This window comes from Campylobacter concisus (assembly GCF_902460875.1).
Classification (GTDB): domain Bacteria; phylum Campylobacterota; class Campylobacteria; order Campylobacterales; family Campylobacteraceae; genus Campylobacter_A; species Campylobacter_A concisus_AA.
Window position 1 is genome coordinate 1 of the sequence record NZ_CABPVR010000001.1, and the last position, 57,671, is coordinate 57,671.

General features: G+C 39.5%; 60 protein-coding genes, 2 tRNA genes and 1 pseudogene (1 of these 63 running past the window's edge). 27 read left to right on the top strand and 36 right to left on the bottom strand.

Annotated features, from left to right (window positions below; translation table 11 throughout):
* Positions 1-9: 9 nt before the first annotated feature.
* Together F3H01_RS00005 and mscL are read right to left on the bottom strand one after the other, a co-directional pair.
* Complete coding sequence (locus F3H01_RS00005) at positions 10-648, bottom strand: Crp/Fnr family transcriptional regulator (RefSeq protein WP_149702570.1); 639 nt, start codon at positions 646-648, stop codon at positions 10-12.
* 98 nt (positions 649-746) lie between these two features.
* The gene (gene mscL, locus F3H01_RS00010) at positions 747-1,154 is read right to left on the bottom strand and encodes a large-conductance mechanosensitive channel protein MscL (protein WP_009294582.1); all 408 of its coding nucleotides are present in this window, start codon (positions 1,152-1,154) and stop codon (positions 747-749) included.
* Positions 1,155-1,300: 146 nt separating this feature from the next.
* Between mscL and gltX the strand changes: the two genes are divergently transcribed.
* Genes gltX through F3H01_RS00025 form a run of 3 tightly spaced genes read left to right on the top strand, consistent with a single transcriptional unit; the run spans position 1,301 to position 4,513 of the window.
* Positions 1,301-2,596, top strand: coding sequence for a glutamate--tRNA ligase (gene gltX, locus F3H01_RS00015; RefSeq protein ID WP_103641307.1), 1,296 nt, complete (start codon positions 1,301-1,303; stop codon positions 2,594-2,596).
* A gap of 8 nt (positions 2,597-2,604) precedes the next feature.
* Positions 2,605-2,898: a YggT family protein gene (locus F3H01_RS00020; RefSeq protein ID WP_021090481.1), complete on the top strand. Its 294-nt coding sequence runs from the start codon at positions 2,605-2,607 to the stop codon at positions 2,896-2,898.
* A complete protein-coding gene (locus tag F3H01_RS00025) occupies positions 2,876-4,513 on the top strand; it encodes a lytic transglycosylase domain-containing protein (protein ID WP_149724427.1) in 1,638 nt (545 codons plus the stop codon). The genes F3H01_RS00020 and F3H01_RS00025 overlap by 23 nt, the downstream gene beginning before the upstream one ends.
* Here F3H01_RS00025 and F3H01_RS00030 read toward each other — a convergent pair.
* On the bottom strand, positions 4,434-4,913 hold the full coding sequence (locus F3H01_RS00030; protein WP_103625254.1) for a hypothetical protein: 480 nt from the start codon (positions 4,911-4,913) through the stop codon (positions 4,434-4,436). The two genes, F3H01_RS00025 and F3H01_RS00030, sit on opposite strands and share 80 nt — an antisense overlap.
* Positions 4,914-5,033: 120 nt before the next feature.
* Here F3H01_RS00030 and mobB point away from each other — a divergent pair, with 120 nt between their 5' ends.
* Genes mobB through F3H01_RS00055 form a run of 5 tightly spaced genes read left to right on the top strand, consistent with a single transcriptional unit; the run spans position 5,034 to position 9,519 of the window.
* Positions 5,034-5,513 (top strand): molybdopterin-guanine dinucleotide biosynthesis protein B, encoded by a 480-nt coding sequence (mobB, locus tag F3H01_RS00035; protein WP_084040860.1) that lies wholly within the window; start codon positions 5,034-5,036, stop codon positions 5,511-5,513.
* The gene (locus F3H01_RS00040; protein WP_103641309.1) at positions 5,513-6,376 is read left to right on the top strand and encodes a class 1 fructose-bisphosphatase; all 864 of its coding nucleotides are present in this window, start codon (positions 5,513-5,515) and stop codon (positions 6,374-6,376) included. The genes mobB and F3H01_RS00040 overlap by 1 nt, the downstream gene beginning before the upstream one ends.
* Positions 6,376-6,594, top strand: a complete 219-nt coding sequence (locus F3H01_RS00045; RefSeq protein ID WP_084040864.1) for a hypothetical protein — start codon at positions 6,376-6,378, stop codon at positions 6,592-6,594. Before F3H01_RS00040 ends, F3H01_RS00045 begins: the two co-directional genes overlap by 1 nt.
* A gap of 15 nt (positions 6,595-6,609) precedes the next feature.
* Positions 6,610-8,535, top strand: coding sequence for a methionine--tRNA ligase (gene metG, locus F3H01_RS00050; protein ID WP_149724428.1), 1,926 nt, complete (start codon positions 6,610-6,612; stop codon positions 8,533-8,535).
* Complete coding sequence (locus F3H01_RS00055) at positions 8,536-9,519, top strand: ferrochelatase (RefSeq protein ID WP_087585612.1); 984 nt, start codon at positions 8,536-8,538, stop codon at positions 9,517-9,519.
* Here F3H01_RS00055 and ybeY read toward each other — a convergent pair.
* Positions 9,508-9,954 carry an rRNA maturation RNase YbeY gene (gene ybeY / locus F3H01_RS00060; protein WP_103651051.1) on the bottom strand — a complete coding sequence of 149 codons (447 nt, stop codon included), beginning with the start codon at positions 9,952-9,954 and terminating at the stop codon, positions 9,508-9,510. The two genes, F3H01_RS00055 and ybeY, sit on opposite strands and share 12 nt — an antisense overlap.
* Before the next feature lie 26 nt (positions 9,955-9,980).
* Between ybeY and queC the strand changes: the two genes are divergently transcribed.
* Positions 9,981-10,694 carry a 7-cyano-7-deazaguanine synthase QueC gene (gene queC, locus F3H01_RS00065; RefSeq protein ID WP_262483482.1) on the top strand — a complete coding sequence of 238 codons (714 nt, stop codon included), beginning with the start codon at positions 9,981-9,983 and terminating at the stop codon, positions 10,692-10,694.
* 270 nt (positions 10,695-10,964) lie between these two features.
* Here the strand turns inward: queC and mrdA are convergent, their stop codons facing one another.
* The 13 genes from mrdA to F3H01_RS00130 form a co-directional block, all read right to left on the bottom strand.
* On the bottom strand, positions 10,965-12,803 hold the full coding sequence (mrdA, locus tag F3H01_RS00070; RefSeq protein WP_149724430.1) for a penicillin-binding protein 2: 1,839 nt from the start codon (positions 12,801-12,803) through the stop codon (positions 10,965-10,967).
* A complete protein-coding gene (locus F3H01_RS00075; protein WP_149724431.1) occupies positions 12,800-13,291 on the bottom strand; it encodes a hypothetical protein in 492 nt (163 codons plus the stop codon). Before F3H01_RS00075 ends, mrdA begins: the two co-directional genes overlap by 4 nt.
* A gap of 1 nt (position 13,292) precedes the next feature.
* The gene (gene yihA / locus F3H01_RS00080) at positions 13,293-13,907 is read right to left on the bottom strand and encodes a ribosome biogenesis GTP-binding protein YihA/YsxC (protein ID WP_072594781.1); all 615 of its coding nucleotides are present in this window, start codon (positions 13,905-13,907) and stop codon (positions 13,293-13,295) included.
* On the bottom strand, positions 13,904-14,380 hold the full coding sequence (gene lptA / locus F3H01_RS00085; RefSeq protein ID WP_072594780.1) for a lipopolysaccharide transport periplasmic protein LptA: 477 nt from the start codon (positions 14,378-14,380) through the stop codon (positions 13,904-13,906). Before lptA ends, yihA begins: the two co-directional genes overlap by 4 nt.
* Positions 14,353-14,880 (bottom strand): LPS export ABC transporter periplasmic protein LptC, encoded by a 528-nt coding sequence (locus tag F3H01_RS00090; protein WP_149724432.1) that lies wholly within the window; start codon positions 14,878-14,880, stop codon positions 14,353-14,355. The genes lptA and F3H01_RS00090 overlap by 28 nt, the downstream gene beginning before the upstream one ends.
* Complete coding sequence (locus F3H01_RS00095; protein WP_149724433.1) at positions 14,871-15,359, bottom strand: KdsC family phosphatase; 489 nt, start codon at positions 15,357-15,359, stop codon at positions 14,871-14,873. The genes F3H01_RS00090 and F3H01_RS00095 overlap by 10 nt, the downstream gene beginning before the upstream one ends.
* A complete protein-coding gene (gene hisB / locus F3H01_RS00100) occupies positions 15,356-15,931 on the bottom strand; it encodes an imidazoleglycerol-phosphate dehydratase HisB (RefSeq protein ID WP_188116328.1) in 576 nt (191 codons plus the stop codon). The genes F3H01_RS00095 and hisB overlap by 4 nt, the downstream gene beginning before the upstream one ends.
* 15 nt (positions 15,932-15,946) lie before the next feature.
* Positions 15,947-16,804, bottom strand: a complete 858-nt coding sequence (locus tag F3H01_RS00105) for a septal ring lytic transglycosylase RlpA family protein (RefSeq protein ID WP_149724435.1) — start codon at positions 16,802-16,804, stop codon at positions 15,947-15,949.
* A complete protein-coding gene (locus F3H01_RS00110) occupies positions 16,791-18,002 on the bottom strand; it encodes a lytic transglycosylase domain-containing protein (RefSeq protein ID WP_149724436.1) in 1,212 nt (403 codons plus the stop codon). The genes F3H01_RS00105 and F3H01_RS00110 overlap by 14 nt, the downstream gene beginning before the upstream one ends.
* A 64-nt stretch (positions 18,003-18,066) precedes the next feature.
* Positions 18,067-18,852 (bottom strand): TatD family hydrolase, encoded by a 786-nt coding sequence (locus tag F3H01_RS00115; RefSeq protein WP_149724437.1) that lies wholly within the window; start codon positions 18,850-18,852, stop codon positions 18,067-18,069.
* Complete coding sequence (locus F3H01_RS00120) at positions 18,849-20,105, bottom strand: GGDEF domain-containing response regulator (protein WP_149724438.1); 1,257 nt, start codon at positions 20,103-20,105, stop codon at positions 18,849-18,851. The genes F3H01_RS00115 and F3H01_RS00120 overlap by 4 nt, the downstream gene beginning before the upstream one ends.
* Positions 20,106-20,193: 88 nt before the next feature.
* Positions 20,194-21,714, bottom strand: a complete 1,521-nt coding sequence (locus tag F3H01_RS00125) for an AAA family ATPase (RefSeq protein WP_188116325.1) — start codon at positions 21,712-21,714, stop codon at positions 20,194-20,196.
* Complete coding sequence (locus tag F3H01_RS00130; protein ID WP_149724439.1) at positions 21,707-22,582, bottom strand: NAD(+) kinase; 876 nt, start codon at positions 22,580-22,582, stop codon at positions 21,707-21,709. The genes F3H01_RS00125 and F3H01_RS00130 overlap by 8 nt, the downstream gene beginning before the upstream one ends.
* Before the next feature lie 92 nt (positions 22,583-22,674).
* On the opposite strand from F3H01_RS00130, the gene aspS reads away from it, so the two are divergent.
* The 5 genes from aspS (at position 22,675) to F3H01_RS00155 (ending at position 26,488) form a co-directional block, all read left to right on the top strand.
* Complete coding sequence (gene aspS / locus F3H01_RS00135) at positions 22,675-24,432, top strand: aspartate--tRNA ligase (RefSeq protein WP_149724440.1); 1,758 nt, start codon at positions 22,675-22,677, stop codon at positions 24,430-24,432.
* 253 nt (positions 24,433-24,685) lie between these two features.
* The gene (locus F3H01_RS00140; RefSeq protein WP_072594772.1) at positions 24,686-25,255 is read left to right on the top strand and encodes an adenylate kinase; all 570 of its coding nucleotides are present in this window, start codon (positions 24,686-24,688) and stop codon (positions 25,253-25,255) included.
* A gap of 107 nt (positions 25,256-25,362) precedes the next feature.
* Positions 25,363-25,677, top strand: a complete 315-nt coding sequence (locus F3H01_RS00145) for a NirD/YgiW/YdeI family stress tolerance protein (RefSeq protein ID WP_316348817.1) — start codon at positions 25,363-25,365, stop codon at positions 25,675-25,677.
* Positions 25,678-25,769: 92 nt separating this feature from the next.
* Entirely contained in the window at positions 25,770-26,288 is a 519-nt protein-coding gene (ppa, locus tag F3H01_RS00150) for an inorganic diphosphatase (protein ID WP_021090924.1), read from the top strand.
* A 123-nt stretch (positions 26,289-26,411) separates the two neighbouring features.
* A tRNA-Ile gene (locus tag F3H01_RS00155) sits at positions 26,412-26,488 on the top strand.
* A 102-nt stretch (positions 26,489-26,590) separates the two neighbouring features.
* Here the strand turns inward: F3H01_RS00155 and F3H01_RS09655 are convergent.
* A pseudogene (locus F3H01_RS09655) lies at positions 26,591-27,228 on the bottom strand (M48 family metallopeptidase).
* A complete protein-coding gene (locus F3H01_RS00165; RefSeq protein WP_223155293.1) occupies positions 27,218-28,495 on the bottom strand; it encodes a type I restriction enzyme subunit R domain-containing protein in 1,278 nt (425 codons plus the stop codon). The pseudogene F3H01_RS09655 and the gene F3H01_RS00165 overlap by 11 nt, the downstream one beginning before the upstream one ends.
* 400 nt (positions 28,496-28,895) lie before the next feature.
* Between F3H01_RS00165 and fdhD the strand changes: the two genes are divergently transcribed.
* The 5 genes from fdhD to F3H01_RS00190 all read left to right on the top strand — a co-directional run bounded on the left by fdhD (position 28,896) and on the right by F3H01_RS00190 (position 33,425).
* Positions 28,896-29,678, top strand: a complete 783-nt coding sequence (gene fdhD, locus F3H01_RS00170; protein WP_149724441.1) for a formate dehydrogenase accessory sulfurtransferase FdhD — start codon at positions 28,896-28,898, stop codon at positions 29,676-29,678.
* Positions 29,671-30,438 (top strand): winged helix-turn-helix domain-containing protein, encoded by a 768-nt coding sequence (locus F3H01_RS00175; protein WP_149724442.1) that lies wholly within the window; start codon positions 29,671-29,673, stop codon positions 30,436-30,438. The genes fdhD and F3H01_RS00175 overlap by 8 nt, the downstream gene beginning before the upstream one ends.
* Positions 30,439-30,465: 27 nt before the next feature.
* Entirely contained in the window at positions 30,466-30,654 is a 189-nt protein-coding gene (locus tag F3H01_RS00180; protein ID WP_004321084.1) for a hypothetical protein, read from the top strand.
* Between the two features lie 182 nt (positions 30,655-30,836).
* Positions 30,837-32,162, top strand: coding sequence for an aminotransferase class V-fold PLP-dependent enzyme (locus F3H01_RS00185; RefSeq protein WP_149724443.1), 1,326 nt, complete (start codon positions 30,837-30,839; stop codon positions 32,160-32,162).
* A gap of 51 nt (positions 32,163-32,213) precedes the next feature.
* On the top strand, positions 32,214-33,425 hold the full coding sequence (locus tag F3H01_RS00190; RefSeq protein ID WP_149724444.1) for a hypothetical protein: 1,212 nt from the start codon (positions 32,214-32,216) through the stop codon (positions 33,423-33,425).
* 87 nt (positions 33,426-33,512) lie between these two features.
* On the opposite strand, the gene tupA is transcribed toward F3H01_RS00190, so the two are convergent.
* Positions 33,513-34,331 carry a tungstate ABC transporter substrate-binding protein TupA gene (gene tupA / locus F3H01_RS00195; protein ID WP_149724445.1) on the bottom strand — a complete coding sequence of 273 codons (819 nt, stop codon included), beginning with the start codon at positions 34,329-34,331 and terminating at the stop codon, positions 33,513-33,515.
* A 74-nt stretch (positions 34,332-34,405) separates the two neighbouring features.
* Here tupA and tupB point away from each other — a divergent pair, with 74 nt between their 5' ends.
* From tupB to fdh3B, 6 genes are all read left to right on the top strand, one after another.
* Positions 34,406-35,098: a tungstate ABC transporter permease TupB gene (gene tupB, locus F3H01_RS00200; protein WP_149724446.1), complete on the top strand. Its 693-nt coding sequence runs from the start codon at positions 34,406-34,408 to the stop codon at positions 35,096-35,098.
* Between the two features lie 94 nt (positions 35,099-35,192).
* Positions 35,193-36,146 (top strand): tungstate ABC transporter ATP-binding protein TupC, encoded by a 954-nt coding sequence (gene tupC / locus F3H01_RS00205; protein WP_149724447.1) that lies wholly within the window; start codon positions 35,193-35,195, stop codon positions 36,144-36,146.
* Between the two features lie 301 nt (positions 36,147-36,447).
* Positions 36,448-37,173 (top strand): TorD/DmsD family molecular chaperone, encoded by a 726-nt coding sequence (locus F3H01_RS00210; RefSeq protein ID WP_149724448.1) that lies wholly within the window; start codon positions 36,448-36,450, stop codon positions 37,171-37,173.
* On the top strand, positions 37,160-37,336 hold the full coding sequence (locus tag F3H01_RS00215) for a twin-arginine translocation signal domain-containing protein (protein ID WP_009496297.1): 177 nt from the start codon (positions 37,160-37,162) through the stop codon (positions 37,334-37,336). Before F3H01_RS00210 ends, F3H01_RS00215 begins: the two co-directional genes overlap by 14 nt.
* Positions 37,337-37,383: 47 nt before the next feature.
* The gene (locus F3H01_RS00225) at positions 37,384-40,194 is read left to right on the top strand and encodes a molybdopterin-dependent oxidoreductase (RefSeq protein WP_223155299.1); all 2,811 of its coding nucleotides are present in this window, start codon (positions 37,384-37,386) and stop codon (positions 40,192-40,194) included.
* Between the two features lies 1 nt (position 40,195).
* Positions 40,196-40,837: a formate dehydrogenase FDH3 subunit beta gene (fdh3B, locus tag F3H01_RS00230; protein ID WP_072594742.1), complete on the top strand. Its 642-nt coding sequence runs from the start codon at positions 40,196-40,198 to the stop codon at positions 40,835-40,837.
* A 199-nt stretch (positions 40,838-41,036) separates the two neighbouring features.
* On the opposite strand, the gene F3H01_RS00235 is transcribed toward fdh3B, so the two are convergent.
* From F3H01_RS00235 to aroQ, 15 genes are all read right to left on the bottom strand, one after another.
* A complete protein-coding gene (locus tag F3H01_RS00235) occupies positions 41,037-43,280 on the bottom strand; it encodes a molybdopterin oxidoreductase family protein (protein WP_223155295.1) in 2,244 nt (747 codons plus the stop codon).
* 423 nt (positions 43,281-43,703) lie between these two features.
* Complete coding sequence (locus F3H01_RS00245; RefSeq protein ID WP_223155297.1) at positions 43,704-45,218, bottom strand: coiled-coil domain-containing protein; 1,515 nt, start codon at positions 45,216-45,218, stop codon at positions 43,704-43,706.
* A gap of 34 nt (positions 45,219-45,252) precedes the next feature.
* Entirely contained in the window at positions 45,253-45,519 is a 267-nt protein-coding gene (locus F3H01_RS00250) for a helix-turn-helix transcriptional regulator (RefSeq protein ID WP_084040956.1), read from the bottom strand.
* A 333-nt stretch (positions 45,520-45,852) separates the two neighbouring features.
* Positions 45,853-45,927: transfer RNA gene (locus F3H01_RS00255), tRNA-Asn, on the bottom strand.
* A 112-nt stretch (positions 45,928-46,039) separates the two neighbouring features.
* Positions 46,040-47,062 carry a tRNA 2-thiouridine(34) synthase MnmA gene (mnmA, locus tag F3H01_RS00260; protein WP_149724450.1) on the bottom strand — a complete coding sequence of 341 codons (1,023 nt, stop codon included), beginning with the start codon at positions 47,060-47,062 and terminating at the stop codon, positions 46,040-46,042.
* A gap of 48 nt (positions 47,063-47,110) precedes the next feature.
* A complete protein-coding gene (locus F3H01_RS00265) occupies positions 47,111-47,704 on the bottom strand; it encodes an LOG family protein (protein WP_087585564.1) in 594 nt (197 codons plus the stop codon).
* On the bottom strand, positions 47,704-48,552 hold the full coding sequence (fliY, locus tag F3H01_RS00270) for a flagellar motor switch protein FliY (protein ID WP_103559377.1): 849 nt from the start codon (positions 48,550-48,552) through the stop codon (positions 47,704-47,706). The genes F3H01_RS00265 and fliY overlap by 1 nt, the downstream gene beginning before the upstream one ends.
* Complete coding sequence (gene fliM / locus F3H01_RS00275; protein ID WP_054196277.1) at positions 48,542-49,645, bottom strand: flagellar motor switch protein FliM; 1,104 nt, start codon at positions 49,643-49,645, stop codon at positions 48,542-48,544. Before fliM ends, fliY begins: the two co-directional genes overlap by 11 nt.
* Positions 49,645-50,349 (bottom strand): RNA polymerase sigma factor FliA, encoded by a 705-nt coding sequence (locus F3H01_RS00280; protein ID WP_021090868.1) that lies wholly within the window; start codon positions 50,347-50,349, stop codon positions 49,645-49,647. The genes fliM and F3H01_RS00280 overlap by 1 nt, the downstream gene beginning before the upstream one ends.
* On the bottom strand, positions 50,321-50,665 hold the full coding sequence (locus tag F3H01_RS00285) for a hypothetical protein (protein ID WP_021090750.1): 345 nt from the start codon (positions 50,663-50,665) through the stop codon (positions 50,321-50,323). Before F3H01_RS00285 ends, F3H01_RS00280 begins: the two co-directional genes overlap by 29 nt.
* Before the next feature lie 13 nt (positions 50,666-50,678).
* A complete protein-coding gene (locus F3H01_RS00290) occupies positions 50,679-51,545 on the bottom strand; it encodes a P-loop NTPase (protein WP_149724451.1) in 867 nt (288 codons plus the stop codon).
* Entirely contained in the window at positions 51,538-52,905 is a 1,368-nt protein-coding gene (flhF, locus tag F3H01_RS00295; protein WP_149724452.1) for a flagellar biosynthesis GTPase FlhF, read from the bottom strand. The genes F3H01_RS00290 and flhF overlap by 8 nt, the downstream gene beginning before the upstream one ends.
* Before the next feature lie 10 nt (positions 52,906-52,915).
* On the bottom strand, positions 52,916-53,392 hold the full coding sequence (folK, locus tag F3H01_RS00300; protein ID WP_149724453.1) for a 2-amino-4-hydroxy-6-hydroxymethyldihydropteridine diphosphokinase: 477 nt from the start codon (positions 53,390-53,392) through the stop codon (positions 52,916-52,918).
* On the bottom strand, positions 53,389-54,414 hold the full coding sequence (locus tag F3H01_RS00305; protein ID WP_149724454.1) for an aminopeptidase P family protein: 1,026 nt from the start codon (positions 54,412-54,414) through the stop codon (positions 53,389-53,391). Before F3H01_RS00305 ends, folK begins: the two co-directional genes overlap by 4 nt.
* Positions 54,411-54,890: a type II 3-dehydroquinate dehydratase gene (gene aroQ, locus F3H01_RS00310; protein WP_004317604.1), complete on the bottom strand. Its 480-nt coding sequence runs from the start codon at positions 54,888-54,890 to the stop codon at positions 54,411-54,413. Before aroQ ends, F3H01_RS00305 begins: the two co-directional genes overlap by 4 nt.
* A gap of 85 nt (positions 54,891-54,975) precedes the next feature.
* Here aroQ and mqnF point away from each other — a divergent pair, with 85 nt between their 5' ends.
* Both mqnF and sppA read left to right on the top strand, forming a co-directional pair.
* Positions 54,976-56,193 carry an aminofutalosine deaminase family hydrolase gene (gene mqnF / locus F3H01_RS00315; RefSeq protein WP_149724455.1) on the top strand — a complete coding sequence of 406 codons (1,218 nt, stop codon included), beginning with the start codon at positions 54,976-54,978 and terminating at the stop codon, positions 56,191-56,193.
* The gene (sppA, locus tag F3H01_RS00320) at positions 56,181-57,044 is read left to right on the top strand and encodes a signal peptide peptidase SppA (RefSeq protein WP_149724456.1); all 864 of its coding nucleotides are present in this window, start codon (positions 56,181-56,183) and stop codon (positions 57,042-57,044) included. The genes mqnF and sppA overlap by 13 nt, the downstream gene beginning before the upstream one ends.
* A gap of 68 nt (positions 57,045-57,112) precedes the next feature.
* Here sppA and F3H01_RS00325 read toward each other — a convergent pair whose 3' ends face one another.
* A protein-coding gene (locus tag F3H01_RS00325; RefSeq protein ID WP_149724457.1) for a glutamate--tRNA ligase family protein crosses the window boundary here: on the bottom strand, positions 57,113-57,671 show its 3' portion. The gene runs 332 nt beyond the window's last position; 559 of the gene's 891 nt are visible here — the last part of the coding sequence; its start codon lies off the right edge, out of view; it ends in the stop codon at positions 57,113-57,115.

Genomic DNA, 57,671 nt, shown 5'->3' on the forward strand with positions numbered 1-57,671 from the left:
TATTAACTTTCAATAAGAATAAATTTCTTGTAGCCCACCTACATCTTTTTCCAAAATTTGGTTCTTCTCATCAAGTTTGACCAAACCATTTGTTTTAAATTTATTTAAAATTCTCGAAAAAGTTTCTGGAGTCATATTAAGTATTGATGAAATTTTTGTATGTTTTAGCTCATTAAATAGATCTTCATGATTTAAAATGAACCTAGCCACCTTCTCTTCGGAGCTTAGTATTAGTTCTTGGTGGAGTAAATTTGTAGTTATTCTTATCTTTTGAGCCATTGATCTTAGAAATTTCATGCAAATTTCTGGTTTTGTTAAAAATTGTGTTTCAAATTTTTCATAATTTATCTTTAAAACCTCGCCAGAGATAGTAAAAATGGCGCTCGCTGGATAAGGTATATTTTCAAAATTTACGACTTCAGCTACAAAATTCATAGGTGCAAGCTGATGGATAAAAATTTCCTTACCATTTGCCGTAGTTTTATAAAGTTTAACCGAGCCAGTTATCAAAAATGTAAGCCACTTTGGCTCCTCGCCCTCTATAAATAAAAACTCGCCTTTTTTGTATTTTTTAACAACGCTTATTGCTTCAAGTTTGGCTAGGTCATCGGCGCTAAGACCTTGAAAAAATGGGATTTGTTCTATCATATTTCACTCGCTTTTAAGATAAAAAAGCATTTTAGCATAAAAAATAGGACAAAATTTAACGGATTTCAAAGGGAGCTTTATCCCTTTAATTTAAGAATTTATTTTTTAAGAAGATCTCTGATCTCAGTTAGAAGTGCTATATCAGCTGGAGTTTCAGGCTCTGCAGGAGCTGCCTCTTCTTCTTTTGGTAGTTTATTTTTAAGTGTATTTAAAGCCTTGATGACGCAAAAAATACAAAATGCAATGATTAAAAAATCAACCATTGTTTGTATAAATGAGCCATAGTTTATCGTAACAGCAGGCGCACCTTCTGCTGCTTCTTTTAGTGTTAGCTTAAGATCAGTGAAATTTACACCGCCTGTTATAACGCCAACAACTGGCATGATAATATCACCAACTAGCGATGAAACGATCTTTCCAAATGCCCCACCGATAACAACACCAACTGCCATATCTATGACATTTCCGCGCATCGCAAATTCTTTAAATTCGCTGATAAAACTCATTCTTTCTCCTATAAATAGTTAAATTTTCGTGCGGATTTTATAAAAAATATGCTTTGCTTAGCCTAAAAATTTAAAATTACATAACTTTAAATTTATCAAGCGAGTGTTATAATCCAAACTTCAAATTTAACGTAAGGAATGAGCTTATGTATCGTTTTGCACCCTCTCCAACAGGAGATATGCACATAGGAAATTTACGTGCTGCTATTTTCAACTATATTTGTTCTTTGCAAGATAAAAGTGGTTTTATTTTACGCATAGAAGATACCGACAAAGAGCGAAATATCGAGGGAAAAGAGAAAGATATCTTAGAAATTTTGAGCAAATTTGGCATAAAACCAGAGCAAATTTACATCCAAAGTGAAAATTTAAAATTCCACAGACAGCTTGCATCAAAGCTTCTCATCGATAAAAAGGCATTTGCTTGCTTTTGCACCGAAGAAGAGCTCGAAGCAAAAAAACAAAAAGCAAAAGAGCAAGGCGTGGCATATAGATATGACGGCACCTGCGAGAGATTAAGTGACGCCGAAGTTTTAAACTGCGAGAAGCCATTTGTCATCCGCATGAAAAAACCAACACGTACGATGAGTTTTACAGACGCGATCAAAGGCGAGCTAAGCTTCGAGCCAGACGCTGTTGATAGCTTTGTCATCATGAGAGCAGACAAAACTCCAACTTATAACTTCGCCTGCGCGGTTGATGATATGCTTGAGGGCGTAACCTTTGTCATACGCGGCGAGGATCACGTGAGCAACACACCAAAGCAAGACCTCATACGTGAGGGGCTTGGCTACACTGGCAAGATGAACTACGCGCATTTGCCTATCCTTTTAAATATAGAGGGTAAAAAAATGAGCAAACGCGAGAACGAATCAAGCGTAAAATGGCTCTTTGAGCAGGGATTTTTACCTGAGGCGATCGCAAACTATCTGATACTTCTTGGCAATAAAACTCCAACTGAAATTTTTACGATCGAAGATGCGGTAAAGTGGTTTGATATAACCAAAATTTCACGCTCGCCTGCTAGATTTGACGTGAAAAAGCTTGAGCAGATAAATAGAGAGCACATCAAGCTTGCTTCAAAAGAGCGCATAAAAGAGATCTTTGGCGTGGATGATAGCAAGGTTGAGCTAGTTAAATTTTACACTCAAGAGAGCTCCCTGGTGCCTGAGATAAAAGAAAAAGTTGAGGCTATATACTCACCAAAAATAGCTCCAGATGAGTACAAAAACGAATTTGAGATCATCAAAAAAGCAGCTCGTAATTTAAAAGCTTGCGAAACATTTGATGAGTTTAAAAAAGAGCTTATGAGCGCTACAAATTTAAAAGGTAAAAACTTTTTCATGCCACTACGTGCGCTGCTTACAAACGACCTTCACGGCCCTGAGCTAAGCGAGCTTTATCCTCTTATCAAAGATGATCTAGCAAAAATTTTAATCTAGGAGCAAAAATGATACTTTCCACTCTATTTTCAGCGATTGCAAACATTTTGCACCTTATTATCACGGTCTATACTTGGGTTATCATCGCAGCAGCTCTGATTAGCTGGGTCAGGCCAGATCCTAGCTCGCCGGTCGTGCAGCTACTTTATAGGCTAACTGAGCCGGTTTATAGCTTTATTAGACGCTATATAAAAACAAATTTTAGTGGTATCGACTTTACTCCGCTTATCGTACTTTTAGCACTTCAATTTTTAGATCAATTTTTAATAAGGCTTTTGTTTGGTTTTGCTGCGTCACTTTAGTATTCTCTCTCTTGCCTGTGTTGCTCTTTTAGCTAAAATTTACACCTACGAAGAGCTAAAAAAAGAGCCAAAAAGCCTAGCAAAAGACTACTACATCAACCGTCTTATTAACGAGGGCAGCTATACAAAAGAGCAGATCGCAGATCTTTCGCATGATGTATTTAGAAAAGCGGGCCTTGTTCAAAAATCAATCGATAAAATTTTACCTCCAAAAGTGGCTCCTAGCAAATGTCCTGGTGTAAATACAAAAAATATCACCCAGGCAAATCTAACCTGCCAAAATTTGCTAACATCTATTGCTTTTAGTTTAAAGCTTGACAATCATACTCGTGAAATTTTAGCAGCCAATCTTGCAAAGACAAATCCAGAAAAATCAAAAATTTTACTCGCATTAAATGAAGCAAATCCGGCTAAAGTTTTTGCAAATTTAAACGATACAAAGAGCTTTTTAGAGCTATTTAACGCCTCTAGCCCACAAAACAAAAGTACACTTTTTAGCGAAAGTTTTGATACAAATTTTATGACCAAGCTCTACTCGCAAAAGGGCTTTACAAATTTATTAAACGATATTGTTTTTAATAAAAAATATGAAGGCTTTAGGAGAAATTTGCTAAGCATCGATCCAGCCATCACTGAAAAAAATGACGCTTTTACGCTTGGATTAAATGCGATTTTACTAGGACAAGACGATATCGCTTTTAGTCTTTTTGCAAGAGCCAAGAGCACATTTGAAAGAGCTTGGCAAAGAGACAATGCGGCCTTTTGGCAGTACCAGATAAGCAAAAACGAAAGATTTTTAAAAGAGCTAAGTGCCAGCAGGGACGCGAATATCTACTCACTTTACGCAAGAGATTTGATCGGTGGCGAGTCACTTGAGGTCATCGTGCCAAGGCCTAGCAAGCAAAATATCGAAAATTTTGACGTGAGCGATCCGTTCTTATGGAACAAAACTATAGCCCTTGCAAAGGATATGAATGCCACGCAAGCAAGCGAATTTGCGAAGAAATTTTATACAAACGAAAGTATCGGTGCCTATGCATATTTCATGCAAAAGGCGCATGGTTGGGAGAAACAATACTTCTTGATGCCAAGCTCTCCTGAGCTTGAGGGTATCAGCAACGAAAGAAAATCGATGATCTATGCCCTAGCTAGACAAGAGAGTCTCTTTATCCCAAGCGTGGTTTCTACTTCATACGCCCTTGGAATGATGCAGTTTATGCCATTTCTAGCAAATGCGATCGGTAAAAAAGAGCTAAAGATCCCAAATTTTGACCAAGACGATCTTTTTAAAACAGATGTCGCATTTAAATTTGCAAATCACCACCTAAACTATCTTGATAAATTTCTCTATCATCCGCTCTTTACCGCATACGCGTACAACGGCGGTATTGGCTTTACCAAAAAGCTTATCACAAGAGATGATATGTTTAAAGAGGGAAAATTCGAGCCATTTTTATCGATCGAGCTTGTCCCAGTCGCAGAAACTAGAAACTACGGAAAGAAGGTGCTTGCCAACTACGTAATCTATATGGCGCTTACTGGTTCCAATATAAAGATTTCGCAACTTTTCGAAAATTTAACAAAACCGGCTTTGACTGATAAATTTCGAAACTAAGTGCTAGATCATCGCTTTGCTTACTTGGTGCGGTCACTTCATAATAGAGCGCCCAAGGCATCGAAAATCCAGCAAATTTTAGCATCTCGTCATTTTCATCAAGTAGCCTTGTATTTGTGGCATTTGAGTCGTTATTTACCTTTATATTATTTAGCTCGCTAGCGTGCTCTTTTGGATTTATGGCCACCAAAAAGTGCTCTTTGCTCTGGTCTAAATTTGAATTGTAGATCGGATTTAAATAGGTAGCGATGATGAGCGTCCTGTCAGCACCATCAATAATCTCACTTTTGCTTGTGTAGGCCAAAAGCTCATTTTTTAACGGCTCATGCACGATTACTTTTTCACCAGCACAGCCAAATATCATCAAAATAAATACAAAAAACGATATAAATTTGCTCATAAAAACTCTTGAATTTCTAAAATTTCTGCCATTTTAGCATTTTAATTTTTAAATTTCACTCATAAATTTTAAAGCCAACATAAGTTATAATCGCGAGAAATTTTAACAAAAAAGGTTCTTATGAAAAGACTTGCTATTGCTTTTTCTGGCCCTTCAAATAGCGGGAAAACGACTCTTATTTTAAAGGTAGCAAAAAAATTTATAGATGATGGTTTGAAAGTCGCGATAGTAAAACATGATCCAGGCGACAAGGCCAAATTTGATGTTGAAGGCAAGGATAGCTTTAAATTTTCTCAAACCGGAGCAGATGTGGTGGTGATGAGTCCGACTAGAACAACTTATTTCTCACAAAATCCACAAGAAATTAGCGATGTCATTAAAATGCTAGGTGAGTTTGATATGCTCTTAGTTGAGGGTTTAAAGACGCTTCCACTACCAAGGTTAAGCGTTTTTAAAGATGAAATAGATGAAAAATATCTTAGCTTTTCAGACGCGATCGCAACATATAAAAAACAAATTCCTTACGAGATAAAAAATATAAATTTAGACGATATAGACGCCATTTGTGCGTGGATAATTAAAAATGCAAAGGCTGTATAATGCAAGAATTAAACCAAATTTTTAACACCATAAAAGAGATCGCAAAAGAGATAAGCGAAGTGATAAAATACGCCGATCTTGGCTACACAACTCACGAAAACGCAACTGGCGACACCCAGCTAAAGCTTGATGTAAAAAGCGACGAGATCATCACAGCTAAATTTAAGCAGCTTTCATGCGTAAAAGCGCTAATTAGCGAAGAGAAAGAGGATGAGCTTGAGATAAATAAAAATGCTAAATTTATAATCGCTTACGATCCACTTGATGGCTCAAGCTTAGTTGATGTAAATTTCGCCGTTGGCTCGATCTTTGGTATCTATGAAAACGAAGTAAAACCAGAAAATTTAATAGCCGCAGCTTACAGCATATATGGCCCAAGACTTGAGCTGGTAATTGCTGAGAAAAAGGGCGCTTTGCCTAAATTTTACAGGCTTGGCAAAGATGGCGAGTTTAAATTTGTAAAAGAGCTTGAGCTAAAAGAAAAAGGCAAGCTAAACGCCACAGGGGCTACGCAAAAGGGCTGGAGCCAAACTCATAGAAACTTCATAAACGAGCTATTTAACGAGGGCTACAGACTAAGATACTCAGGTGCGATGGTGAGTGACCTGCATCAAATTCTACTAAAAGGTGGTGGCCTTTTTAGCTACCCAGCAACGAGTGATCATCCAAATGGCAAGCTAAGAGTAGTCTTTGAAGTGTTGCCATTTGCCTTCATATATGAAAACGCAAAGGGCGCAACCTCAAACGGCAAAAACCAAACACTTTTTGATATAAAAATAGAAAAAATTCACCAAACAACGCCATGCTTTTTTGGCTCACGTGATGAAATTTCTCTTTTGTATAAATTTTACGAGCAAAAATAATGCAAGAAACACAAGCAAACGAGCCACTTGACGCATTTGAGCTAGCCTTAAAGCAAAAAGCAAAAATTTTGCAAGAGTGCCAAAGCCAAAAAGGGCAAAAAAGCTGCTTTAACTGCGAAGTATTTTTTGACTGCGAGACAAGAAAAGAGTATGTAAATAGCTGCTATAACTCGATGTCAAAAGGCAATACTGGCAGCGATGGTGGATTTGATTTTTAAAATTAAAGGAAAAATATGAAAGAAAAAGCTTATATAACGACCCCAATATACTATGTAAACGACGTGCCACACATCGGTCACGCCTACACGACTATCATCGCTGATACACTTGCTAGATTTAACCGCTTGCAAGGCAAAGAGACCTACTTTATGACTGGCACAGATGAGCATGGTCAAAAGATCGAACAAGCAGCTCGCGCAAGAGGTAAGACACCAAAAGAGTATGCTGATGAGATCAGTGCGAAATTTAGATCACTTTGGGATGAGTTTGAGATAAGCTATGATCATTTTATAAGAACGACCGACGAAGAGCACAAACAAACTGTGCAAAATGTTTTTGAAAAAATGCAAGCAAATGGCGACATTTACAAAGGCGAATATGAGGGATTTTACTGCGTTAGCTGTGAAACTTTTTTTAACCAAAGAGACCTACTAGAAGACAATCACTGTCCAGACTGTGGCCGCGTGACGTCTTTAGTCAAAGAAGAGAGCTACTTTTTCAAGCTTTCAAAATATGAAGACGCGCTTTTAAAATGGTACGAAAATGACGAGCTTTGCGTCATCCCAAAAGGCAAGAAAAACGAGGTCGTAAGCTTTGTAAAATGTGGACTAAAAGATCTTTCAGTAACAAGAACGAGCTTTGACTGGGGCATAAAGCTACCAAAGAGCGCAAACGATGAAAAGCACGTTATGTACGTCTGGCTTGACGCGCTTATAAACTACCTAACAACACTAGGATATTCAAGAGATGATGCTAGAATGGATCTTTGGCCATACACTACTCACATCGTTGGCAAAGATATTTTACGCTTTCACGCAGTTTACTGGCCGGCATTTTTGATGAGTCTTGGCTTGCCACTACCAAAACACGTCGCGGCACACGGCTGGTGGACAATAGATGGCGAAAAGATGAGTAAAAGCAAGGGTAATGTCATAAACCCAAGAGAGGTCGCAAACGCTTATGGGCTTGAAAATTTCAGATACTTTTTGCTTAGAGAGGTGCCGTTTGGACAAGATGGCGACTACAGCCAAAAGGCTTTGATCGAGCGCATAAACTCAGAACTTGGCAACGGTCTTGGCAACCTGCTAAGCCGAATAGTTGGCATGAGCGCAAAGTATAGCGACTATAAAATCTATTCAAAAGACGTGATCAAATTTCACAAAGCCGAGCTTGATGAGGCGAAGGGCTACCTTGATGAGGCTATTAAAAATTTAGAAAATTTAGCAACAAACCGCTATTTAGAGGATCTTTGGAAGATCGTAACGCTAGCAAATGCAGCCGTTGCGAAGTATGAGCCATGGTCACTTGTAAAAGCTGGCAAAAGTGACGAGGCAAACGCGCTTGTGGCACTTTGCGCAAATTTACTTGCAAAAGTGGCGATACTGCTTAGTCCAGCCATGCCAAAAACTTGTGCTAAGATAGCTGACACGCTTGGCTTTAGCATAGACACAGTATCTTATGAAAGCCTTGTTTTGAAAAATGAAATTTTAAATTTTGTGGCAAAAGCTACCGAGCCACTTTTCCCAAGAATAGAAAAAGAGCTAATGAGCGAGGCAAATGAGCCGCCAAAGGTTGAGGTAAAAGCTGAGCCAAAAGAGGATAAAAAAGAGGACGAAATCATTAGCATTGATGACTTTGCAAAGGTGGTGATAAAAGTAGGCGAAGTGCTCGAATGCGAGAGAGTCGAGGGTAGTGAGAAGCTGCTTAAATTTAAGATAGATCTTGGCGAGGAGCAGCCACGTCAAATTTTATCTGGTATCGCCAAATACTACGAGCCTAGCTCGCTTGTGGGCAAACAAGTTTGCGTTTTAGCAAATTTAAAAGAGCGAACGATGATGAAAAAATATGTCTCTCAAGGCATGATCCTAAGCGCATCTGATGGCTCGCTAACACTTCTTGGTACGCAAGGCAAAGTTAAAAACGGCGCGATCGTTGGCTAAATGACAATAGAGAATTTAACTCGTCTAATAAATGCCGAGGCTCTAAACGCACCGACGATAACTAGCGTCAGTGAGTTTGTTTTTGAGCTAAAACACGTAAGGCGCGGCTTTGCATATATTTGCTTAAATGCAAACGATAGCGATATAGAAACTGCAATCAAACAAGGCGCATACGCCATAATTAGCGAAGATAATGTACCAATTATCGACAAAGAGATCGCTTTTTTAAAAGTTAGTAGCTTACAAACTGCCATGATAAAACTCATGAGATTTGAGGCTACTCATAAAGATTTAAAATTTTGCGCAGTAAATCCTTTTATAAATGACTTTTTAGAAAAATCAAAGCTTGGCTCTAATGCACACGTCATGTCAAAAAATATTACTGAGCTTTTCAATCAAATTTTTCACGCAAAGGTCTTTGATGTCTTTTTTGGCGATGATACAAGAACACTTCAGCGAATATCGCCTCTTTTTGAGACCATTTACACAGATACGACTATGCACGAGATAAATCCAAGCTCGATATTTTTTACAAGCACAGTCTTTAAGCAAACATACTATCAAAACTTAAACATACCACGAGTTTTTGCTGGGATGTTTTATGGGCTTTTAAAATTTCTTGATAGTAATAAAATTTCATTTAAGCCTTACGAAGGTAGGATTCACGGGCATTTTGACCCGATTTTTATAGATAAAAATTTTATTCCAACTAGTTTTGGAAATAGCTTTAGAGCTATAATTACTGAAAGCGATGAAGATTTATTCATAAGCCAAAGTATATTTTTAAATAAAAAATTTAGCCCTGATGAGATAAAAATTTGCTTGCCAGAAGGCTCGTTATTAAAAGTACAAAACGCAATCTACTTTAAAAATTTAAGCGAGATAAAAAAGCTTAAAAATTTTATCTATATATTGATTTTATGCCAAAAAGAGGAGCTTTTAGAAGAGCTTCACAAAACATCTGAAGAAAATCTACTCTTTTAAGCTTTTATTATTTATAAGATCAATTAGCCTAACATCCTCGCTTCTTACGATTAGGCTTTTAGGCAGCTCAAATTTTTTTATCACTTCACACTCTTTTTCTCTCATTTCGCCATCATCTTTTTCATGATCAAATCCCAAGATATGAAGCAATCCATGCGTAAAAAGTAGTGCGGTTTCGGCCTCTTCGCTATGATTTAGCTCAGTGGCTTTCTCTTTTACCATATCTTTGTTTATAACGATTGAGCCAAGTGGGGCATGAATGACAAGCTCAAGCGGAAAGCTTAAGACATCTGTCGTTTTATCAATGCCTCGCTCGGTTTTATTTAGTTCTCTCATCTCTTCCTTATCGACAAAAACTAGCTCGATTTCTCCTAGTGTCAAATATTCACAAATTTCATCTAAAATTTTTGGATAGCTCTCTTCGCAAAGTATCATTTTAGGCTCTTTCCTTAGTAACTTTTTTGTATAATTCTAGCAAAAATAAAAGGCAAAATATGAAAAAAGCAGTTTGTATAATGAGCGGCGGCATGGATAGTACGCTTTGTGCTGTAATCGCAAAAAAGGCTGGATATGAGATCGTAGCGCTTCATTTTGACTATGGCCAAAGAACGATGAAACGTGAAAAACGTGCATTTAACGAAATTTGTGAAAGATTAGGCATTACAAAAAAGATGAGTTTAGATGTTAGCTTTATTGCCCAAATAGGCGGAAATTCTTTAACCGATGAAAGCTTGCAAATAAGAAAAGACGGGGTGGAAAAAGATGTGCCAAATACTTACGTGCCTTTTCGAAATGGTATTTTTATCTCGGTCGCTGCCGCACTTGCTGAAAAAGAAAATGCACAAGCTATCTATATCGGAGTCGTAGAAGAAGATAGTTCAGGTTATCCTGACTGCAAAGAAAGCTTCATAAAAAGTATAAACGAGGCTATAAATTTGGGTACATCGCCTAGTTTCTCGTGCGAGATAATTACTCCACTTGTAAATTTAAGTAAGGCTGACATCGTAGCAAAATCTCTTGAGCTTGGCTCGCCGCTAGAGCTCACTTGGAGCTGCTACGAGAGTGAGGACGAGGCATGCGGACTTTGCGATAGCTGCAGGCTAAGGCTAAATGGCTTTAAAAAGGCAAACGCCACTGATAAAATCGCATATAAAAATCAAAAATTTTCGTTATGAGCCTCTAAAAGTAGCAAAGAGATATCTTGCTTTGCTACGTTTTACTATATTTAAACATTTTGGAAATTGATATTTTTCCTAATCATCACATTTTGTTAAGATTTAAAGATATATCAACGTTTAGACTCTTGCTACCTATCAAAAACATAAATTCTTAGTCAAGCTTGCCAAAATTTAATAAGGAGGATTAAAAAGTAGTTAATAAATTTAGCCAAGGGTACAGTAAAAATTTCTAAGTAAGCGGTCACTACCACGGCTTTTTAGTGATCTTTATTTTTTCTTACTGTCTTGTTTTTTATTTTGATCACTTTGGATTCTTTCTAAATTTATATATCCCATTTCAACGAGTTTATTATAAATTTGAGCGATTTTTGGCCCAGCCGCACTTCCGCCATGGCCACCATGCTCGATAACCATTGTGATAACGTATTGTGGATCTTCATAAGGCGCATATGTAGTCATCCATGCGTGAGATCTTTGCAAATACGCCATATCCTCTTCTTTCATACGTTTCTTTTCAGTTTGAGAAATTCCAACGACCTGAGCAGTACCTGTCTTTGCAGCAACTTTAACTAGGCTTCCAATAAAATGCCTATTTGCCGTGCCTCTTGGGTGATTTGCCACTTCATACATTGCATGCCTAATAGCTGGTAGTTGTGATTTTTCAAACGGCGTAAAAGCATCATCTGTTGGTGTAAAATCAACATCCTTGCCATCAATGCTCTTTAAAAAATGTGGAGTCACATTTAACCCAGTTGCAAGGCCTGCTGTATATTTTGCCACTTGCATAGGCGTGACTAAGAAATTTCCCTGTCCGATAGAAGTGATAAGGGTCTCACCTTGAAACCACGCTTTGCCATACTTCCTCATCTTCCACTCTCTACTTGGCAAAGTCCCCACAAACTCATTTGGCAAATCAACCTCTGTTTTTCTACCAAATCCCATACGCTCCAGTATCGGCACAATAGCGTCGATCCCTATCTTTTGACTACCTTTATAAAAATAATCATCACAGCTCTCTCTAATTGCCGTATTCATATTAACATTTCCATGTCCGTGAGAGTTCCAGCAGCGGAATTTACGCCCTCCAAGCTCATACGAGCCACTGCAAAAAAAGCTATCGTATTTACTCATGCCATTATCCAAAAACGCAAGCGCCATACCCATTTTCACGACAGATCCTGGCGGATAAAGGCCGTTTATAAGCTTATTTGTAAATGGATGATCCACGTTTTTAACAAGCTCTTCCCATTCAGGCTGAGAAATTCCAAGCACAAATGGGTTTAGATCGTACTCTGGAAAGCTACCAGCAGCTATGATAGCACCATCTTTTAGACTCATAACTATGACGCTTCCTGCATCTTTGCCAAAGACATCAGCCACAAACTGCTGAAGCTCAAGATCGACTGCAAGCTTGATATTTTGACTTTGTGGTGCTTGATAGTTTATCTGCTCGATCTCTTCATTTAAGGCATTTACCTTTATCTTTTTAAAACCCTGAATTCCTTGTAAGATCGGATTATAAAACCGCTCCACGCCACTTCTTCCAATGTAATTTGTAAGCTTTGTCAAAGGATCATTATCCATATCTTTTTGATTTGCCCTACCGACATAGCCGATGATGTGAGAAGCCAGATCGTTATACGGATAGTGGCGTTTTGAAGCGGGCCTTATCTCTAAATTTTCACGCAAAGAAAGTGATGCAAAAAATGGCAAAAATTTATCATAATCAATAAATTCAACCACATTTATAAAATCTTGGTTATAAGCTGAGTCATTTTTTATGTATTCATTTTTAAGCTTTGTGACATTTAGATCACTAAATAGTGAGCCAATGTAAGCTAGCTCATCATCTAAAATTTTTACCTTTTTATTAGCACTTAAATGAGGTCTAATGGATACTGAAAAACCAAGGCGATTAACAGCCATTGGCTTATCATGTGCATCAAAAATGATACCCCTAACTGGCGGAATATAAATAGTTTTTATCGCGTTTTGCTCCGCGATCTCGTTGTAGTAAGTATTTGAGTTTATGCTTAGATGATAAATTCGTCCCAAAAGTATAATCCAAAAAAGAGCGATCACACTAAAGACGATGCGCATTCTCATAGCACTTTATCCCTAAAAAGAACGATAGCAAGGATACTTTCAAATGCTATAAAAAATAGATATTCAGACGAAAGTGTTAAATTTTGCTCATTTAAAACATAAGCAAATAGATTATTTACAAGAAATGTTAAAGTATATCCAGCTGCTACAAAGATGATAAGTAGACAGTTTCGCCACTTCATCGTGGTATATAGCCAGTCTAAAATAAAATTATAAAAAAGCAAAAATGCAATAATCGTTGAAAAAAGATGAAATCCATGGATTTGCTCAGCAAATATTATAAAAATTATCACAAAGTACCAATTATGCTTAAACTCGTCGTATTGCTTTTGTTTTCTTGAGTATTCCAAAATCATATAAGTAAAAAAAATGCCAATGAGTGGTGGCAAAAAGCCAAATTGCGTAGTTGCTATCTCATATGAGAATAAAAAAACAGCCCACCAAAATTCTTTAAAAATTTTAACATCTAAGCTGCTTATGGTTTGCATTTTATCTACCAAGAGCGTTATTTATGATGGCTTCTCTAGCCTTTTCTATACCGCTTTTATTAAGAGTTGAGACTAAGATGCCGCTTGGATCAAATTTCATTACCGCACTCTTTTGGCTTTGATTTAGCTTATCGCTTTTTGTATATAAATTTAAAATTTTCTGGTCAGCTCTTAAAAAGCTTTTTAGGTAAGAATCCACGTTCACGTCGATGTCTAGGTCAAAATGTCTAGCATCAATTAGATGTATAAAAAGTCTAATGTCGCTTCTAAATTTCAAAAACTCATCTAAATTTTTACGCCATTCATCATGCTTTGACTTTGCCACTTTTGCATAGCCAAAGCCTGGCAAATCAACCAAAATGAGCTTAAATTTATCTTTTTCTTCCTGCTCATCTTTTTGCTCACAAAACTCGGCCTCAAAGAAATTTATAAGCTGAGTTTTACCAGGAGTCGATGAGCTTTTGGCTAGATTTTTTTGGTTTACAAGTGTATTTATGAGGCTGCTTTTACCAACATTTGATCTACCTAAAAAGACGACTTCGCTTGTTACGAAACTTGGAGCCTCTTTTATACTTGGACTTGATGTGATAAATTTAGCACCTAGTGGCCTTATCACTTATCTTTTTCCTCTACCTGAAAGATAAACTTAACAGGCTTTTTTTCATCACTATTTACACTATATGTGCCATCTTTTTGATTAACAACTATCTTTTCACCATAAACATTCTTATCAGTTTCTACTTCATGCAAATAGCCATTTCCACTAACAGTATAGATCTGTTTTGCTGGCTCGTATGTAAGAGTATTGCCTTTACCGTCGTAGTGCTTATCTTTTATAAAAATTTTTGCTCTAGCATTGCCAGTGGCCACATATTTTATAGGTTGGCGTTTTTTGTCAAAATAGACGACCACCTTATCTGCCTTAAGCTCATCAAATGAGCCCTTTTTGATATTTACATTACCTATAAATTCACTAGTTTGCTTATTCTCATCTGCAAAAAAATCATTTGATGTGATTTCAACTTGCTCTGCATTTAAAAATGTAAAACCCAATATCACCGCTAAAATCGCTGATTTTCTTCTACCCATGCCCTTAACCCTTTTACCTGCGTTTGTTTTTTGCCAAGATCATAGCTTCCACTCTCACCCAGTGCCTTATCATTATTTCTTATGAGCGTGAAATTTGCTTCAGATCTTACTATTTTTGTTTTTGTTCCATATATCACTTCGTCACTTATAAATCTCAAACTATCATTGTTTTCATAGTTCGCATTCTTTTGAAAGATGATTTCGGTATTTTGTGAGATTGCTTTGTCTGAGCTTAAAAAATGTTTTAAATTTCCTCTTAAAATTTTTGCTTTAAAACTCAAAAATTCATCTTTATCATTGTATCTATTTAGCTCGTCAGCCTCGTAGACTCCGCTTATTTTTGTGGAATTTATCTCATAATCTATCACATCATTTATCTGCATATTTGATATCTTTGTGTCGATCTTTAAAACATTTGCAAGGTATGGATCTTGAGCTGCCAAAAATATCATCACGACACTAAAAATTGCCACGACGAAGTAGAAAATTTTTACAACCAACGCTTAGACCACTCGTCATATAAATTTTCTGATTTTATAATAAGCTCGATCATCTCTCTAACCGCGCCATTGCCACCTTTGTGCTTTAGTTTTGTCTTTACATCAAGCTCTTTTATCGCATCTTTTGGCTTAAAGCTCCAAGCAACTGCATTTAAAATTTTATAGTCATTGTAGTCATCGCCGATAGCTGCTGCGTTTTTAAAGCTAAGCCCTTCAAATTTTAATATCTCACTCGCCACTTCAAATTTATCGCTAACGCCTTGATAGACGTGATTTATCTTTAGATCCTCTGCTCTTCGCTCAACAATGGCTGACTTTCTGCCAGTGATGATAGCTACTTTTTTACCAAGCTTTAGCCAGCTTTCTATCGCGTAGCCATCTTTTACATCAAAAAATTTAAGCTCTTCGCCGTTTGCATTATAGATGATCTTGCCATCAGTCATGCAACCATCAATGTCTAAAAAAACAATCTCTATCATAAAACACCCTTTGTGCTCGGAGTGCCTATTCTTGCGTTTTTAGCAAGTGCTCTACGAAGTGCTACGGCAAATGATTTAAAAGTCGCTTCGATGATATGGTGAGTGTTTTTACCGCGAATTTGATTTAGATGAAGAGTGATGGCTGAATTTATAGCAACTGCCCTAAAAAATTCCTCCACAAGCTCAGTGTCAAACTCCCCTACTTTAGCGTTTTGGTTAAAATTTTCATATACGAGGTAGGCTCTATTGCTAAGATCTAGCGCGCAAAAAACAGCTGCCTCATCCATAACAACGCTTGCTTCGCCAAATCTCTCAACGCCACTTAAAGGATATAAAGCCTCTTTTAAAAGCTGACCCAAAACTATGCCGACATCCTCAACGCTATGATGAAAATCAACATGGGTATCGCCCTTGCATGAAATTTCAAGATCAAGCAAAGAATGCTTTGTAAAAGCTTCAAGCATATGGTTAAAAAAGCCAATGCCAGTATCTATCTTTGCAACACCAGAGCCATAAATTTTAAGTTTCATTGAGATTTGTGTCTCTTTTGTATTTCTAGTTAATTCTAAAATTTCTTCTCTCACGCCCTAGCCTCTTACTATAAATGCACCTTGGAATTTACCGCTTCTTGCATAATCCCTGGCCTCGTCCTCACTTCTAAAGCCATTTAAAAATACTCTATAAATGGTAGATCCATCTATAGTAAATGTCTTAACTACCGACTTATAGCCATCTATGCTTTGATGTTCTCTTTGATATCTGTTTGCGCCCTCAAGGTTTTTAAATGAGCCAATTTGCACCATAAAATCTCCACCTACGACTCGTTGCTCTGACGAAATAATAATGCCTCCAGTTGGAGCTGTCGGAGAGACTGGATTTGGCACTTTTATACCAGTGCTTGTTGGTTTTACTTGAGTGTTAATGCTAGCAACAGCATTTATATCTTCATTAAAGCCTATAACTTCCATACTGACTGGAGCTGTGCCTGTACCGATAATATCAAGTTTAGTTGCAGCCGCCTTTGAAAGATCTAAAACTCTATCAGCCACAAAAGGTCCACGATCATTTACGCGGATAATGACGCTTTTTTGATTTCTTAAATTTGTTACTTTAAGAATCGTATTCATCGGCAAAGTTTTGTGTGCTGCAGTCATGTTGTACATATTATAAATTTCGCCGTTTGAGGTTGTTTTACCGTGAAAATTTGGTCCGTACCAACTTGCCGTGCCACTTGCCTTATCACCCACACTTACAACGGTTGGGTAGTATGTTTTGCCATTTATCGTGTAAGGCCTCATTGTTGCTTTTTGGATAGAAGCTGAATTGTTGCCCTTTACATTAGTTGGGCCACTTGGTGTAAATGGTGCTCCACTCCAAGAGCAACCAGTAACTAGAAGAGTAAAACTTAGTCCTATATAAAATTTTAGGCTCTTATGGTATGACAATATTTGCTCCAACATTTAAATTTGAACTAGCAAAAGAATTTGCATCTTTTAAATCTTTTTCGCTTACATTAAATTTTTTAGATAAAGAAGCTATCGTATCACCAGTTTGGACTATATAGTTTTGAGGTTTATTTTGTGCGGAAAATGGAATAATTAGTTTTTGATTATAGCTTACGGCATTTGTGCTAAGCTCGTTGTAGTCCTTGATCGCTCTATGACTAACACCAGTTTTTTTAGAGATAGAAAGTAATGTTTCGCCTTTTTTTACAACGTAGGTATAAAAATTATTTTTACCGTTAAATGGCTTGAAATTTTCTGTAAAAAGCTGTTTTTTATTTTCAGGGATATAAACATAATAATCTTTTAGAGTTGGTGGAGTAAATACAAATTTTAAGTGCGGATTGTTATTTTTCATCTTTTTTGTACTAAGACCGATACTATCGCCTATTTGAGCTAAATTTGTACCACCAGGCACTTTTACTTTTACAAGCTTTAGTCCTCCATTTATATTTAATAAAGATGAATCTTTAGACATCAAGAAGTCCGCGTCTTTTGCGGTATATGCTGCTCTTAAAATTTTGATAACAAAATTTCTAGTTTCAGCTGGAAGGTATTTTTTCTCTGCGTCAAGAAGCGTTACAAGGTCATCTGTACCGGCTTTTTGTATAGCTCTTTTTAAGGCTCCATCGCCGCAGTTATAGGCCATAGCTGCTAGATACCACTTACCAAATTGATTTTTAAGCGACTTTAGATAATTTGTAGCTGCAACAGTAGACTCTACTGGATCTTTTCTCTCATCGACATACTGTCCTACCTTCAGACCATGCAGTCTAGCCGTTTGCTCCATAAACTGCCACATGCCAGTAGCTTTTGCGTTTGAGACTGTGTGATTTGAAAAGCCTGATTCTATCATAGCTAGATAAAAGAATGACTCAGGTACGCCTGATTTTTTGATCTGCTCTTTTACCATCGGTATATACATATAACCATTTTTTAGAGCTTCTGTAAATGTTTCAAGTTGTGATTGTTTGATACCTTGCCTCATCTTTGCATAGTGAGAAGTCTTCATAAAGCTAGCGTCAATATCCAGCTCTTTTAAAATTTTTACCTGAGTATCGTATGAGCTCTTTTCAGGTGTATTTGCCAGTAGCAAGGTACTACATGCAAATATTAAAAATATTTTAAGCATTGCTTTCATTTCTATCCTTTTTCGTGTCAAAACTTAAGATGCTAGCATCTTAAACAAGTGCAACGCTCAAAATTTAAGCAAAGCACTTAAACAACCTTTTGGCATTATTTGAAGTTTTTTCACAAACAACTTCAAACTCAAGGTTTAAAATTTCAGCTATCTTTTTAGCAACAAATGTCGTAAACGCCGGCTCATTTCTCTTACCACGATTTGGTTCTGGCGTGAGATAAGGAGCGTCAGTTTCAATAACTATCCTATCAAATGGGATTTTTGGCAAAATTTCGACTAAATTTTTAGCATTTTTAAATGTTAAAACACCGCCTATACCAAAATAAAAATTCCCAAATTTACAAAGCTCTAAAAGAAGTGGCGAAGCATTATAACAGTGCAAAATCGCTCCAGCTTCAAGCTTTGGTGCATACTCTTTTAAGATGTTAAAAGAGTCCTCATTAGCCTCCCTAATGTGAAGAATAACGGGTTTTTTTAACTCAACAGCTAAATCAAGTTGAGCTAAAAAAATACGTTTTTGATCTTCTTTTTCTTTTATCTTTTCATTTTCATCCTTTGGCAAGCGGTAGTAATCAAGACCGCATTCACCAATCGCCACGCATTTTTCATCTTTAGCAAAATCTCTTAAAATTTCAATGCTAAAACTCTCTTTATCATATGGATGAACTCCAGCAGCAAAGAAAATGTCGCTGTTTTCGTGCGATATTTTAACTGCTTTTGGTAAATCATTGATATCAGCTCCAGGGATAATAAAGCCTTTTAGCCCTAAATTCCTGGCTTCATCTAAAATTTTATCAAGGTCAGGATCGTAAATTTTACTATCCAAATGACAATGCGTATCTATAATCATAAAGCTATTTCTACTCTATTTCTACCATTTTCTTTTGCGGTGTAAAGTGCCGAATCGCAAGCTTCAAGCATATCATCTATCTCGCAATGCCCATTACCAAAAGATACACCTATAGATATGGTCACTCTTATTTTTTGTTTTTTTATAACTACCTCATTTTCAGCCACTTTGGCTCGTAAATTTACAAAAAATTTGACAGCTTCTTCTTTGCTTATCTTTTTAAGCACAACGCAAAATTCTTCGCCGCCAAATCTAGCAACGATATCACTTCCTTTTGTATTGTCATTTAAAATTTTTGCGATTGATTTTAGTATCTTGTCTCCACCATCATGGCCATATGTATCATTTATCTTCTTAAAATAATCAACATCAATCATTGCAAAAGCGTAAGGCTCATTGGTCTCTTCAGCTGCTTGGATATACTCTTCCACGTCGGAATAAAAAAATCTTCTATTATAAACCCCGGTCAAGAAGTCGCGATTTGCAAAATTTGCTATCTTGTTTATATTTTCCATAGCTTCGATCGTATTATTAACACGGCATATTAGCTCTTCTTTTGAAAATGGTTTTGCTATAAAATCGCTCGCACCATTTTTTAAAAATATTGATGCGTCAGTCTTTTCGCTAGGAGATGTCATAACGATTACGCCAAGACTATTTTTATCTTTTTCTTTTCTAACCTCTTTTAGAACTTCAAGACCGTCTTTTACCGGCATTCTATAATCAGTTATTATAAGATTTATATCAGGATTATCCGCAAAATAGTTCATTGCCTCTTCGCCGTGAGCTGCGGCCAAGACTTTAAACTGAAGGCTAGTTAATATCTTTTTTATCATATTTCTAAAAGGAAGCGAGTCTTCAACAACCAAAACCTTGTATTGTCTATTTTTGCTCAGTCTATTTATCATTTGGAAGATATAGTTGATATCATCCATATTTCCTTTATAAACATAATCCACAATATCTTTATTTATAAAATTTTGCCTTGTTTCATCGTCAATGCTACCTGTTAAAACGATAGCCGAAAGCTCTTTGGAAAGTGCATAATCAACAATTTCGCCATTTGGAGCATCTGGCAAATTTAAATCCAAAATAGTCATAAAATAATCTTTGTCATGCTCGCTAATTAGCGTCTTAGCCTCGGCAAAACTGTATGCGACATCAATTGTCATGTCATCGATAGTCTTTTCCATTTGCATAACAATCAGCTTTGCTAACGCCTTATTATCATCAACTACAAGGATTCTTTCCATATTATTCCTACAAAAATTTTTATCAAATTAGTGGCGATTTTATCAAATAAATTTATTTACAAAGCTTAAATTAATAATTTAAATTAAGCTACTTTAAAAGCCCTTTCGCAAAATTTATTGCCTCTTCACTTATGTGCTCACCGCTTATCATACGCGCTAATTCGCTCACTCGTTCATCTTTATCAAGCTCTCTTACGACTGAGTTTTCTCCATGACGTTCTACCAAAAAGTGAGAATTTGCCTTTGAGCTAAGCTGTGGCTGATGTGAAATAGCAAAAATTTGATAAAAATTTGCGAGCTTAAGTAAGACATTTGCGATACTCATCGCCTCTTTTCCACTTAAATTTGCATCTATTTCATCTAAAATAATGACATCACCGCCAGTTTTTGTGATCTCGCTAGAGGCAGCTATGAAGGCCAGTCTTAGGCGGTTTAGCTCGCCTGAGCTTAAATTTTTAAGCGAAGTCTCATTTAAATTTAGACAAATCTCATCAACGCCCAAAATATCAAGCTTTTTATCCTCAATACTCAGCGTAATATCTGGCATATAAAGCTCTTTTAAATATGAATTTATCATACTCTCAAGCTCTTTTAAATTTACGCTCCTTGCCTTGCTTAAGATGCTAGCTAGCTCATTTGCCTTTTTGCTTAAAATTTCAAATTTCTTCTCAAGCTCACTCTTTTCAAAGCTTAAATTTTCATATCTGGCAAGCTCTTTTTCCTTTTTATTAAGCGCTTCTAATGCCTCTTCCTCACTGCCGTATCGCCTAATGATGGCATTAAGAGCCTCTATCCTATCAAGCACGCTCTCTACGTCGATATCGTCAAGCTCCTCCATATTTAAGCTATCTCTTGCGACTCTTAGCTCGTTCATCGCATCTTCAAAAAAGCCGTTGTCAAGGTCGCTGATACTTAGCGCCTCATTTACGCTATGCTCTAGCTCAAATATCCGCTCAGCTCTAGCCCACGCCTCATTTATCTTATCCTTTTTACTAAGCCTTTTTTTAGTCTCCATAAGCTCTTCAAACTCGCCTTTTTTAGGCCCCACGCTTCTTATCTTCTCGATCTCAAAGCTAGCAAGCTCCTTTAGCTCCTCGACCTTTTTCTCTTCCTCTTTTATAGTGGCTAGCTCTTTTGAAATTTTAGAAAATTCTAAAAACGCCTCTTCAAATTCTTGTTTTATCTCTTTAAAATTCTCATTTTTTGAAATTTCCAGCCTATCAAGCAAATTTAGGAATTTCTCATTTTCAAACTCGTTTGCCTCTTTTGCCGAGAGATATTTGATGTGCTCACGCGCCACTTGGGCTAAATTTTTCTTTGAAATGGCTTGCTGATTTATAAAATACCTCGTGCTCTTATCTTTTAAAAGCTTGAAAATATTGACCTCTTCATTTTCTATGCCAAACTCATCAAGCTCAAATTTATGCTCCACGTCAGCTTCTATCAGCCTTGCCTCGCTGTCTTTTAGCCCAAAAACAGCCATTATAGCGCTCATTAGCACAGACTTGCCAGCGCCGCTAACGCCCGTAAATACGCTAAGCCCCTCTTTGAAATTTAGCTCGACATTTTTAAAATTTAGATAATCTTTAATCAAAATTCGATCAATCATTATAACCCCAGTGAAGTTTCTCTTTTAAAATTTGAAAATAATCCCTGCCAATATGACGTATCAGCCTAGCTTTTTTGTCGCTGAGGCTCATGCTGACGGCTGAAATTTTGCTCATATCAAAGCGGTCTTGTCCGTCTATTACTAAAATGGCATCGCTATTTGTTCTAAATTTGACCGTATGATTTTTCGTAAGCACGACTGGACGTTGCGTGAGTGAGTGCGAGCAGATAGGAGTTACTGTAAAAACTTCGCTCAATGGATAGATAATAGGGCCATTTGCGCTCATGTTATATGCCGTTGTTCCAGCAGGTGTCGCTACTATAACGCCGTCTCCAAAATATGAATTAAAATATTTTTCATTTAAAAGTGCCTCGATATGCGTCATCGAACCACCATTTTTACTAACAATGACTGCATCGTTAAATGCTATCTTTTGCTCAGTTTTGCCATCATTTTTGTGAAGCGTCACATCAAGCATAAAAGGCATTTCTACCTCAAATTTATCATCAAAAAAGTCTTTAAAAAATTTCTCACTCTCATTAATCATTATGTCAGTTAGAAATCCAAGTCTACCAGCGTGTATGCCAAGGACAAGTGGCGAGATGTGAGCTAGTTTTCTACAAGTTGAAATGATCGTGCCATCTCCGCCAAGAGTGATCAGAAATTCACACTCTTTAGCTAATTTTATAAGCTCAAAACCACTTTTTTCTATGCGCTTAGCACAATTTTTTTCAAGCAAAATTTCTGCGTTATACTTTTTTAAAATTTTTTCTAATTTTTCTAAATCTTGCCTAAATAATGGATAATCTTTAGCAATAAGTCCTACTTTTTTTGTGCAAAAAGTATTAAATTTTTGTTCATTTTTCATGTAAATGATTGTAACATATTTTATTTTAACAAAGCTTTTCAAAAGAAAAAAGCGATTATAATTGCCTAAAAAACATTGCAAAGGAGCATTTTATGCGAAGTCATTATTGCACCGATCTTAGCAAAGCTGACATCGGCAAAGAAGTAATACTTTGTGGCTGGGCAAACACATATAGAGACCACGGCGGTGTTGTTTTCATCGACTTAAGAGACGTTAGTGGGCTTATACAATTAGTTTGCGATCCGGCTGATAGCAAAGAAGCACATGACGTGGCTGCAAAAGTAAGAGATGAATATGTCTTAAAAGCAAAAGGAAAAGTAAGAGCTAGAGGCGAAGGACTAACCAATCCAAAGCTAAAAACTGGCGAGATAGAAGTAATAGTAAGTGAGCTAATTATCGAAAATCCAAGCGAGCCACTACCATTTATGATAGGCGATGAGAGCGTAAACGAGGATATCAGGCTAAAATACCGCTTTTTAGACCTTAGAAGTGAACGCTTACAAAATATATTTAAAATGCGTTCCCGCGCAGCGATCGCAGCTAGAAACAGCCTAGATAAAATGGGCTTTATCGAGTTTGAAACTCCAGTTTTAACACGCGCAACCCCAGAAGGAGCGAGAGACTACCTAGTGCCAAGCCGTGTATATCCGGGTCAATTTTATGCGCTCCCACAAAGCCCACAGCTATTTAAGCAGCTTTTGATGTGCTCGGGCTTTGATAAATATTTCCAAATCGCAAAATGTTTCCGCGACGAAGATCTAAGGGCTGATCGCCAACCAGAATTTACTCAAATAGATATCGAAATGAGCTTTGTCGAGCAAGAAGATATCATAAATATGGCTGAGACGATGCTAAAAGATATATTTAAAGCCTGCGGATACGATATCAAAACACCATTTAGACGCATGAGCTACAAAGAGGCGACCGAGACTTATGGCTCAGACAAGCCAGACCTCAGATATGATCTAAAAATGATTGATGTTATCGATATTTTCGAGCGCTCAAGCAATGAAATTTTTAGCTCTATCGCAAAAGATAAGAAGAAAAACCGCATAAAAGCGCTAAAAGTGCCAAATGGCGACAATATCTTTAGTAAGCGCGAGATGAATAGATTTGAGGAATTTGTACGTAAATTTGGCGCGCAAGGCCTTGGCTACTTCCAGATGAAAGAAGATGGTTTAAAAGGTCCACTTTGCAAATTTTTCGAGCAAAGTGATCTTGACGAGATCGTCTCAAGATGTGAACTAAAAGTTGGCGATGTCGTATTCTTTGGTGCTGGCAAGAAGAAGATCGTACTTGACTATATGGGACGATTTAGAATTTTCCTAGCTGAGCAAATGGGCATCATCGATCAAGATAGACTTGAGTTTTTATGGGTGCTTGACTTCCCAATGTTTGAGCAAAATGACGATGGCAGCTACTCTGCGATGCACCATCCATTTACCATGCCAAAAAATATAGACGAGCCTGATCTTGAGGACATCCTTTCTATCGCCCACGACGTCGTGCTAAACGGCTTTGAGCTTGGTGGCGGAAGTATAAGAATTCACAAAAACGATATCCAACAAAAGGTCTTTAAACTTCTTGGCATAGACGAAGAAGAGCAACGTGAGAAATTTGGCTTCTTGCTTGATGCCTTGACATTTGGTGCGCCTCCACATGGTGGTATCGCGATCGGCTTTGACAGGCTAAATATGCTCGTAAATAAAGCAAGCTCGATCCGTGACGTCATAGCCTTCCCTAAAACACAGCGCGCTCAGTGCCCACTAACAAAGGCACCAAGCCACGCCAGTAACGAACAGCTTAGGGAGCTAGGACTAAGGATAAGAGAAAAAGAGCAAAAGGCTTAAAATTTGCCTTTAAAAGAGATGGAATTTTGTCTTTAGATATTTTTCTTAGACAAATTCCCGTCCTAAATTTAAATTTATAAAAAAGATGCCTCCGACTTGGCGGCTAATTAAATTAAAACTTGTCTAAGTATTTTGAGATGATTTTTGTGGTTGCGACGTAAAATTTTGCGCAGATAGAACGCTTAGTTCATCAAACTAAATTTTACTAGCTCCGCAAAAAGCGCTCAAAAGACAAAGCAATAAAAGGGAAAGAATGAAAAATTTATTTTTAATCATCGGCGCTCCAGGCAGCGGCAAAACAACAGACGCATCGATCATCGCACAGCATGATGAGAAATTTGCGCACTTTTCAACTGGCGATCTTTTAAGAGCTGAAGTCGCAAGTGGTAGCGAGCTTGGCAAACTAATAGACGGCTTTATCTCAAAAGGAAATTTGGTCCCGCTTGACGTCGTCGTAAATGCGATCGTCTCAGCCATCAAAAGCTCGAATAAATCAAACATCATAATCGACGGCTATCCAAGAAGCATTGAGCAAATGACTGAGCTTGACAAAGTCTTAAGCGAGCAAGATGAAATTTCTCTAAAAGGCGTCATCGAAGTGGATGTTAGCGAAGATGTAGCAAGAGCTAGAGTGCTTGGCCGTGCAAGAGGCGCTGATGATAATAACGAAGTCTTTAACAACCGCATGAAAGTATATCTTGATCCGATAGTGCCTATCCGCAAATTTTACAGCGAAAAAGAGCTACTTCACGTAGTAAATGGCGAGCGTGGCATAGACGAGATCGTAGCTGATATCAAAAATTTACTAGCTAAACTTTTATAAATTTACAGACCTTGCATAAAAATGTGCAAGGTTTTAAAACTTACTATCTATGATAACACCAAAAATGTAATATCCTTTAAATTTAACAATCAACCAAAAAGGATAAAATGAAAAAAATCTTCATCGCTTCACTGGCTGCTAGCATCGCAATGGCTGGAGGCTTTGTCTCAAATCACAAAAGCGAAAATGTTATAAGCTTAAAAGAGGCTTTAAAACTAAATGACGAAGCCAAAGTCGTACTTGAGGGCAAGATAAAGTCACACATCAAATCAGACAAATATGAATTTGTTGATAAAAATGGCGACACTATCGTTGTTGAGATCGACAATAACAAGTGGGGCAATGTAACAGCTAACGAAGACACGCTTTTAAGAATAAGAGGCGAGGTGGATAAAGACCTTACAAAACGAAGATCGACATAGATAGCGTAGAGGTTGTAAGGTAGTTAAATTTACGAGTATTTAATGCAAAAAATACTAAAATCACGAAAATTTCTAATAAAAAGGACAAATATATGGACGTTTCAAAGATCAAATTTGGCTCAAACCCAGATAAAATCAATGCCGTAATCGAAATACCTTATGGCTCAAATATCAAATACGAGATCGACAAAGATAGTGGTGCAGTTGTAGTTGATCGCGTGCTTTACTCAGCGATGTTCTACCCAGCAAACTATGGCTTTGTGCCAAATACACTTGCAGCTGATGGTGATCCAGCTGATATTTTGGTTCTAAATGAGTATCCACTCCAAGCTGGCAGCGTCATCCCTTGCCGCTTAATAGGCGTTTTGGTGATGGAAGATGAAGCAGGTATGGACGAGAAGCTTTTGGCTGTGCCAGTTACAAAGATCGATCCAAGATATGAAGCGATAAAAAGCTACGAAGATTTACCAGTTGCAACGCTAAATAAAATTAAAAATTTCTTTGAAACTTATAAAATTCTTGAGCCAAACAAATGGGTTAAAGTCAAAGAATTTAAAGACGCAAATGCTGCAAAAGAGATTTTAGACGCTGCAATAAAAAATTATAAATAATTTATAAGCCCTATTTTAGGGCTTTTCTTTTTAAATTTGTTCGTTTTATACTCCACGTAAAAAAGGCTATTTTTTATATTTAGATAAGCTTTTTCTTGTATAATACGATTTTCTTTCAACTGTGGGTTCATAGCTCAGTTGGTTAGAGCATCCGGCTCATAACCGGATGGTCCCAGGTTCGAGTCCTGGTGAACCCACCACCTACTTTATCAACACTAAAAAATTAAAAATTTTTCATCACTTTTCCTTAGATTTTAAAATACTAAAAAATGTTTAATAACCCAAAATTTAAGCCAAATTTTCTAAACTCTTTCTAAAATTTCCTTGCGTTTTTGCCAATCAGGCATATAAAGCGCTAGATAGTCATAAATGATTTAGATACAGCAGGTGAGCAAGCTCGTGAAATACAACATACTCGATGCATGCTTTTGGCTTTTTGATAAGCTCTATGTTTAAATTTATATATGATTTATAAGGGTTGCAACTCCCTCATCTTGTTTTCATCTGCCTTATTTTTATGCTTTTGATATCTTGTTTTACTATCTTGTTAAATTCTTGCAAGATATTAAAAAAGTATAACGTCGCCTTTTCATGATACCACTCATAGACTAAATTTTCTTTTCGCTCTAGGTCGCTTTTATCTTTCACAAAGAGCTCAAGATAGCCTCTTTGCAGCCTTACGCGCTCCTCTTTAGACTGCACCACTAACTTCGCCCAATATATTTAAAGTCCTCGCCGCTTACGTATTCTTTTTTACTCGTCTTAAACGAGGAAAAAAACGCGCGCTTTTGCGTTATCCATTTAGCTCTTTTTTTATGATAAATTTTATATGCTCATCGCTTGCCGTTTTTGGCGCCGTTAGGATCGCTTCGCCATTTGGTCTAACTTTTAAGGTGATGTTTTTCACCTCTTTTTTGATGATTTTTACCTTATTTAACATAAAAGCCTATCTCTATTCCACGGATAGTTTGGTAAATTTTCTCCTTCTCATCGATAGAAACGCCGTATTCGTCCTCTACCTCCCAAAGAGCGTCCTCCATAGCGCTTGTTATCTCATTTTCTACGTCTTTATTTTTGTGCCATTCTGGTTTTTTTGAGGCTTCTTCATAAATTTCATAAAATTTCACGCTCAAATTTTTAGCGACTACCTCAACATCCACAAGTTCCACATCTGCCAAAATGTCAAGCAAATTATCATAGATAGCAAATAAAATTTTCTTACCATTAAATTCTTTTGGATACCTATCTTCATTTGGCTTTAAAGCGCCAGTTATGAGGTCTTTTAGCAGTTTTGTTTTGGCAAGCTTTTCTTCCTCACTTAGCCTTTTTGCCTTATATTCGTCGATGATATCTTGTATTTGCTGCGCTATTGATTTATAAAATGCTGGATTTGAGTCCATTTTCTCTTTTACCACCGCACTTACGGCGCTGATGATCGTATCAGCCTTTGCGTTTTTACCCTCAACCCTTTGCACCTCATCGTCAAATTCCGTCTCAAAGATATTTACGAGTTTCGTAAGCTCATTAACCCCTTGTGCATTTACATAAGTATCGAGTAGTTTTTGCATCTGCGCTTCGTATTTGCCAAAGTCGCAAGCCTCATGATATCTTAGCTGCACAGCCTTTCTTAGCTCGTTATAAAATTTAACCCTCTGCTTATAAGCTTTGATCTCCTCTTCGCTTAATATGTCATAAATTTTCTCACTTGAAAGCGCTAGTTTAAACGCCCTAGCAAACTGTGATAGCCACTCTTTAAAGTCATCTCGTTTTTGCACGTCCTCTAAAACCGCCACGTAGCTCTCCAGATCATCTTTAAATTTCACGCCGCTAAAAAGATCGTCCAAATGAGCATAGTAAGTCTTAGCCTTTATTATCTCGCTTCTTACGTCTATCACAGCTCCAGTTATATCTTCTGCGTCAAAGCCGCTTAGCGAAGCATAGCTAGTAAGCGCCTGATCAAGCTCTCCTAAAAGCCCTCTATAGTCTATGATGTAGCCATAATCTTTTCCGTCGTAAAGCCTATTTACTCTAGCTATGGCTTGAAGCAAATTATGCTCTTTTAGCTGTTTATCTATATAAAGCGTGCTTGCTCTTGGCGCGTCAAAGCCTGTTAAAAGCTTATCCACGACGATGAGCAAATCTATCTCGTCGCCGTAAATAAATTTTAAGGGCTTTTTATATACGGTCGGCGTGTTTGAGTCATGCACGGGCTATATAACAGTAAAATACGGCTTGACAAAATTAGTTTTTTGACTCGACTCTATAATATAAATTTCCTTCTCGGTCTTACGTCAGGCCGCAAATTATATTTATGATTTTTCAAGATTTAACCTACATATGCGGCAAGTTATGTGCGATCTCGTTCTAGCCTTATGCTATTTTTTTATTATTCCTTCATTTCTTATGCAAATAATAGATAATGATAAAATCGTGGTCAAAAATATCTTAAGATATATGCTAAATTCGCATATACAAATCATCATCAGACACCGATAAAAACGCGCTAAAATACGTTTAAGTTTTTGCTTGATTTAAGCAATAATTCACTACAATCAAATCTTAAATTTAGATTTTCAAGCTATCATTTCGCAAAAATTAAGGAAAATTATGCAACCTATTTTTACGACCCAAATCACTAAATTTAAAGGCGCGCAAAAAAGCGCCGTTGATGATATTTTGGTGCGCGAGATCAAGCTTGAGATCTACATAAACGGCAAGCGTTTCGGCGCACTCATGGCGACTCCAACCGATCAGGAGGCTCTAGCTGCTGGCTACCTAATCAGCGAAAATTTGATCGCAAGTTCTGAGGATATCGAGAGCATAGAGCTTTCAAGCGACGCTTTAAGCGTGCGAGTAAAGGCTAAAATCAACGAAAAGCGCCTCGAGCAGTTTGACGAGGAAAAGGTGATAATAAGCGGCTGCGGGCGCAGCTCGACGGCAAACATCGACCCTGAGGCTATGGCGGCGCGCTCCATAAAGGCCGACGTCAAATTTAATAAGGATGAAATTTTGCGCCAGATGGGGCAGTTTTACACGCAGTGCGAGCTTTACGAGATGACTGGCTGCGTGCACACGGCTAAGCTTTTCGTGAACGGAGAGCAGTTTTACATCGGCGAGGATATCGCTCAGCATAACACCATAGACAAAGCCGTCGGCAAAGCTATACTAGCCGGCGCGCAGCTGCAAAATTCGTTTTTGATGGTGAGCGGCAGGCTCAGCTCCGAAATGGTCGCAAAAGCCGTCATGCACGGCATCCCAGTGCTCGTCTCGCGTACGGCTCCGACTAGTCTTGGCGTCGTGATAGCGCGTAAATTTAACCTAACGCTGTGCGGCTTTGCTCGCGGCGAAAACATAAACGTGTATAGCGGCGCAGAGAGAATCTATGAGTGAGCAAATCCGCGAACTGATAACAATACTGTTAAATCCAAAGGGCAGGCTAGACTGCGGCGCGGCGTTTAAGATCGCCGCAAAGCTAGGCGTAGAGATCGGGGAGGTTAGCGACGAGGCTGAAAAAATGGGCGTAAAGATCGACAACTGCGAGCTGGGACAGTTTGGCAGGCTAGAAAACGGACGCGGCAAATACACCGTGATGACGCAGCTAAAACAAATGACCGACGAAAAGGGCAGAATACTGTGCAAAGACGCTAGAGACGCAGCTGCGAGCGTGGGGCTAAAGACGATCCGCTCTACGCTAAAAGACTATAAAATCGACGTAAAATACTGCCAGCTGAGGTGTTTTAAGGAGAAAAAAGGAAAAAAGATGAGAGTAAAAACCAAAACTTGGATAGAAAACGACGAGGGCGAGCTGATATTCGGTAAGGGCAAAACCGAAGTCCTAGACGTCATCGCCGAGGTCGGCTCGATCTCAAAGGCCGCCGAAATCCTAGGAATGAACTATAAAAAATGCTGGACTCATCTGCAAATTTTGCAAAAAAATCTAAAAGAGGAGCTTTTTACGACTAGGCAAGGCGGCGGCGAAAATGCCGGTACGACGCTAAACGAGCGCGCGCATGAGCTCATAAACGCCTATAGACAGCTTCAAAACGACATCGAGGATTTTGCGGATAAGCGCTTTAAGGAGTTGTTTTTGAAAAAAGACGGCGAGAAAAATGACGCAACTAAAGACGACAAAAAAGATAAAAATAAATAAAACCACATCAAATTTAAGGGAGAAAAAATGTACGTAAAACTAAACGATAGGGTCTATCTAAACAAAGATAAGATCACCAGAGTAAAGGTAGATAGCGTCCAAGACGGTATCAGGATCCGCTTCTACGAGGGGCAAAATCAAGTCGCTAAAAGCGGACGCTTTGAAACCGAAGCAAAAGCTATCGAGTGGCTAGAGAAAAATTTTATAAACAAATAATAAAATGGTCGTGAGCCTCTGTGGCTCGCGCTTCTGTGCTTTATCAAGTTAAATTTGCCGCTTTGCGGTTAAATTTAGCTTGTTCAAATTTAACCTCCAAATTTACTAAATCATTTCCACCGCAAAAGCCCTAAATTTGCGAAAATTTACTATAATTACCGCATCAAATTTAAAGAGTAAAAATGCTAAATTTAGACGAAATACGAAAAAATATCATACTAAAACAAGGCGTGCACTATTTTGATTTCGCGGCTTCGGGGCTTGCCTACGAGCCCGTAGAGCGCGAGATAGCGGAGGTACTCAAAACCTACGCCAACACCCACTCCGATAGTAGCTCCAGCGCCATCATCACGCAGCGGCGCTACGAGGACGCGAGAGAGAGCCTTAAAAAGCTGCTGGGGCTTGACGAGCGGTTTTGTCTCATCGCCTGCGGACAGGGCGCGACGGCCGCGATCAAGAAATTTCAGGAGCTGCTCGGCATCTACCTGCCGCCTGCGACCAGAGGCGCGATCGGCGAGGCAAATTTACGCGCCGCGCAGCTTCCGCTCGTGCTCGTTTCGCCATACGAACACCACTCAAACGAGCTTAGCTTCCGCGAGGGGCTTTGCGACTACCTGCGCGTGCCGCTTAGCGAGGGCGGCGAGATCGATTTGCTCGCACTTGAGCGCATCCTAAAGCTAAATACGGGACGCCGCATCATCGGCTCGTTTAGCGCTGCCTCAAACGTCACTGGCGTCGTTAGCGATTATAAAAAGATCAGCGAGCTAATCAGAGCTGCGGGTGGCATCGTGGCCTTTGACTGCGCGGCGCTGAGCTCGCACGCAAATTTAGATTGCGATTACTTTGACGCGATTTTCCTCTCGCCGCATAAATTGCTCGGCGGACCTGCTAGCTGCGGGCTTTTGGCGATCAAAAAGGAGCTGTTTAACAGCGACGTACCGACCTTTGCCGCGGGCGGGACGGTCGCCTACGCTAACCGCGAGGGCCACGTGTTTTTGAAAAATCCCGAGCAGCTAGAAGAAGGCGGTACGCCGCCTATTATCGGGCTTATGCGGGCAAATTTGGCATATGCGCTGCGAAACGAGGTGGGCTTCGAGCAAATAAAAAGCGCCGAGGACGAGCTAGCGCGGCTTTTTGAGAGCGAGCTAGCGGGCATTGATGAGATCATAAACTACGCTCCAAAGGGCGCGCCGCGGCTGCCGATTTTTTCGTTTAACATTCGCGGCGTATCGGCTTATGATTTCGCCGCGAGCCTTAGTAATGACTTTAGTATCCAGACGCGTGCGGGCGTGATGTGCGCGGGCCCGTATGCTCACGATCTGCTGGGTATCAAGGAGGGGCGCATGCCAGAAAGCAAACCGGGATTCGTGCGCGTGAGCCTGCACTACACGCACACCGAGCAAGACGTGCTATATCTAGTTGGCGCGATAAAATCCTGTATCAAAAAGCACCGCGAGCTTTGGGGCGAGGAAAAGGCGATGTATGAGATGTTCGGCGGGAAAATTTAGCTTTACAATAGTGGTTAAACGGAAGTAAATAAGTTTAAGGAAATATAATAAATGAAAATTCAAATAATATCTTACTCCACAATATTTAAAATAAATGATCCGCACATATTTTGTACTATTAGCACTTTTGAACGTCCTAAGAGTTTTGATGAATTTGATATAAATGTTATAGATTTAAATAGTCCTAACTTATGGAGTTTCAGTCTTGAAGACCAAAAATGCAACAGGGCCATATATTGTATTAAAACATTAAAAGAAATTATGGAGAACTCTAAAAAAAGCATGTCTATCATATTAATGCCTGCGAACACAAAAGTATCATTGCTTCGTTCTGGAGGCTTAACTGCTCAAACTATTTTAATTAAAGATATTATCAAGCAAATTAATTATGAACTATGCGAATTAACCTTGTCTTATGCGCGGCTAAGATATGAAATAAGTACAACAACCATAGACGAACAGGATTTTTATTCGGATTTTGTATTTGACGATGTAGATTACGAAACTATCAAGCGGTCTAATGGTGGTAAAAGCACAATAATAAAATATAATGAAAGACTATATTCTACTACCCTTCTCATAAAAAATACAGCCAACGATTTAGGAATTTTAATATCATTTATTCTTTCTAGATTTAAAAAATCCGATATTCCTGATTGGTTTAACAGTTTGGAATACTTTGATGATGCTGCGTTAAAAAATAAGCGTAGTGAATTATTGGATATGTATCGGCAAATTAAAAATATAGACGGGCAAATTGATAAAAATAATAGATTTAAATCAATCCTATATTCAACAGGAGATGAGCTAGTTGGTGTAGTGAAGGAAATTTTAGTAGATATTTTCAAACTAACAGACAGTCATTTTACAGATGTGAAAAAAGAAGATTTTAGATTCGAATTTGAAGATGTTAACTTTATGGTAGAGATAAAGGGAATAAATACAAACGTCAAAAATAGCAATATAGCACAGTGCAAGAAACACGTAACTGATTTAATAGCCGAAGACGATACCAAGTCTCCTGGCAATGTAAAAGGCCTGCTAATAGTTAACCCTCAACGCGACATAGAGCCTGGCAAAAGGGAGCCGATACATGCCAATCAAATAAGCTATGCAAAAAGTGAAGGTATATTAATAATAGCGACTTTAGAATTACTAAAATTATATCAAGCATACACTAAAGACGAAGTTGTTAGTAATAAATGTTTTGAGACGTTTAAAAATAACGTCGGAGAGTTTAAATTTGAAGAAGAGGCAAAATAAATTTTGATTTATAAAAAGGGCGCAAAGCGCGCCCGAATCACGCAAATTTAAGCCATAAATTCGACTCAAATTTGCGCGTAAATAAAATTAGTTTTTGCGACTGTTTGCGTCAGGCGTGAAAAGCGGCTTATCTAGCAGCTTAAAGTCACCTATAAATTTCTGACCCTCTTCGCTTGTAGCCCATTTTATGAATTTCTCTGCATTTTCGATGTCAGTTTTAGGGCAGTGTTTTGGATTTACTGCGATTAGAGAGTAGAAGTTTTTAAGATCGTTGTCGCCCTCGTTGATGATAACCATCTCAGGATGACCTTTTTGGTTTGCTTCATATTTAATGTAAGTACCGCGGTCAGTAAATGTAACGCCTTTTTGCTCAGCAGCAGCATTTATCGTAGCTAGCATGCCTTGACCTGTTTGCATATACCAGCTATCTTTTTCAGGGACTTCACCAGCGATCTTTTTCCAGATGCCTTTTTCTTTATTGTCTGTGCCTGATTTATCGCCACGTGAGAAGAATTTGATACCATCTTTTTTGATAAGTTCAAAGCTCTCTTTTATATCTTTACCTTTAAATTTATCAGCGATAGACTTGTCAGCGATAACGACAAAGTCATTATACATTACGGCATTTCTTTTTAAGCCAAAACCTTTTTCTACAAATTCTTTCTCAACTTTTGGTGAGTGAACGAAAAGTATGTCAGCGTTGCAGTCTTCGCCAAGCTTTAGTGCAGCGCCTGTGCCAACAGCTGTCCATTTTATATCAACGCCTGTTTTTGCCTTATAAACTGGATAGATCGCGTCAAGCAAGCCAGTGTTATCTGTACTTGTTGTAGTCGCCATGATTAGTTCATTATCAGCGCCAAACGCCAAAACTGCGGCTGCTAGTGAGCCTAAAATAATCTTTTTCATTTTTCTCCTTTAAAAAAATTGTGATATTATAGCATATTTAAAATAATCTTAAGAAATATGCTAGGAAAGAATAATTGGATTTTTTACTTCACGGCTTTGCAGAAGCCTTTAATCTACTTTTAAACGGCAATCGTGAAACATATTCAGCCATCAAAGCTACCCTTTACACATCAAGCGTATCGATACTTTTTGCCGTTCTTATAGGCTTTCCACTTGGTTTTTCGCTTGGATTTTACGACTTTAAGGGCCGCAAAATTTTACGCCTTCTAAGTGACACAGCTCTTGCCATGCCGACGGTTGCGATCGGGCTTATTTTGTATGCATTTATCACGCGAAACGGCCCGTTTGGCGAGTTTGGGCTACTTTTTACTCTAAAGGCTGTGATGCTGGGGCAGTTCGTGCTAGCTTTACCCATCATCATCTCGCTAAGCGCTAGCGTCGTGGAAAATATAGACAAAAAGCACTATCTAACGATCTTAAATTTACGCCTGAGCGCACCGCGGCTAGTGGGCTGCGTGCTTTACGAGCTGAGGTATGCTCTGATGGTGGTCGTAGCGACGGCGTACGGGCGCATCGTGGCTGAGGTCGGCGTGGCGATGATGATCGGCGGAAATATCAAATATTTTACCCGCACGATCACGACCGCGGTGTCGCTAGAGACGAACAAGGGCGAGTTTGCGATGGGTATCGCGCTAGCTTTGGTGCTTATCTTTATCGCATTTGCGGTAAATTTGGCGATACATGCGCTAAAAAGGCTTAATAGATGAAATTTGATAAATTTAGAAATTTTACGATCGCAAAAAGCGGGCTGGGCGCGTCAAATTTGAGCCCTTTGTTTAAATTTAACGGTAAAGGCGCAAAGTGATAAACGTTAGAAATTTACGCCTAAACTACGGCGCGAACGAGATTTTAAATATCCCGCGCCTTGATATCGACGTCGCCAAAATCACCGCGCTAACGGGCAGCAACGGCAGCGGCAAAAGCACGCTGATGCGAGTGATGTCGTTTTTGCAAAAGCCAACTAGCGGCGAAGTGCGGCTGTGGGGAAGCAGCGCGCCTAGTCTAAATTTACTGCGCGACGTTAGCGTTTTGCTACCAGAGCCCGCGCTTTTAAAACGCTCCGTGAGGGAAAATTTTAAAGCCGTCTTAAAAAGCCGCGGAGTGCTAGGGGAATTTGACGAGCGAGCGAGCGAGGCGTTAAATTTGGTCGGGCTTGACGAGAGTTTTTTAAACAAGCGCCACTTTGAGCTAAGCTCCGGGCAGACACAGCGCGTTAGCTTTGCGTTAAATTTGGCGCTCAGATCGCGTCTTTATCTACTCGACGAGCCGACAAATAGCGTGGACGTGGGCACGTCAAAGCTTTTCGGCAAGGCGGTGCTTTACATGCGGCAAAGATACGGCTGCGGCTTTGTGATCGCTAGCCACGACGACAAATGGCTAAGCGCGGTCGCCGAAGAAAACGTCTTTTTACACAAGGGCCGCGTGTGCGAATTTGAATACAAAAATGTATTTGACTCGCGGGACGGGGTTTTAAAATTTGACGAAAATGCGAGCGTAAATTTGCCGCAAAATTTACGTAACGCCGTAAAGATCGCCGTAAATCCAAGCAAAATAACGCTAAGCAAAACGCCGATAGATGGGTATTTGGGCGGCATCTTGCACTCGGTTTCGCTCTATCTTGGCAAAGAGCTTTTGGTGAAAATCAAAGTCGGCGACTTTTTGATTAAAACGCTGGCGCCTAATTCGCAAAATTTTAACGTCGGCGAAAATATTTATTTTAAATTTGACGAGGAAGCGTTTTTGGGGCTTGAGTGAGCCCAGAAATTTTGCAAATTTCGCTTCAAATTTTAAATTTAGGCTCGTTTAACGCCCGTTAAAAGAGCCTAGTTAAAAGTAAATATCAAAATGAAGCGTAAATGCAATATATATGCGGAAATTTCATATTTATTTTATCCCCTAAAATTCGCCGTAAGTAATATGCAACTAAGGCATATTTAAGCATATATTAATTTTTTTAATTTATTTTTTTTTAAGTATAAGAAATAAGCCAAAAAGTAGTATAGTTTCACGATCGAGAAAAATCTCAAAAAACAGATAAAAATGATAAAGGAAGGCAATGACTAGCAAGGGCGAATTTGCAGCCGGACGCGGGCTTTACTACTCGCTGTTTTTGCGTTTTTTCGTTTTTAGTCAAGGCGCGGATAGATTTGCAGGTGTAAACGCGATGCTAGGCCTTGCCGCAGCGCACGCTCTAAACGAGGAATCGGCCGCTGCCATAATGCGCATACAGGCAAAATTCGACGAGAAAAATCCGCAAAATTTAGTGGATGAATTCGATGAAATTTTCCACGCTCCGCCAAGTCCGCTTAGAAACTCGCTGTCGTACTACGACGAGGGTTATGAGGTCGGGCATGCCTGCGCGAAAGTGCGTAAAATTTTAGCCCGCACCGACCTTAGACGCGACGAGGCTAAATTTAAAGAAAACGAAGACAACGTGGGCTTTGTATTTGCGCTGATGAGTGAATTTATCGCGCGAGAGAGCGAGCTGGAGCTATACGGCGAGCTTGAGGAGCAGCTTTTTAAAGAGGTCATAAATCCAAACATCGATGAGTTTATAGAGAGTCTTTTTAATCACAAAAGTAGCGAAATTTACAAAGACGTCGCGGTACTACTGCAAGGATTTATCGAGTTTGAGCGCGTAGTTTTAAGCGCGCCGCGTCCTATAAATCACGGCAAAAACAAAAAGACTTTGGACGGAGTTTCAAGATCTGAGGCTATAAGAAGACAAAAAAACCGAGTGAGAAAGCTAAAAGCTATGGAGGAAGAAAATGCAAAAAAATAGGCGAGAATTTTTAAAAAAGGCGGGGCTAGTCGGAGCTGTAGCGGCTACGGCCGGAGTAGCGACGGCAGCGGCGTCAAACCTAAAATACGGCAAAAGCAAAAAGACCGAAGTGCTTTATAAAAGAAGCAAAAACTGGGATCTATACTACGAACAAGCAAAATAATAAAAATTTAAGAAAGGATAAATATGTCTGAGGCAAATTTACGTCTTATGCCCCACTCAAACGCAGTCGGGCGAAGATCGTTTTTAAAAATGGCCGCGCTAGCGGGCGTAGCGGGCGGCATGAGCGGACTGGCCGCTAGCGGCGTAACCAGAAGTGCGACCAAAGAAGAGATGGCAAATCCGTTTCCTAACTCTAAAATCGTAAAAACTGTTTGTACGGTTTGCTCCGTTGGATGCGGAGTGCGGGCCGAGGTAGAAAACGGCGTTTGGGTGCGCCAAGAAGTAGCCCAAGATCACCCGGTAAGCGCGGGCGGCCACTGCTGTAAGGGCAGCGACGTCATCGATATGGTGCGCTCTCACTGCCGCGTAAAATACCCGATGAAAAAAGCAGGCGGCAAATGGAAACGCATCAGCTACAAAGAGGCTCTCGACGAGATCGGCGCCAAACTAAAGGCGTATCGCGAGAAAAATCCAGAGCAAGTAATGTTTCTAGGCTCTGCAAAAGATTGCAACGAACAAAGCTATTATATAAGCAAATTCGTAGCGATGTTCGGGACTAATAATCTAGATCACCAAGCACGTCTTTGACACAGCTCTACAGTCGCCGGTGTGGCGAATACTTGGGGTTACGGAGCTATGACCAATCATCTTGGAGATATCCAAAACGCGAAGTCTATCTTTATAGTGGGCGCAAATCCGGCGGTAAACCACCCGGTTGGCTTTAGGCATTTTCTAAAAGCGAAGGAAAATAACGGCGCAAAGCTAATCGTGGTCGATCCAAGATACACAAGAACCGCGGCAAAGGCTGATTATTTCGCTCAAATTCGCACCGGCACGGATATACCTTTTATGTACGGCATGATGAATATCATATTTCAAAACGGCTGGGAAGATAAGGAATTTATAAACGACCGCGTCTACGGTATGGATCTAATCCGCGAAGAGGCTGCCAAATGGACGCCTGAAGTCGTAGCAGATGTTTGCGGAATCAAAAAAGAGACGCTTCTTGAGATAACCGAAGTTTACGCTAAAAATCGCCCGGGATCGGTCGTTTGGGCGATGGGTCTAACTCAACACACCATAGGCAGCTCAAATACCCGTATCGCTCCGATCCTGCAACTAGTGCTAGGAAATATGGGCGTTAGCGGCGGCGGCTGTAATATCCTTCGCGGCCACGACAACGTTCAAGGCGCGACGGATATGGCGAATTTGCCGACCGAGTTACCCGGATACTATCCAAAAAACGAAGCCAACTGGAAATACTTCGCTAAGATGTGGAAGGTCGATTTTGAATGGCTCCAAAAGAATTTCGTTAAGCCTGAAATGATGTTTAAACCCGGATTTACGCTATCAAAATGGTGGGCGGGCGTGCTTGACGGTAAAAACGGCAACGAAGCCGTAGATAATGCCGGCGACAGTATAAAAGCCTTAGTGGTAATCGGCAACGGTATCACATCAACCGCGCAACAAGTAAAAGTAAAAGAAGGCCTAGATGCGCTTGAGCTTTTAGTGCTGGTAGATCCTTTCGTAAACGATGCCGGCGTGATAACTGACAAAAAAGACGACGTCTATATACTGCCTGCGGCGACGCAGTTTGAAACTAGCGGTACGGTCGTAGCCACAAACCGCAGCGGCCAGTGGAGAAGCCAGGTCGTAGAGCCGCTTTTTGAGAGTATGCCCGATCACGAAATTTTATTCGAGCTTGCCAAAAGGCTAGGCTACTATGACGAGCTAACGCGCACGATCAGAGACGCTGAAGGCAAGATTGAGTGGCCTGAAGTCGCTACTCGCGAGATCGCAAATATAGTTAAAACTATCGGCATGACGGGTTGGACTCCGGAAAGGCTCAAAAAGCACCAAGAAAACTGGGATAAATTTGACGAAAAAACAAGCCTAGGAAAACCGGGCACCGTAGTTGAAGGCGAGTACTACGGTCTACCGTGGCCTTGCTGGACGGAGGATCATCCGGGCAGCCCGATACTTTACGATATAAACAAATCCGTTAGGCAAGGCGGTATGGGTTTTAGAAACCGCTTCGGCTTAGAGCATAACGGAGTTAGCCAATTAGCCGCAGACGGTAGCGCGCCCGTAGATTCGTTTGTTAAGGGCGGATATCCGGAGATCAAAAAAGATAACATCGAAAAGGTGCTAGGCATCACGCTAACCGAGGATGAAAAAGCCAAAATAGGCGGCAGCTGGATACATGACGATAGTAATATCATCGCTAAAAAATGCATGGAGAAAAACATCGCTCCGTATGGCAACGCGCGAGCTAGGACGATCGTTTGGACTTTTGCGGATCAAATTCCTCTTCACAGAGAGCCGCTGCATACGCCTAGATTTGATCTAGCGCAGAAGTATCCGAGCTTTGAGGATAAGAAACTTCAAAACCGCGTCGATACAAAATTTAAATCCGTCCAGCTAGCAAAGGACTACTCAAAAGAATTTCCTATTATCCTCACGACGGCTCGCCTCGTAAATTTTAGCGGCGCGGGCATGGAGACGAGAGCTAGTATGTATCTAAGCCGCTTGACGCCTGAGATGTTTGCGGATATCCACCCTGAACTTGCGACTAAACACGGCATTAAAAACTGGGATTTCATCTGGGTTCATTCGCCTGAAGGTACTAAGGTTAAGGTGCGCGCCAGAGTGGTACCGTCCGTTAAACCCGACACCATCTTTATGCCGTTTCATTATGCGGGTTATATGCAAGGCGTTGATATGACGGGTAATTTCCCGGAAGGCACCAAGCCTTATGCGGTAGGCGAGAGCGCAAATACCGTCACTAACTATGGATATGATATAAACACTCAGATTCCTGAAACCAAAAGCGGTCTATGCCGCATAGAAAAGGCGTAAAATGAGCGAATTTAATGACAACAATAGACTTAAATTTTACTGCGACGACGATAGATGCATCGACTGTAACGGCTGTGCGGTAGCTTGCGACGAGGCTCACGAGCTACCTCTTGGCATCCGCCGCCGCCGCGTCATCACGCTAAACGAAGGCGTACCCGGTAAGGAAATATCAACCTCGATAGCCTGCATGCACTGCGAGGACGCGCCGTGTTCGCTGGTTTGCCCGGTTGATTGTTTTTATATCAGAGCCGACGGCGTAGTGCTACACGACAAAGATATCTGCATCGGCTGCGGATACTGCCTATACGCGTGTCCGTTCGGCGCGCCTCAGTTCCCGCGCGAGGGAGTGTTTGGCGCCAAAGGCTCGATGGATAAGTGCACGATGTGTGCAGGCGGTCCGCTACCGACAAATAGCGAAGCCGAGCGCGAAGAGTACGGCCAGGATAGAATTTCCGAAGGCAAAGTGCCGGTTTGTGCCGCAATGTGCTCGACAAAGGCGCTGCTAGTAGGCGAATCTGCAATGATAGAAAAAATCTACGGCGATAGGGTCAAGGCACGCGGCTACGGCTTTAAAGACCTAAAGCAAACTCTGACTTGGAAGCTCGCCTACTATGCTGGCGATAGGCTTAAAATAAAATCTTAAAATTTAGCTCGCTCTTGCCGAGATTGCGGGGGCGAGTAATCTCATCAAATTTGACATGGTTTGGCTGCGTCAAATTTGACTCACACTTCTTTGATTTCATTAAATTTTACATGGTAGTTCGTCAAATTTGAATGCAGGCAAATTTAAAATAAAAATGGATAAATTTTAGCAGAAAAAAGGGCGGTCTCCCGCCCTAAATTTACGCTCTAACAGGCGACAAATACGGATTTGCCGAGTGCATCGACATCTCGTTTTGCTCTCTAAATTTGATAAATTCCTCTTCGCTTAGACGCCTGATGTTTGCTATCGTCATCTTTAGCGGCGTGATGCCTGAGAGCGGATCGGGATCGCCGGCGTTGGCTAGCTCGTTACCGTCGGCCTCGCTATAGTGGAAGGTCGTAAATATCGTGCCTTCTTTTAGATCTGGATTTACGCGTAGTTTGGCTGCGATCTGGCCGCGTTTGTTTTGTACGAGCGCGTAGCAGCCCTCCTCTAGCTCCCTCTCGCGAGCGATATCGGGACTCACCTCTATGAGCGCGCCCTCGATGCCAGCACCGTATTCAAGAGCCGGACACTCTCTAGTCATAGTACCCGTGTGGTAGTGATAGACCTTGCGTCCGGTCGTAAATAGGCACGGATATACCTCGTCGGGCACTTCGCTAAGCGCGCCGCTACCGACCGGATAGCCCTCCGGGATATTCATCTTGGCTCTAAATTCGGCTTCTGCTTTTGCGCGTTCGTTTTTATCGTCTAAGTAAAGCACCGGCGCAAAGCGGAATTTACCGCCCGGCAGCATGGACTTGTGATCTGCGTAAAGCACGGGCGTACCTGGATGCTCCTCGTCCGGGCATGGCCAGCTGATACCGCCTAGTTTGCCTAGTCTATAGTAGCTGATACCGCCAAAAAATTTAGGCATAAGCTCCCTTAGCTCGTTCCAAATTTGCTCAGGGCTCGCAAAATCAAACCCCTCTAGCCCCATGCGGTTTGCGATGTTGCAAACGACTTTCCAGTCAGGCTCCACGCCGCTAACGGGCTCGCTAGCCTTTCGCGTGCGTTGGACGCGGCGAGAGGTGTTGATAAAGGTTCCGTCCTTTTCGCCCCAGCCAGCGGCAGGTAATACGACGTCGGCCTTGTGCGCGCTTTCTGTGAAAAACAAATCCTGCACTATAAAGCAGTCTAGATGATGCACGGCGTGGGCGAAGTGCTCGGTCCAAGGGTCGCTCATTACAGGGTTTTCGCCGTAGACGTAGAGGACTTTTAGCTCGCCGCTATCCATTTTATCCGGCGCTTGCGTTAGCTTAAAGCCCGGAACCGGATTTAGCTCAAAGTGCCATACTTTGCGCGCTTGCTCCTGTGCATAAGGGCTATTTACCGCGCCGGCCGGGATGACGTTAGGCAGCGCACCCATATCGCATGCGCCTTGGACGTTGTTTTGACCGCGCAGAGGATTTACGCCCGCACCCTTTTTGCCTAAATTTCCGGTTAAAACGGCTAAATTTGATAGCGAAAATACGTTTGACGTGCCGTCGCTAAACTGCGTGATACCCATCGTGTAACAAATCGCCGCCGCGCCTGCTTTAGCATACATTCTAGCTGCCTCTATGATGAGCTCTTTTTTTATACCGGTTTCTCGCTCGAAACGCTCAGGCGTAAAGTCCTTAACCGCTTCTTTTAGATATTCAAATCCCTCGGAGTACTTCTCAATAAACTCGCTATCTTGCAAATTTTCGGCGATGATTACGTGCATCATCGTATTTAGCGTTTTGATATTCGCTCCGATCGGGATTTGCAAGAAAATATCGGCTTTTTTAGCCATATCGGTGCGCTTTGGATCTACGACGATCATCTTTGCGCCGCGCTGAAGGCCGCGCTGCATCTGCATAGCGATGATCGGGTGGCACTCGCTCGTGTTGGTACCGATGAGTAAAAATACGTCCGTGTCGGTCGCAAATTCGACCAAATCATTAGTCATCGTTCCGTTTCCTAGCGTGCTGGCAAGACCTGCCACTGTAGGAGCGTGTCAAAGACGGGCGCAGTGATCGACGTTGTTGCTGCCCTGGGCGCGGAAAAATTTCTGGAAAACGTAGTTGTCTTCGTTATTTGAACGCGCAGAGCTAAAGCCCATGATCGAGCTTGGGCCGTATTTTTCGACGGTGGATTTAAATTTATCCGCGAGGAAATCATAAACCTCCTCAAAACTCACTTCTTCAAGCTCTCCGCGCTTGTCGTAGACGCCGTTTAGTTTTCTCATCATCGGTCGGCTTAAGCGTTTAGGAGAGTTTACAAACTCCCATCCGAACATTCCTTTTAAGCAAAGCTCGCCATCGTTTACGTGGTGGTCTTTGCTAGGTTTGGCGTCTACGATTCTACCGTTTCGCACGATAAGATCGATGCCGCAGCCCGTACCGCAATATGGACAGGTGGTCTTTACGATCTCTTCCATTTTTGATCCTTTCTGGTATTACTGAAAATTATGAGATTATTATACAACTGCAAATGTAAATTTAGTTTTAAAATTAGTATATTTTTTTAAGAATTATTTAAGTAATATGCAAATTTAGCATATTACTCTTTTGGCTAAATTTGTCTTTAAAATCGTATTTTGAAAGCAAAATCACATATTGGTCATTTTGATAAAATTTGTCCTACCGGTACTACTCTATAATAATCTATTAAAGATTCCTCGCTGCCGATAACTTGCTTATATCTCCATCCCATCCCTACTATACATCTTGCCTTTTATCTCATTTTTTACCTCATTTGGTTCGTCATCCAGCAACCTGCTAAAATTCGGTATTAGATTGCTTATTTTTGAGATAAAATTAATAACCTTCGTTTTAAAGTTTTCTAATACAGCTAACTTATCCTATAAATTTTCTATCGTTTCGTATTTAACTTTTGCTTCTTCTTCTAGCTCAGATATTCTTTGAACTTTGCCATTTATAGAAGTTTGTAGTTTAACGATTTGTAGTAGCTTGCTTTCATTGTCTTCCTTTAAGGCATTCTCGTTACTTAACGACGCCTCCAGCTCTTCGTTTCTTTGTTTCAAAGACTGATTTGTTTTTTCTTTGCTTTCTAGATCTGTATTAGCTTCTTCGAGCTTGCTTTGTAGGGCATCGCTTTGGTCGGCTTTTTGTTTTAGTTTATCTATTTGCGCTATATCAGCTTCAATATTTTCTAATCGGCTTTTTAATTTATTGTTTTCATCTTCTTTTTGGATTAGCTCGGCCGAGAGGTTGCTTATTTGCAAATTCCTATCTTTTATAATATTGTCTTGATTGTTTAGGTTCGCGTTAATCTCTTTTAGATTTTTATTTTCTTGGATTAGATTTTCATTGGATTGATCCAGCTCGTTATTTTTTGCAATTATCTCACCCTTGTTTATTAGTTGATTCGTTAGCTCGTAAACCCTTTGTTTTAGTTCTACGTCGGTAACTATACTTATATTATTTTGCATTTGATCTAATACTAAATTCGTAAGACTCGTTATAAAAGTCTTATCGTCCTCGATTTCCAATCTCAAATAGTCTTTGCCGAACATAGACTCTTTCTTTTTTATATACTTTCTTGCTTCATCGACTATGGATTGTCTAATTTTATTTTTAAACTTTTGCTCATTACTATACTCTTTTTCGGTTTTGTGCATTTGTTTTATATTTTTATGCCTCATCTTAGAGCCTAGCTCGCCGCGCAATGCTATGCCCTTAAACGCCGCCCCTCCCATTTCTTGCATACTTCTGCCGAATTTTAGCGTTTCGTCCTTGCCGTTAAACCTAAGATTTTTATGGTTTTCAAATTGGTAATTCGTAAAAATAAGCTGATAATGCTTAGTTTTCTCATCGTTGTGCTCAGCGATTAGCAGGCATTTAACGCCGTATTTAGCGCAATAATCGTTTGCAAATCTTCTAACTCTGTCGAGCGAGACCTGAGCGTTGATAAAATTTACTTCGGTTTTATTTAGCCCTTCTTTGGATTCTTTATTCCGATCGGTGCCGAAACTTATGACTATTTCGGAAAACCCGACCATATTTTCTCGCCAACGATTCTTTACCACCTTGCCGTTTTTATAGATTTTAGTTTGGGCTTCGTAGTCGGCCTTCATTTTTTCGTGGTATTTTTTCAAGAGTGCTTTTATATACTTTCTATCGCTAAATTCCCTATCGCTATTAGGCATCTCTCGCATATTGCCGTTATCGTTATATTCGCTAAGCACTATGTATCTATTATTACGGCTGTTGCCTCTAAGATATCCGATCTTAGAGGCGTGCTTAACCTCTCTAACATTGTGCTCATACCTTATAATAGCCTTTTTGAGCGTTAAGAATTCGCTTCTTACACAAAGAACTAGGCTGTGTCCGCCTGTTTGAAGAGCATCACTCATTTTTAGTCCTTTTCTTTATTATCTACTATAGAAATTAAGAGCATGTTTTAACCCTTTTTTGAAAAATATAAGTCGCAATGTCCGTTATCGCAAACGCTATGCGAGAATTCTTTGCATCTCCCATCTTTATATAACGCGGAATATCTCTGCCCTGCGATATACGAAGATCAAGAGTAGATACGCCGATGCCAAGAACCCCTGCGGTTTGCTTTCTGTCTAGAACTACCTTTCCTTTATATTGGCTAGATATGTGCTCAAGAAGCGTTTTGTACTCTACATCGTTATATAGTTCGTTAAGCATCCCATTTTCTCCTTATGCTTATTCTTATATAACTAATTATATGTACTTTTCATTTACTCTTGCTATTTTGAGTAGTTTTTGGATAGTTTTTGAAAAATTTTTAATACCCTATGATTCCTTAGGGTATTTTAGAGTAATTTAGGATAAAAAATGTTTTCTTGTTTTTAAAAACAAAAATAAAGCATCTTAGATTGACTTAGAAAACATGGCGAGAAATTGGAATATTAAAAAATTTCGGGAACAAATAGGGAACAAATTTTATAAAACTAAGAAAACTTAAAGCTCTTGAAACATTGTAAAAATCGGGGTTTTAAAAGGATTTTTGAATATAAATGGCTCCGGATGCTGGGTTCGAACCAGCGACCAAGTGATTAACAGTCACCTACTCTACCGCTGAGCTAATCCGGAACACTTGAAAAGAGCTCGTATTATAGACGAAAAGATATATTTTGTCAATAAATTCTAGCTTAATTTGGAAAAAATCGTACAGAGCCCAATAAATTTTTATAAAAGGCTAAAGCTAGCCTTTTATAAATCCACTTGCAATAACCTTATCACCATCATACATAACACAAAGCTGGCCTTGTGCCACACCAAGTGCATTTTGATTTAGCGTTAGTTTTGCTGTTTTATTCTCTTTATCAACCTCAACAAAAGCATCAAGTTTAGGGCTTCTATATCTTATCTTGGTTTCGCACTCAAATTTATCTTTATCTATAAATAAATTTACGTTTTCAAGCTCGACTACCTTTTGAGCCAAGTCATCTTTTGTTCCTACAACGATCTCGTTTTTATCGGCATTTATCTTTATAACAAAATGTGGCTCATGAGCACCAAAAACCTCAAAACCTCGGCGCTTGCCGATAGTATAGTGCATATAGCCTTGGTGGCGGCCGATTATTTTGCCATCTTTATCAACTACGTTTCCTGGCAAATTTGTATTGTAATGCTTATTTAAAACTTCGATATAGGTATCTTCCACAAAGCAAATTTCACTACTTTCTGCCTGCGTAGCAAATTCTTCAAGCACTTTTACACTTCTTGCAAGCTCTTTTATATCTTTTTTAAATTTATCCCCAAGCGGGAAAATAACATCTTTTAATATCTCTTTTGGCACTTGGGCTAAAAAGTAGCTTTGATCCTTGCTAGGATCTTTTGCACATGTGATAAATCCATCAATAACTTGCACATAATGCCCAGTAGCAAGCTTCTCACAGCGATTTGCCTTTGCAAAATCAAGCAACGCACCAAGCTTTATAAATTTATTGCACAAAGCACAAGGATTTGGTGTCTTGCCCTCTTTATAGAGCTTCACAAAAGGATCATAGACAAACTCATTAAATTTATCCTGCAGATCCAAAATATGCACCTTTATGCCAAGATACTCGCCTACTTTTTTTACTTTTCTGATATTTTCTTCGTGATATCCTGGCTTTTGATGTAGCATCATATAGCAACCTTGCACTTCATGACCAGCTTCTTGCAGAAATTTAGCCGTCATAGTGCTATCTACACCACCGCTCATTGCGACCATTATTTTCATATTTTTTACCTCTTTGAAATTTAAAAGGGGATATTTTATATCTTATTTTTAAATAGCCAAAATTTCATCTACAATAAGCTCTAAATCATCGGTGATTTTGTATAAATTTATATCTTCTTTTTTTATTGTTTTTTGGCTAACTAGCGTATTTTTTATAAACTCATCAAGCCCTTGCCAAAACTCGCTCCCAAAAAGAAAAATTTTTACTTTTTTGCTACCAACTTGAGCAAGTACTAAAATTTCAAAAAGTTCATCAAGAGTGCCAAAGCCACCCGGAAAGACGACAAATGCGACTGAACGATCGGTGAGTGCAAATTTTCTTGGGCTTAAATTTGAAAAGAGATATTTTGCTGTGACGTAAGGGTTTGTATTTTGTTCAAATGGAAGCCTCACATTTAGGGCTATACTTGGCGATTTTGCACTGTCAAACGCGCCCTTGTTTGCGGCTCTCATTATGCCGTCCCCGCCACCAGTTAAGATGGCATATCCTAGCTCGTTTAGCTTATAAGCTAGTTCATAAGCCTTTTTGCAGTAGAAATTTTCTTCATCAAATCTAGCCGAGCCAAAGAAGGTAACATTTTTATTTTTATATTTTAAGACGTTTGGAAAATTTAAAAGATCACTAACTAATTCATTATTCATTATTTTAACTGTTGAAGCCTCTCGCGTTTTGAGCCTATCTGAGTGATCTGAATGCCAAAGTTTCCATCGATTATGACAACTTCGCCAAGAGCTATTACCTTATCGCCGATCAAAATTTCTAGTGGATCGTTTGCTAATTGATTTAACTCGATGACTGAGCCAATATCCATGGTAAGTACATCTTTTAAAAGCATTCTTTTTGAGCCGATACGAACACGAATAGGTAACCTGACGTCCATTATAAGACCGATATTTCTCATCTCTTCAGCGCTAAAATCGCCCTTAGCTACGTGAGGAGTACTTGCTGGTGCAGCTGGTGCTTCGGTCTTAGTTGGCTCAAAAAATTTCATCAGCGAATGGTCACAAGCAAAACCGATATGCTCACTTAGATCTTCGATTTTGACATTAAATAAAAATAGCTTTTCATAAACACTAAAATCAAGCGAAGAATTTTCATCTAAAAAATTTACATTTATTACTTCAAAATTTATCTTTGGCATGCCCTTTTGAGCGCCCAAAGACGTACTAAAGGCGCTAAAAAGGTTTGAAAATATCTCCTTAGCTGCGTCAAGCTCATCATTTCCTAAATTTTCATTCTTTGAAATTTCCTCTTCGCCCATCATCCATTCGCTAATGGCACTTATTAAAACCGGAGTGCACACTATCTCTGTTTTAGCATTGATGTCGCCGCTTAAAGAGATATTGGCCATCACTACCGGCGGCTTTATGCCATTTTGCGTTGGTGCATCAAATTCATTTCTTTCACCAACCTCTGGAGCTCTGCCCGTAAGTCCTTCGATAGTAGCTTTTAATTCATTAGAAAATATATTAAAAAAATCATTCATCATCTTCGTCGTCCTCTTCTTCTTCCATTTTGCGCTCATTAGCTTCATACGCCATCAGCTTTGCTTTTCGCTCTTCTTCGTATTTTTCTAAGATATTTTTGATCTCGTCTTTATCAGAGCGTATTAATTGCTCAATCCTTATAGATTTTCTAAATCTATGAAGCCCAACTTCAGCTAAGAAAACTTCTTTTTTATCGATACAAACGATCGCCTTATCATCAGCTCCTCTATCAAGCCTTAAAATATCGCCTTCTTTTAAATTTAAAAACTCATTTACGCTGATGATCGATTTGCCAAGTATGGCTTCATATAAAATTTCTGCTCGTCCGATAAGTGTTTTTAGCTCTTTGTTTCTACTTTTTTTTGCACTTGTTTCGCCAAGCATAATGTCCCTGTTTGCAAGGCGTGAGAGTATCGGTTCAAGGTAGATGACTGGATAGCATAAATTTATCATACCGCTTGATCCGCCAACTATGATCTCCATAACGACCATGATGACGATCTCATTTTGAGAGACGATCTGTACGACATTTGGACTGCTCTCTTTGGCTTCCACATTTGGGTACATATCAGTTATCATTGACCAGCTCTCTTTTAGACGCTGCATGATCATTCTAAGCACCGCATCAAGCAAATTTACTTCAATGTCGGTTAGCTCTCTATTTGCCTCAAAATTTTCACCAGTTCCGCCAAGCAAACGATCTATCATCGGAAAAGCAATGCTTGGATTTATCTCCAAAACGCAGTTTCCATCAAGCGGTTTTATAGAAAAGACATTAAAGCTCGTTGGACTTGGCAAACTCATCAAAAATTCGCCATAAGTCATTTGATCAACACTGTGAAGTCTAATCTCGACAATACTTCTCATCACGCTAGAAATTTGACTAGCCAAATTTCTAGCAAGCTTATCATGGATGCCTTTTATCGCACGAAGCTGCTCTTTACTAACGCGGTTTGGACGCTTAAAATCATAAATAATAATCTGCTTTTGTTCGCCTTGCGATCTCTCTTCGACCTCGATATTACTCGTATCGCCATCTTCATCAACAACTTCAAGTAGCGCGTCTATCTCTTCTTGACTTAAAATATCAGCCATTAAACCCCCAAGCTACGCCTGATACGATCAAGCAAACGTTTATGAATTTGTGAAATTCTACTCTCGCTGATATTCATGATCTGGCTTATCTCTTTTAAATTTAGCTCTTCATAATAATAAAGCTGAACCAACATCTGATCTCTTTCGTCAAAATCTTTTAAAGCTTCTTCTATTTTTAAAATGAGATCCTCTCTCTCAATGCTTTTCTCGACGTCATTTTGACCAATTAGCTCCATTTGCTCGTCTATTGGCAAAATAGTGATAATACCGCTAACGCCTCTTGCCTCTCTTATCTTCTCAATATCTTCATTAAGCTTTTCGGCCAAATACTCATCGCTTGGCTCTTCTTCAAATTCATTAAAGTAGTTATCTATCTCGCTATTTATGCTCTTTACTAGCTTTCTATCGCTTCTGCTAACAACATCAAGCGTCCTTAGATAATCAAGCATGGAGCCATAAATTCTCTTTTTGCCATAACCCCAAAAAGAGTCATTTTGCTCCTTGTCATACTTCCTGCTAAGTTTTATCATCTCTTCAACGCCAATGCTTATTAGGTCATTTGTATCTATGCTTGATGGCAACCTCTCTTTAAGTCTAAACGCCATTGCACGCAGTGCTGGCATGTATTTTAAGACGATTTCGTCTTGTTCTTTTTTTATCGTGTTTTTATAAGCGTTAAGCTGCTTTTGCTTTAACTCGTGCATTTCGTTTACCAGAATCAAAATTTTCAGCAGTCATTTTTACCATAATATTTTCCATACGCTTTTCTCTAGTATTTAGCTCAGAGATGAGATAGTCTGCGATCTCTTCGTGTTTTTGTTTGTCAAAAATTTTAGTTAAAGCCCTTTTCACATCGATGTAGTTCATGATAACAATGTGAATTATAAGATAAAAAAACAAAGTAATAACTAGTGTATAAACAAGCATTTCGATAGGCTCACTCACCTTTAACAAGGTAAAAACTATACCTACAAAAAAACCACAGACCGTAAAAAATGCTATAAAATTTTCTGCACGCAAAGCTCAATCTCCATTAAAATTGTTCTATCAAACGCTTAAAGAAGCCCCCAAAGCTCCTGCTTTGCTCATCGTTAAGCACTTTTCGTTCCAACCTATAAAGTAAATTCGAAGCTATTTGTTTTATCTGAGCGCTAGGCTCAGCATAAGCAGCATCGTCTGTAAAAAGCGTTCGTTGTTTTATGCTTCTTGAAACATTCTTATCAGAAGCCACAAATCCTATAAGCTCTAAATTTAAGCTAGGCCCGATATTTGCATTAGCAACACGTTTGATATTTTCATAAATTCTAGTCGCTTCTGCTTCATTTTTTACCATATTTAAAAGCAAAAGCTCACTATTTTTAAACCTTGAGACGATCTTTATGACAGCGTATGCATCAGTTATCGCCGCAGGATCAGGCACAGTTACCACCACGACCTCATCAGCCGCTTCTAAAAACAGCTGCGTGCTACCGCCTATGCCAGCTCCGGTGTCAATGATCAAAAAATCAAGCTCATCAAGCTCGCTCGCCTCATCCAAAAACCTCTCAAATAAAAACTGATTGTTAAATTTTAAAATTTCATCACCACTCTCGCCAGGGATAAGGATCAAATTTTTATTTATAGGTATCAAGATATCTTTTAGGCTGCACTCACCTTTTAGCACGTGAAGTAAATTTTTACCCATTTTTACATTTAAGATTACATCAAGGTTTGCAAGGCCGATATCAGCATCAAAAAGCCCTACTTTGTAACCATTTTTTGATAAAACATTTGCTAAATTTGCACTTATCGTACTCTTGCCAACGCCGCCTTTACCGCTAGTAATCGCAATAAAATGCGTATTTTTACTCTTAGTTTGAGACTGGACTAAATTTTGTAATTTTTGCGCTTGATTATTCATCGCTAGCCTTTTGCTTTGTAAAGCCGTCAAACACGCACTCTACTAAAAATTCGCTCTTTGCCTCCACAAGATCATCAGGCACCTCTTGGCCCACGCTAAAGTAGCTAACTGGCGTGTTTGTTTCATATATCAGCGAAAAGACATTGCCAAAAATTTTTGTCTCATCAAATTTGGTGATTATCAGCGTGTCAATATCCAAAAATGAAAACCCATTATAAATTTCTATTAGATCTTCAACCTTTGAGCCAGCTGAGAGGACTAAATTTACATCGATCTTTGCACCGCTATGCTTTAAAAATTTATCAAGCCTTTCAAGCTTTTCTTTGTCATACTGCGAATTTCCAGTCGTATCAATAAGTATCACATCACAATAATTAAGCTGTTTGATAGCATTTTGAAAGTCATCTATCTCGATAACATCTAGAATAGGTAGCTTCATCATTTTAGCGTATTGAAATAGCTGCTCAACCGCTCCAATACGATATGTATCAAGCGTGATGATACCTGTTTTATAGCGTTTTTCATTGCCGTAAGCAAAACGAGCAGCTAGCTTTGCAAGAGTCGTCGTCTTACCAACTCCAGTTGGGCCAACTAGCATCATGATACGTTGTTTTTTATCGCTTGGCTCTTTTCTGCAAGGTAGCATATTGCGTAAAAGTGAGTAGAAATATCTCTTTACAGCAGTTGGATTGCTCTTCATCGAAACTGGTAAATTTTCAAGCGTCGTTTGCATGATAGCCTCTAAATGCTCATCTTTCATGCCGCTTTGTTTTGCGAGCTTATAGATACTAGCAAACTCCGGCGGGATCGAGAGATTATTGCGATTTGGGGCTTTCTCGTCCCAGATCATGTCAGTTATGAGCCCTATTTTTTCGCTTAGCACGCTTACTTGCTTTGCCACATCGTCTATTTTTTTATTCATACCGTTTGGTATGCTCGACTCTTTATCTTTGACGTCATCGATATTTACATTTGCGATCGTGCTTATCTCTTTTGCAGCAGCTGAGATATTTAAAAGCACGCTCTCATTTGGGTCGTAAGGCTCGGGTGATGCTGTCTTTGCCTCAAATTTAGCTGGCTCTTCTTTTATTTCAAATTTTGGCTTAGTAGGTTCATAGTTTTTATTAAATTTAGAGTAGGCATTTTCGTAATTTATGGCTTTTGTATTTGGTTTTGTGGGTTGCTTCACGTCGTCTTCTTCGACGCTTACTAAAATTTCATAAAGCGGTTTTTTATTTATCGTTTTGGCTTGAATCTGTTTTGTAGTAACTAGTATGGCCTTCTCGCCGCACGTTTCTTGAGCCTTTTTCAAAGCCTCTATAGTGCTCTCGCCTGTAAAAGTATGAAATTTTGTAGCCATTTATATCCTTTTAACCTCTCATAAGCCCTAGTGGCACGATCACGCTGAGCCTCTTACTAGCCCCTGGGTGCGGGACGATAAGGTGCGGCGTCTTATAGACTTTTTTACTAAAATACAAAATATCCAGATCAAGCGTGCGTGGCGCATTTTTAAATGTCCTGATACGCTTAAATTTACTCTCATAGTGCCCCAAAATTTTTAGCAAATTTCTAGGGCTCATAGACGTTTGTAAATTTATAACAGCGTTACTAAAATCATCCTGCGCTTCGTAGCCAAACGCCGCATTTATAAGGATTGGCGAGACTTCAACTACGTGAAAACGCCTATCTTCACTAATCGCTCTTATAAATTTATCAAACCTCTTTGCGCTATCGCCGATGTTGCCACCCATACCAACTAGCGCCTCATATTTAAACTCATCTCTTTTATGAAAAAAACTAGGGCAAAAACGGCTTTTTACGATCTTCCTTGCTCCAGCTAGCCTCATAAAATCTCGCACCCACCTTCTCTTGCGACCACCACGTCCTCGATGCGCACACCAAATTCATTTTCTAGATAAATTCCAGGCTCTATACTAAAAACCATGCCCTCTTTTATGAGCGTTTCGCTCCTTGCTGAGATAACTGGAAGCTCGTGTATATCGACACCCACGCCGTGCCCTGTCGAGTGAAAAAAGGCCTTTTCATATCCAGCCCTTGCTATCACGCTTCTTGCTGCAAGGTCTATCTCACACGCCTTAACGCCAGCTCTTGCGACCTTTATCGCAGCAGCCTGAGCCTCTTTTACGATCTCGTAAATTTCTTGCATCTTGGCGTTTTTAAATTTTTGCTCCTTTGAGAAGTTAAAATTTTCGTCAAAGCAAGCAGTTCTGGTGCGATCAGAGCAGTAACGCTTAAATTTAACCCCAGCGTCAAGTAGCAGCAAGTCACCCCTTTTTAAAATTTTATCTCCAGGCAGCGCATGCGCCTTTGCGGCGTTTTCGTTTATCGCCACGATCGGATCAAAGCTAAGACCTAGCTCGTTTTTTTGCCTAAAAATAAGCGTTGCGTTAAAATGAAGCTCTTTCTCACTCATTCCTTCGCCATTTTCAAGCACAAATTTAGCAAATTCATCAAAGCATTTCGCCCCAAATTCGCTAACCTTTTTTAAAATTCTTATCTCATCTTCACTCTTGCAAATTCTCTTTAGTCTAGAGAAATTTGCCTTTGGCTTGAAATTTATCTTAAAACCTTTGCTAAGCGCATTAAACTCACTTAGGCTTAGCTCATCTGGGTTAAAAACGAGGCTACTTGGCTTCGTTTTCCTTAAAAATGCTCTGACCTCGCTTATTAAATTTCTCTGCGCCAAAAGAACGACTACGCCTGCACTTACGCAGCTTTTTGCCTCAAAATAATACCTCGCGTCCGTGAAAAAGTATTTTACACCATCAAGGCATAGCAAAAATTCATTATCACAGCTATAGCCGCACTCGTAAAATACGGCGTTTTCGTCCTTTAAGATGAAATTCATTGTGCTTTCTGATTTGCTCTTACTGCTTTGATTTGCTCAAAAATTTGAAGCATGCCTATCATAGCCAAATGATAGCCAACTGGTCCAAAGCCCACGATCTGGCCTGCCGCAACTGGTGCGATGAGGCTTTTATGGCGGAACTCTTCTCTTCTATAAACGTTGCTGATATGCACCTCGATAACTGGTAGCGCAACCGCACTTAGAGCGTCACGGATAGCGATAGATGTGTGAGTGTAGGCAGCTGGGTTTATAATGATGCCATCAGCATCGCCCAAGCACTCTTGGATCTTATCGACTAGCTCGCCCTCAAGGTTGCTTTGAAAAAACTCGATCTCAACGTCATTTTGATCGGCAACGATCTTCATTTGAGAGTGGATATCCTCCATCTTCATAACGCCGTAAATTCCTGGCTCTCTAGCGCCAAGCATGTTGATATTTGGGCCTTGGATAACCATTATTTTTAGCTTCTTATCCATGTCACTCCTTTTTGATTAAATAGCCCAAATTATACATTTTAGTTCCTAAATTTTCGCTACAATAACAAAAATTTAAGGCTCAAATGTGGAAATTTTAAAAGCAAAAAAAATAATCACTGGCGGAGAAAATCCAAAAATTTTAAGAAATTCTTGTGTTGTCATTGATAATGATAAAATTTTAGAAATTTTAAACGAAAAAGAGGTGCAAAAGAAATTTAAAGAGGCGAAAATTTGCGACTTCGGTGACAGCGTGATTGCTCCAGCCTTTGTAAATACGCACGTTCATTTGGAGTTTAGCTCAAACGTCAGCACCCTAAAATATGGCGATTTTATAAAGTGGCTTGGCTCCATCATCGATAAAGGTGGCGAGCTAGCTAAAATGGATGCTAAAAAAGCGATAAATGAAGCTATAAATTCGCTACTAAAAAGCGGAGTTTGTGCCATTGGCGAGATATCTAGCTTTGGCTCGGAGCTTGAAATTTTAGCCACTAGCCCTTTAAAAGTCGTGCTTTTTACTGAAATTTTAGGCTCAAACGAGCGGATGGTTCAGCAAAATTTGCAAAATTTCTTAGCTAAATTTGAAAAAGCAAAGGGCTATAAAAGCCAAAATTTCACCCCAGCTATCTCGCTGCACTCACCCTACTCTGTGCACCCTAAGCTAGCCAAAGCCGCCCTTGAGATAGCCAAAAAAGACGATCTTCTTGTTAGCACGCACTTTTTAGAGAGCAAGGCTGAAAAGCAGTGGCTAGAGCGTGGTACTGGCGGCTTTAAAAAGCATCTTTTAAGATTTAGCCCAGATCCAAAGCCTATGTATGATAAAGAGGGCTATTTTGCGATGTTTCGTGAGATAAATACACTATTTACGCACTGCGTTTATGTGAGCGATTTTGCTAAATTTAAGCCCCATCACAGCGTGACACACTGCGCGGTTTCAAACAGGTTGCTTGGCAAAAAGGCGCTAAATTTAAAAGAAATTTTTAAAAACAACATTAGCCTAAACATCGGCACAGACGGACTTAGCTCAAATATCAGCCTAAATTTTTGGCATGAGCTAAGAGCTGCCCTATTTACCCACGCTAGCCTTGATCTAAATGAGCTTGCCACCAGGCTTTTTGTCGCTGCAACGCATGGGGGCGCAAAGGCACTTAGGACAAATAACGGTGAGATAAAGGCAGGACGCGCGGCTGATCTTGCCGTCTATAGCGACCTAGAGTGCGATGACAGCGAGCTAATTTTGCAGCTCATACTTTACACAAATGAAGCCAAAAAACTATATATTGGAGGCAAAATTTGCAAATTTTAAGGCTTATTTTTAGAGGAATTTTGGGAATTTTTAAATTTATCAACAACTACTTTAAGGCGCTCATATTTTTACTGATCTTATTTTTCGTATTTGCGCCAGATGGTAAGATGAAAGAGCCAAATTTAGCCCGCATCGACATCACAGGCACGATAATGGACACAAGCGAAATTTTAGATGCGCTCGAAAAAGCAAGGCTGGATAACAACATCAAAGGCGTGCTACTCTACATCGACAGCCCAGGCGGCGCGCTAAGCCCCAGCGTGGAGCTAGCTATGGCGGTCAAGCGGCTAAAAGAGAGCAAAAAAGTGCTCGCATACGCAGCTGGCAACATGGCGAGCGGCAGCTACTACGCTGGCGTAAATGCCGACACTATCGTAGCAAATCCAGGCGCTTTCATAGGCTCCATTGGCGTCATCATGCAAGGGGCAAACATCGAAAATTTAGCCAAAAATTTAGGCGTGAGCGAGCAGGTGGTGAAGGCTGGCGAGTTTAAAGAGGCTGGCACCTTTATGAGAAGCTGGAGCAAGCAGGAGCGCGAGAGCTTGCAAGGGCTCGTAAATGACGCTTATATGCTCTTTGTAAGTGACGTGGCAGAGGCTAGAAATTTAGATATCAAGAAAAAAGATGAGTGGGCAAATGCAAGGGTCTTTTTAGCTCACAATGCCCTAAAAATAGGGCTAATTGACAGCCTTGGTAGCTACATAGACGCTCAAAACGAGCTAGCTAAAATGAGCCTCGTAGATGAGCCAGTCTGGCAAGAAAAACCACAGCTCGAAAAGATAATGGAGAAATTTGCAAAGCAAGGCATAAACTCGCTTTTTAGTGCATTTTTTGAGACAAAGCTTAGATAATTTTTCAAAAATTTATAAATTTAAGCATCAAACAATAGACTAAGAGAGTTTTAAATAAATTCTTTTAGTCAAGTCAAATGCCAAAATTTTGCAATATTTTTTAGCTTAAACTCATAAAGTAGATTTTGGATTTTGTCTGCTGATTTTATATCTAAACCAAGATCATTTGCTAATATTTTGTAATAAATTTGCGGGCTATCTTTTAGATTAATTGGTGGTGATTTTGAGCTTTTTGAGAGCTTTTTGCCATCTTTTAAAAGTAGCTTATGATGAATAAAATTAGCATTAAAAAATCCAAAATTTAGCCTTTTCGCAAGGTATCTTTGAGCTAGCGTGCAAGCCTTTAAATCCTCACCTCTAACAACCAAATTTATACCCATATCCTCGTCATCTATCACGCTTGCAAAGTTGTAAGCAGGAGTAAAATCTTTTTTGTAAATCACAAAATCGCCCATTTGCTCTGCCACAAGCTTACCAAGAGGATCGCCCTCATCCACACTTAGTCTAATGGCGGTCTTGTCTTTTATAAATTTTAGATTTTTATTTTTACAAATTTTAGTGTAAATGCCGTTTTTATAGGCATTCTTTGTGGTCCTTGAACACTCACAGATATAAATTTCATCTAGT

Bases quoted from the DNA above. Each gene is read 5' to 3' on its own strand.
- mnmA (WP_149724450.1), bottom strand. From the start codon at position 47,062: ATGAAAATAATGGTCGCAATGAGCGGTGGTGTAGATAGCACTATGACG.
- F3H01_RS00290 (WP_149724451.1), bottom strand. From the start codon at position 51,545: ATGAATAATCAAGCGCAAAAATTACAAAATTTAGTCCAGTCTCAAACT.
- aspS (WP_149724440.1), top strand. From the start codon at position 22,675: ATGCGAAGTCATTATTGCACCGATCTTAGCAAAGCTGACATCGGCAAA.
- flhF (WP_149724452.1), bottom strand. From the start codon at position 52,905: ATGGCTACAAAATTTCATACTTTTACAGGCGAGAGCACTATAGAGGCT.
- ybeY (WP_103651051.1), bottom strand. From the start codon at position 9,954: ATGATACTTTGCGAAGAGAGCTATCCAAAAATTTTAGATGAAATTTGT.
- F3H01_RS00265 (WP_087585564.1), bottom strand. From the start codon at position 47,704: ATGAATAATGAATTAGTTAGTGATCTTTTAAATTTTCCAAACGTCTTA.
- F3H01_RS00030 (WP_103625254.1), bottom strand. From the start codon at position 4,913: ATGAGCAAATTTATATCGTTTTTTGTATTTATTTTGATGATATTTGGC.
- gltX (WP_103641307.1), top strand. From the start codon at position 1,301: ATGTATCGTTTTGCACCCTCTCCAACAGGAGATATGCACATAGGAAAT.
- F3H01_RS00305 (WP_149724454.1), bottom strand. From the start codon at position 54,414: ATGAATTTCATCTTAAAGGACGAAAACGCCGTATTTTACGAGTGCGGC.
- fdh3B (WP_072594742.1), top strand. From the start codon at position 40,196: ATGAGCGAATTTAATGACAACAATAGACTTAAATTTTACTGCGACGAC.
- F3H01_RS00140 (WP_072594772.1), top strand. From the start codon at position 24,686: ATGAAAAATTTATTTTTAATCATCGGCGCTCCAGGCAGCGGCAAAACA.
- F3H01_RS00045 (WP_084040864.1), top strand. From the start codon at position 6,376: ATGCAAGAAACACAAGCAAACGAGCCACTTGACGCATTTGAGCTAGCC.
- lptA (WP_072594780.1), bottom strand. From the start codon at position 14,380: ATGGGTAGAAGAAAATCAGCGATTTTAGCGGTGATATTGGGTTTTACA.
- F3H01_RS00280 (WP_021090868.1), bottom strand. From the start codon at position 50,349: ATGCACGAGTTAAAGCAAAAGCAGCTTAACGCTTATAAAAACACGATA.
- fdhD (WP_149724441.1), top strand. From the start codon at position 28,896: ATGCAACCTATTTTTACGACCCAAATCACTAAATTTAAAGGCGCGCAA.
- F3H01_RS00115 (WP_149724437.1), bottom strand. From the start codon at position 18,852: ATGATTATAGATACGCATTGTCATTTGGATAGTAAAATTTACGATCCT.
- mobB (WP_084040860.1), top strand. From the start codon at position 5,034: ATGAAAAGACTTGCTATTGCTTTTTCTGGCCCTTCAAATAGCGGGAAA.
- mscL (WP_009294582.1), bottom strand. From the start codon at position 1,154: ATGAGTTTTATCAGCGAATTTAAAGAATTTGCGATGCGCGGAAATGTC.
- F3H01_RS00250 (WP_084040956.1), bottom strand. From the start codon at position 45,519: ATGCTTAACGAACTATATAACGATGTAGAGTACAAAACGCTTCTTGAG.
- mrdA (WP_149724430.1), bottom strand. From the start codon at position 12,803: ATGAGAATGCGCATCGTCTTTAGTGTGATCGCTCTTTTTTGGATTATA.
- F3H01_RS00145 (WP_316348817.1), top strand. From the start codon at position 25,363: ATGAAAAAAATCTTCATCGCTTCACTGGCTGCTAGCATCGCAATGGCT.
- F3H01_RS00175 (WP_149724442.1), top strand. From the start codon at position 29,671: ATGAGTGAGCAAATCCGCGAACTGATAACAATACTGTTAAATCCAAAG.
- F3H01_RS00020 (WP_021090481.1), top strand. From the start codon at position 2,605: ATGATACTTTCCACTCTATTTTCAGCGATTGCAAACATTTTGCACCTT.
- F3H01_RS00130 (WP_149724439.1), bottom strand. From the start codon at position 22,582: ATGAAAAATGAACAAAAATTTAATACTTTTTGCACAAAAAAAGTAGGA.
- fliY (WP_103559377.1), bottom strand. From the start codon at position 48,552: ATGATGAATGATTTTTTTAATATATTTTCTAATGAATTAAAAGCTACT.
- F3H01_RS00040 (WP_103641309.1), top strand. From the start codon at position 5,513: ATGCAAGAATTAAACCAAATTTTTAACACCATAAAAGAGATCGCAAAA.
- F3H01_RS00125 (WP_188116325.1), bottom strand. From the start codon at position 21,714: ATGATTGATCGAATTTTGATTAAAGATTATCTAAATTTTAAAAATGTC.
- F3H01_RS00185 (WP_149724443.1), top strand. From the start codon at position 30,837: ATGCTAAATTTAGACGAAATACGAAAAAATATCATACTAAAACAAGGC.
- folK (WP_149724453.1), bottom strand. From the start codon at position 53,392: ATGAGGCTAGCTGGAGCAAGGAAGATCGTAAAAAGCCGTTTTTGCCCT.
- metG (WP_149724428.1), top strand. From the start codon at position 6,610: ATGAAAGAAAAAGCTTATATAACGACCCCAATATACTATGTAAACGAC.
- F3H01_RS00110 (WP_149724436.1), bottom strand. From the start codon at position 18,002: ATGAAAGCAATGCTTAAAATATTTTTAATATTTGCATGTAGTACCTTG.
- F3H01_RS00210 (WP_149724448.1), top strand. From the start codon at position 36,448: ATGACTAGCAAGGGCGAATTTGCAGCCGGACGCGGGCTTTACTACTCG.
- F3H01_RS00180 (WP_004321084.1), top strand. From the start codon at position 30,466: ATGTACGTAAAACTAAACGATAGGGTCTATCTAAACAAAGATAAGATC.
- F3H01_RS00095 (WP_149724433.1), bottom strand. From the start codon at position 15,359: ATGATAGAGATTGTTTTTTTAGACATTGATGGTTGCATGACTGATGGC.
- F3H01_RS00245 (WP_223155297.1), bottom strand. From the start codon at position 45,218: ATGAGTGATGCTCTTCAAACAGGCGGACACAGCCTAGTTCTTTGTGTA.
- tupA (WP_149724445.1), bottom strand. From the start codon at position 34,331: ATGAAAAAGATTATTTTAGGCTCACTAGCAGCCGCAGTTTTGGCGTTT.
- F3H01_RS00005 (WP_149702570.1), bottom strand. From the start codon at position 648: ATGATAGAACAAATCCCATTTTTTCAAGGTCTTAGCGCCGATGACCTA.
- F3H01_RS00075 (WP_149724431.1), bottom strand. From the start codon at position 13,291: ATGCAAACCATAAGCAGCTTAGATGTTAAAATTTTTAAAGAATTTTGG.
- F3H01_RS00055 (WP_087585612.1), top strand. From the start codon at position 8,536: ATGACAATAGAGAATTTAACTCGTCTAATAAATGCCGAGGCTCTAAAC.
- aroQ (WP_004317604.1), bottom strand. From the start codon at position 54,890: ATGGATAAGAAGCTAAAAATAATGGTTATCCAAGGCCCAAATATCAAC.
- F3H01_RS00215 (WP_009496297.1), top strand. From the start codon at position 37,160: ATGCAAAAAAATAGGCGAGAATTTTTAAAAAAGGCGGGGCTAGTCGGA.
- F3H01_RS00120 (WP_149724438.1), bottom strand. From the start codon at position 20,105: ATGGAAAGAATCCTTGTAGTTGATGATAATAAGGCGTTAGCAAAGCTG.
- ppa (WP_021090924.1), top strand. From the start codon at position 25,770: ATGGACGTTTCAAAGATCAAATTTGGCTCAAACCCAGATAAAATCAAT.
- fliM (WP_054196277.1), bottom strand. From the start codon at position 49,645: ATGGCTGATATTTTAAGTCAAGAAGAGATAGACGCGCTACTTGAAGTT.
- F3H01_RS00190 (WP_149724444.1), top strand. From the start codon at position 32,214: ATGAAAATTCAAATAATATCTTACTCCACAATATTTAAAATAAATGAT.